Annotated in this window: 51 protein-coding genes and 1 pseudogene; 27 read left to right on the top strand and 25 right to left on the bottom strand. The window is 72.4% G+C overall.

What is annotated here, in order from left to right:
- Positions 1–710, bottom strand: a 710-nt coding sequence (locus tag U5M74_RS14740) for a flavin reductase family protein (protein WP_410909679.1), incomplete at its 3' end; no start/stop codon positions are given.
- A gap of 66 nt (positions 711–776) precedes the next feature.
- Between U5M74_RS14740 and U5M74_RS14735 the strand changes: the two genes are divergently transcribed.
- Positions 777–1,553: an ArsR/SmtB family transcription factor gene (locus tag U5M74_RS14735; RefSeq protein ID WP_410909678.1), complete on the top strand. Its 777-nt coding sequence runs from the start codon at positions 777–779 to the stop codon at positions 1,551–1,553.
- A gap of 89 nt (positions 1,554–1,642) precedes the next feature.
- Here the strand turns inward: U5M74_RS14735 and U5M74_RS14730 are convergent, their stop codons facing one another.
- Positions 1,643–2,734, bottom strand: coding sequence for a biotin/lipoate A/B protein ligase family protein (locus U5M74_RS14730; RefSeq protein ID WP_410909677.1), 1,092 nt, complete (start codon positions 2,732–2,734; stop codon positions 1,643–1,645).
- A gap of 138 nt (positions 2,735–2,872) precedes the next feature.
- On the opposite strand from U5M74_RS14730, the gene U5M74_RS14725 reads away from it, so the two are divergent.
- The 10 genes from U5M74_RS14725 (at position 2,873) to U5M74_RS14680 (ending at position 18,902) form a co-directional block, all read left to right on the top strand.
- Positions 2,873–3,358, top strand: coding sequence for a hypothetical protein (locus U5M74_RS14725; protein WP_410909676.1), 486 nt, complete (start codon positions 2,873–2,875; stop codon positions 3,356–3,358).
- Between the two features lie 57 nt (positions 3,359–3,415).
- A complete protein-coding gene (locus U5M74_RS14720) occupies positions 3,416–4,237 on the top strand; it encodes an alpha/beta fold hydrolase (protein ID WP_410909675.1) in 822 nt (273 codons plus the stop codon).
- Positions 4,234–5,907 (top strand): PP2C family protein-serine/threonine phosphatase, encoded by a 1,674-nt coding sequence (locus U5M74_RS14715; protein ID WP_410909674.1) that lies wholly within the window; start codon positions 4,234–4,236, stop codon positions 5,905–5,907. The genes U5M74_RS14720 and U5M74_RS14715 overlap by 4 nt, the downstream gene beginning before the upstream one ends.
- A 2-nt stretch (positions 5,908–5,909) precedes the next feature.
- On the top strand, positions 5,910–6,917 hold the full coding sequence (locus U5M74_RS14710) for a TIGR03557 family F420-dependent LLM class oxidoreductase (protein ID WP_410909673.1): 1,008 nt from the start codon (positions 5,910–5,912) through the stop codon (positions 6,915–6,917).
- A gap of 98 nt (positions 6,918–7,015) precedes the next feature.
- Complete coding sequence (gene cofE, locus U5M74_RS14705; protein ID WP_410909681.1) at positions 7,016–7,816, top strand: coenzyme F420-0:L-glutamate ligase; 801 nt, start codon at positions 7,016–7,018, stop codon at positions 7,814–7,816.
- 149 nt (positions 7,817–7,965) lie between these two features.
- Positions 7,966–8,595, top strand: coding sequence for a VIT1/CCC1 transporter family protein (locus U5M74_RS14700; RefSeq protein ID WP_410909672.1), 630 nt, complete (start codon positions 7,966–7,968; stop codon positions 8,593–8,595).
- 1,259 nt (positions 8,596–9,854) lie between these two features.
- Positions 9,855–13,145: a helicase-related protein gene (locus tag U5M74_RS14695; protein WP_410909671.1), complete on the top strand. Its 3,291-nt coding sequence runs from the start codon at positions 9,855–9,857 to the stop codon at positions 13,143–13,145.
- Positions 13,138–13,797 (top strand): DUF4391 domain-containing protein, encoded by a 660-nt coding sequence (locus tag U5M74_RS14690; RefSeq protein WP_410909670.1) that lies wholly within the window; start codon positions 13,138–13,140, stop codon positions 13,795–13,797. The genes U5M74_RS14695 and U5M74_RS14690 overlap by 8 nt, the downstream gene beginning before the upstream one ends.
- Positions 13,798–13,803: 6 nt before the next feature.
- A complete protein-coding gene (locus tag U5M74_RS14685) occupies positions 13,804–15,735 on the top strand; it encodes a site-specific DNA-methyltransferase (RefSeq protein WP_410909669.1) in 1,932 nt (643 codons plus the stop codon).
- Positions 15,735–18,902 carry a type III restriction-modification system endonuclease gene (locus U5M74_RS14680; protein ID WP_410909668.1) on the top strand — a complete coding sequence of 1,056 codons (3,168 nt, stop codon included), beginning with the start codon at positions 15,735–15,737 and terminating at the stop codon, positions 18,900–18,902. The genes U5M74_RS14685 and U5M74_RS14680 overlap by 1 nt, the downstream gene beginning before the upstream one ends.
- 540 nt (positions 18,903–19,442) lie before the next feature.
- Here the strand turns inward: U5M74_RS14680 and U5M74_RS14675 are convergent.
- A complete protein-coding gene (locus U5M74_RS14675) occupies positions 19,443–20,396 on the bottom strand; it encodes a GIY-YIG nuclease family protein (protein ID WP_410909667.1) in 954 nt (317 codons plus the stop codon).
- Between the two features lie 280 nt (positions 20,397–20,676).
- Here U5M74_RS14675 and U5M74_RS14670 point away from each other — a divergent pair, with 280 nt between their 5' ends.
- From U5M74_RS14670 to U5M74_RS14625, 10 genes are all read left to right on the top strand, one after another.
- Positions 20,677–21,708, top strand: coding sequence for a TRAP transporter substrate-binding protein (locus tag U5M74_RS14670; RefSeq protein WP_410909666.1), 1,032 nt, complete (start codon positions 20,677–20,679; stop codon positions 21,706–21,708).
- 30 nt (positions 21,709–21,738) lie between these two features.
- The gene (locus U5M74_RS14665; protein ID WP_410909665.1) at positions 21,739–22,251 is read left to right on the top strand and encodes a TRAP transporter small permease; all 513 of its coding nucleotides are present in this window, start codon (positions 21,739–21,741) and stop codon (positions 22,249–22,251) included.
- On the top strand, positions 22,248–23,555 hold the full coding sequence (locus tag U5M74_RS14660) for a TRAP transporter large permease (protein WP_410909664.1): 1,308 nt from the start codon (positions 22,248–22,250) through the stop codon (positions 23,553–23,555). The genes U5M74_RS14665 and U5M74_RS14660 overlap by 4 nt, the downstream gene beginning before the upstream one ends.
- A 91-nt stretch (positions 23,556–23,646) precedes the next feature.
- A complete protein-coding gene (gene kduI, locus U5M74_RS14655; RefSeq protein WP_410909663.1) occupies positions 23,647–24,477 on the top strand; it encodes a 5-dehydro-4-deoxy-D-glucuronate isomerase in 831 nt (276 codons plus the stop codon).
- Positions 24,478–24,509: 32 nt separating this feature from the next.
- Positions 24,510–25,322 carry an IclR family transcriptional regulator gene (locus U5M74_RS14650; protein WP_410909662.1) on the top strand — a complete coding sequence of 271 codons (813 nt, stop codon included), beginning with the start codon at positions 24,510–24,512 and terminating at the stop codon, positions 25,320–25,322.
- Positions 25,323–25,373: 51 nt separating this feature from the next.
- Complete coding sequence (locus U5M74_RS14645) at positions 25,374–26,153, top strand: SDR family oxidoreductase (protein WP_410909661.1); 780 nt, start codon at positions 25,374–25,376, stop codon at positions 26,151–26,153.
- Positions 26,150–27,148: a C-terminal binding protein gene (locus tag U5M74_RS14640; RefSeq protein WP_410909660.1), complete on the top strand. Its 999-nt coding sequence runs from the start codon at positions 26,150–26,152 to the stop codon at positions 27,146–27,148. Before U5M74_RS14645 ends, U5M74_RS14640 begins: the two co-directional genes overlap by 4 nt.
- Positions 27,145–28,218 (top strand): zinc-dependent alcohol dehydrogenase, encoded by a 1,074-nt coding sequence (locus U5M74_RS14635; protein ID WP_410909659.1) that lies wholly within the window; start codon positions 27,145–27,147, stop codon positions 28,216–28,218. The genes U5M74_RS14640 and U5M74_RS14635 overlap by 4 nt, the downstream gene beginning before the upstream one ends.
- Complete coding sequence (locus tag U5M74_RS14630; protein WP_410909658.1) at positions 28,215–28,970, top strand: glucose 1-dehydrogenase; 756 nt, start codon at positions 28,215–28,217, stop codon at positions 28,968–28,970. Before U5M74_RS14635 ends, U5M74_RS14630 begins: the two co-directional genes overlap by 4 nt.
- A gap of 111 nt (positions 28,971–29,081) precedes the next feature.
- Positions 29,082–33,728, top strand: coding sequence for a lamin tail domain-containing protein (locus tag U5M74_RS14625; RefSeq protein ID WP_410909657.1), 4,647 nt, complete (start codon positions 29,082–29,084; stop codon positions 33,726–33,728).
- 105 nt (positions 33,729–33,833) lie between these two features.
- Here U5M74_RS14625 and U5M74_RS14620 read toward each other — a convergent pair whose 3' ends face one another.
- A complete protein-coding gene (locus U5M74_RS14620; RefSeq protein WP_410909656.1) occupies positions 33,834–34,310 on the bottom strand; it encodes a hypothetical protein in 477 nt (158 codons plus the stop codon).
- A gap of 140 nt (positions 34,311–34,450) precedes the next feature.
- Positions 34,451–34,618, bottom strand: a complete 168-nt coding sequence (locus U5M74_RS14615) for a hypothetical protein (protein WP_410909655.1) — start codon at positions 34,616–34,618, stop codon at positions 34,451–34,453.
- Positions 34,619–35,115: 497 nt separating this feature from the next.
- On the opposite strand from U5M74_RS14615, the gene U5M74_RS14610 reads away from it, so the two are divergent.
- On the top strand, positions 35,116–35,637 hold the full coding sequence (locus tag U5M74_RS14610) for a DUF4333 domain-containing protein (protein ID WP_410909654.1): 522 nt from the start codon (positions 35,116–35,118) through the stop codon (positions 35,635–35,637).
- A gap of 40 nt (positions 35,638–35,677) precedes the next feature.
- On the opposite strand, the gene U5M74_RS14605 is transcribed toward U5M74_RS14610, so the two are convergent.
- The 3 genes from U5M74_RS14605 to U5M74_RS14595 all read right to left on the bottom strand — a co-directional run bounded on the left by U5M74_RS14605 (position 35,678) and on the right by U5M74_RS14595 (position 37,713).
- Complete coding sequence (locus U5M74_RS14605) at positions 35,678–36,721, bottom strand: zinc-dependent alcohol dehydrogenase family protein (RefSeq protein WP_410909653.1); 1,044 nt, start codon at positions 36,719–36,721, stop codon at positions 35,678–35,680.
- Between the two features lie 44 nt (positions 36,722–36,765).
- Positions 36,766–37,119 (bottom strand): hypothetical protein, encoded by a 354-nt coding sequence (locus U5M74_RS14600; RefSeq protein WP_410909652.1) that lies wholly within the window; start codon positions 37,117–37,119, stop codon positions 36,766–36,768.
- A gap of 150 nt (positions 37,120–37,269) precedes the next feature.
- Complete coding sequence (locus U5M74_RS14595) at positions 37,270–37,713, bottom strand: hypothetical protein (protein ID WP_410909651.1); 444 nt, start codon at positions 37,711–37,713, stop codon at positions 37,270–37,272.
- Between the two features lie 92 nt (positions 37,714–37,805).
- Here U5M74_RS14595 and cutA point away from each other — a divergent pair, with 92 nt between their 5' ends.
- The 3 genes from cutA to U5M74_RS14580 all read left to right on the top strand — a co-directional run bounded on the left by cutA (position 37,806) and on the right by U5M74_RS14580 (position 40,712).
- Complete coding sequence (gene cutA, locus U5M74_RS14590; RefSeq protein ID WP_410909650.1) at positions 37,806–38,144, top strand: divalent-cation tolerance protein CutA; 339 nt, start codon at positions 37,806–37,808, stop codon at positions 38,142–38,144.
- Positions 38,141–39,229, top strand: coding sequence for a P1 family peptidase (locus U5M74_RS14585; protein WP_410909649.1), 1,089 nt, complete (start codon positions 38,141–38,143; stop codon positions 39,227–39,229). The genes cutA and U5M74_RS14585 overlap by 4 nt, the downstream gene beginning before the upstream one ends.
- Before the next feature lie 70 nt (positions 39,230–39,299).
- Positions 39,300–40,712 (top strand): IS1096 element passenger TnpR family protein, encoded by a 1,413-nt coding sequence (locus tag U5M74_RS14580; RefSeq protein WP_410909648.1) that lies wholly within the window; start codon positions 39,300–39,302, stop codon positions 40,710–40,712.
- Positions 40,713–40,751: 39 nt separating this feature from the next.
- On the opposite strand, the gene U5M74_RS14575 is transcribed toward U5M74_RS14580, so the two are convergent.
- The 13 genes and pseudogenes from U5M74_RS14575 to U5M74_RS14515 all read right to left on the bottom strand — a co-directional run bounded on the left by U5M74_RS14575 (position 40,752) and on the right by U5M74_RS14515 (position 50,962).
- Positions 40,752–41,684, bottom strand: coding sequence for a hypothetical protein (locus U5M74_RS14575; protein WP_410909647.1), 933 nt, complete (start codon positions 41,682–41,684; stop codon positions 40,752–40,754).
- 193 nt (positions 41,685–41,877) lie between these two features.
- On the bottom strand, positions 41,878–42,981 hold the full coding sequence (locus U5M74_RS14570) for a glutathione S-transferase family protein (protein WP_410909646.1): 1,104 nt from the start codon (positions 42,979–42,981) through the stop codon (positions 41,878–41,880).
- A 9-nt stretch (positions 42,982–42,990) separates the two neighbouring features.
- A complete protein-coding gene (locus U5M74_RS14565; protein WP_410909645.1) occupies positions 42,991–43,920 on the bottom strand; it encodes a GvpL/GvpF family gas vesicle protein in 930 nt (309 codons plus the stop codon).
- A 32-nt stretch (positions 43,921–43,952) separates the two neighbouring features.
- A complete protein-coding gene (locus U5M74_RS14560; RefSeq protein ID WP_410909644.1) occupies positions 43,953–44,276 on the bottom strand; it encodes a gas vesicle protein K in 324 nt (107 codons plus the stop codon).
- Positions 44,273–45,205, bottom strand: a complete 933-nt coding sequence (locus tag U5M74_RS14555; protein ID WP_410909643.1) for a gas vesicle protein — start codon at positions 45,203–45,205, stop codon at positions 44,273–44,275. The genes U5M74_RS14560 and U5M74_RS14555 overlap by 4 nt, the downstream gene beginning before the upstream one ends.
- Positions 45,198–45,620 (bottom strand): gas vesicle protein, encoded by a 423-nt coding sequence (locus U5M74_RS14550; RefSeq protein WP_410909642.1) that lies wholly within the window; start codon positions 45,618–45,620, stop codon positions 45,198–45,200. The genes U5M74_RS14555 and U5M74_RS14550 overlap by 8 nt, the downstream gene beginning before the upstream one ends.
- A gap of 79 nt (positions 45,621–45,699) precedes the next feature.
- On the bottom strand, positions 45,700–46,371 hold the full coding sequence (gvpO, locus tag U5M74_RS14545; protein ID WP_410909641.1) for a gas vesicle protein GvpO: 672 nt from the start codon (positions 46,369–46,371) through the stop codon (positions 45,700–45,702).
- Positions 46,368–46,619: a gas vesicle protein GvpG gene (locus tag U5M74_RS14540; RefSeq protein WP_410909640.1), complete on the bottom strand. Its 252-nt coding sequence runs from the start codon at positions 46,617–46,619 to the stop codon at positions 46,368–46,370. The genes gvpO and U5M74_RS14540 overlap by 4 nt, the downstream gene beginning before the upstream one ends.
- Position 46,620: 1 nt before the next feature.
- Positions 46,621–47,388 carry a GvpL/GvpF family gas vesicle protein gene (locus U5M74_RS14535; RefSeq protein WP_410909639.1) on the bottom strand — a complete coding sequence of 256 codons (768 nt, stop codon included), beginning with the start codon at positions 47,386–47,388 and terminating at the stop codon, positions 46,621–46,623.
- A 200-nt stretch (positions 47,389–47,588) separates the two neighbouring features.
- Positions 47,589–47,795: pseudogene (gene gvpJ / locus U5M74_RS14530) on the bottom strand (gas vesicle protein GvpJ); the annotation flags it as partial.
- A gap of 30 nt (positions 47,796–47,825) precedes the next feature.
- Positions 47,826–49,100, bottom strand: coding sequence for an SRPBCC family protein (locus U5M74_RS14525; RefSeq protein ID WP_410909638.1), 1,275 nt, complete (start codon positions 49,098–49,100; stop codon positions 47,826–47,828).
- A gap of 27 nt (positions 49,101–49,127) precedes the next feature.
- Positions 49,128–50,183, bottom strand: a complete 1,056-nt coding sequence (locus tag U5M74_RS14520; protein ID WP_410909637.1) for a hypothetical protein — start codon at positions 50,181–50,183, stop codon at positions 49,128–49,130.
- A gap of 173 nt (positions 50,184–50,356) precedes the next feature.
- A complete protein-coding gene (locus U5M74_RS14515; RefSeq protein ID WP_410909636.1) occupies positions 50,357–50,962 on the bottom strand; it encodes an HhH-GPD-type base excision DNA repair protein in 606 nt (201 codons plus the stop codon).
- A gap of 89 nt (positions 50,963–51,051) precedes the next feature.
- On the opposite strand from U5M74_RS14515, the gene U5M74_RS14510 reads away from it, so the two are divergent.
- A complete protein-coding gene (locus tag U5M74_RS14510) occupies positions 51,052–51,615 on the top strand; it encodes a hypothetical protein (protein ID WP_410909635.1) in 564 nt (187 codons plus the stop codon).
- 67 nt (positions 51,616–51,682) lie between these two features.
- On the opposite strand, the gene U5M74_RS14505 is transcribed toward U5M74_RS14510, so the two are convergent.
- The 4 genes from U5M74_RS14505 to U5M74_RS14490 form a co-directional block, all read right to left on the bottom strand.
- Entirely contained in the window at positions 51,683–52,477 is a 795-nt protein-coding gene (locus tag U5M74_RS14505) for a putative F420-0 ABC transporter ATP-binding protein (protein ID WP_410909680.1), read from the bottom strand.
- A 100-nt stretch (positions 52,478–52,577) separates the two neighbouring features.
- Positions 52,578–53,660, bottom strand: a complete 1,083-nt coding sequence (locus U5M74_RS14500) for a putative F420-0 ABC transporter permease subunit (protein ID WP_410909634.1) — start codon at positions 53,658–53,660, stop codon at positions 52,578–52,580.
- Positions 53,657–54,700: a putative F420-0 ABC transporter substrate-binding protein gene (locus U5M74_RS14495; protein WP_410909633.1), complete on the bottom strand. Its 1,044-nt coding sequence runs from the start codon at positions 54,698–54,700 to the stop codon at positions 53,657–53,659. Before U5M74_RS14495 ends, U5M74_RS14500 begins: the two co-directional genes overlap by 4 nt.
- Before the next feature lie 193 nt (positions 54,701–54,893).
- Positions 54,894–55,742 carry a class I SAM-dependent methyltransferase gene (locus tag U5M74_RS14490; RefSeq protein WP_410909632.1) on the bottom strand — a complete coding sequence of 283 codons (849 nt, stop codon included), beginning with the start codon at positions 55,740–55,742 and terminating at the stop codon, positions 54,894–54,896.
- A 149-nt stretch (positions 55,743–55,891) separates the two neighbouring features.
- Here U5M74_RS14490 and U5M74_RS14485 point away from each other — a divergent pair, with 149 nt between their 5' ends.
- Complete coding sequence (locus tag U5M74_RS14485; protein ID WP_410909631.1) at positions 55,892–56,722, top strand: SDR family oxidoreductase; 831 nt, start codon at positions 55,892–55,894, stop codon at positions 56,720–56,722.
- The last annotated feature ends 199 nt before the right edge of the window (positions 56,723–56,921 follow it).

The raw sequence follows: 56,921 nt of genomic DNA, 5'->3' as shown, positions 1-56,921 counted from the left end.
GGTGTCTGGCTGCGGTGCGAGTGCCCGAGTTCCGGGCCGAGCCCGAAGTAGTGGCGGAAGGAGTAGACCAGCGGGCTCCACGCGGCCGGGTCGACGTGGTCGGTGCCCGGGACCACGATGCGGGGGTCGGCGTGCACCCGGCGCACGGCCGCCTCGACGACGACGAACTCCCCGGTGACGTCCGGCTGCACGCGCGCGGCCACCGCCTCAAGCTGCAGCGGGCACTCGGCCACGCGGGGCGGGCGGACGGTGCGCGACGGCACCGCGGTCAGGCCCGCCGCGGCGAACTTGTCCGGCTCGTGGCGCCAGCCCGCAGCCTTGCGCTCGGGCACGGGGAACCGGCCGGTCAGCGGGGCCAGCCGCTCGACCGCCGGCCACAGGCCGGGGCCGGGCAGGTTGATCACCAGCTCCGGCCGGCTCGCGAGGTTCTCGGCGGTCTGCCCGTCCCGGCCCAGCCCGATGACCACGGTCCGGCCCAGCGCCCACGCGGACGAGATCGGCGCCAGGTTGGCCGAGCCGTCGGCGTTCTGCGTCGACAGGAGCACGACCGGGGTGCCGAAGTACAGGATGCTCGGCGCGATCTCGACGTGGTCCGTGACGTGGCCGGTGACCTGGTCGGTGACGTGGCCGGTGACCTGGTCGGTGACGTGGCCGGTCACCTGGCCCGCGATGTCCGCGGGCGCGCTGCTGAGTGAGGCTGCTGCAGTCATGACCGGCACCGTAGGGCGCGGACGCTTCGGCGCCGGCCGAACCGTCGCTCGCCGAGAATGGACCCCATGAGCACAGCGCACGCGGACGTGGCGCCCGACCTCGCGTCCGTGGCGCGGCTCCTCGCCGACGGGACCCGGGCGGCCTTCTGCCTGGCGCTGCTCGACCGCCGGGCGTGGACCGCGACGGAGCTGGCCCGCCACGCGGGGGTGGCGCCGTCGACCGCGAGCGAGCACCTGCACCTCCTGGTGCGCGGAGGGTTGCTGGCCGAGGAGCGGCAGGGCCGCCACCGCTACGTCCGCCTGGCCGGCCCGGACGTGGCCGACGTGATCGAGAGCCTCGCGGCGATGGCCGGCCCGGCGCCGGCGGCCCGCACGATGTCCGCCTCCGGGCGCCAGCGGGCCCTGGCGCACGCCCGCACCTGCTACGACCACCTCGCCGGGACGCTCGGCGTCGCCGTCACCGACGCCATGGTCGCCCGGGGGCTGCTCGACGCGGCGGGCGGGCTCGTGCTCACGGCCGCCGGGGCGGCGTGGCTCGACGACGTCGGCATCGCCGTGCCGACCGGGTCGCGCCGGGTCGCCGCCCGGCCGTGCCTGGACTGGACCGAGCGGCGCCCGCACCTGGCGGGGGCGGTGGGTGCGGCTCTGTGCAGCCACGCGCTCGACGCCGGCTGGGTCACCCCCGTCGGCACCACCCGCGCCGTCGCGGTGACCGACCTGGGCCGGCGGGAGCTGCGCCGCCACCTGGACCTGCCCGACGCCGTGCTGTCCGCCGGGCAGGCCCCTCGCCGGCCACCGTCGCCGAGACCTGACCTCACCGAGACTGACCTCGCCGAGGCCTGACCTCGCCGAGACCTGAGTTGTGGCCGCCTCGACGCATGCGGAGGCGGCCACAACTCAGGTCTCGGCGCGTACCGGCACCCGCGCCACCGTCACGGCACCCGCGCGGTCCACTCCGGGTCGGCGTACTTGGTGTCGGCCAGCTCCTGCGCCTCGGCGCGGGTGGCGTCGTCGAGCGTCACGCGCGCCAGGCCGTACGACCGCTCGAACTCGGCCACGAGCGCGTCGATGATCTCCTCGCGGGCCATGCCGGTCTGCGAGCGCAGCGGGTCCACGCGCTTGGCCGCGCTCTTGGTGCCCTTGTCCGACATCTTCTCGCGGCCGATGCGCAGCACCTCGAGCATCTTCTGCGCGTCGATGTCGTAGCTCATGGTCACGTGGTGCAGCACGGCGCCGGCGGCGAGCCGCTTCTGCGCGGCGCCGCCGATCTTGCCCTGCGGCGAGGCGATGTCGTTGAGCGGGGCGTACGTGGCGTCGATGCCGAGCGTGCGCAGCGCCCGCAGCACCCACTGGTCGAGGAACTCGTAGGACGCGGCGAAGCTCTGCCCGGCCACCAGCGTGTCGGGCACGTACAGCGAGTAGGTGATGGCGTTGCCCGGCTCGACGAACATCGCGCCGCCGCCGGTGATGCGCCGCACCACCTCCAGGCCGTGCCGGTCGGCGGCGTCGCGGTCCACCTCGTTGCGCAGCGACTGGAACGACCCGATGATCACCGACCCGGCCGCCCAGTCCCAGAACCGCAGCGTCGGGCGGCGGCGGCCCTCGGCCACCTGGCGGGCGAGCACCTCGTCGAGCGCCATCTGCATCCGCGGGCCCTGGTAGCCGGCGTCGAGCAGCTCGAAGGCGTGGTCCTCCCAGGTGGAGGCCCGCCCGACGGCGCGCATGACGGCGAGCGTGACGTCGCGCGGCGCGAACCCGATGAGCGCGGCGCCGTCGGCGGCCTTCTCGAGCTCCTGGGTGAGGGCGTCGAAGGGGACGTCGACGGCGGCGTCCTCCAGGACGGCGGTCAGGCGGGGCAGGGCGTCGTCGGGCTCGAGGAAGAAGTCGCCGGACAGCACGACGTCGCGCAGCCGCGCCGGGCCGCCGCGCACCTCGCCGTCGATCTCGAAGTCGGTCTCCAGGCCGGCGTCCACGACGACGAGCTTGCCGCCGGGGACCTTGCGCTCACCGTGCACGCGTTCCACCCGAGCACTGTGCACCACCGGCCAGGCCGGGGCCCAGCAGGACGGGCGTGACGTCCGACGCACGGCAGGCGACGCCCCGGCGTTCGTGGCAGCGTTCGGGTCTCAGCGGTACGACGGCGAGTTCGACGGGGAGGCCAGGTGGACGAGACGACGGAGCGGCTCCGGGTGCTCGCGACGGCGGTGGAGATCGCGACGCGGGGCGAGTACCGGCCGATCGAGCAGACCACCGTGGTGATCGACGCGGCGCTGGGCGGCGAGGCGCCCGAGCGCATCCTCGCGAACGTCCAGCACGACCAGGGCGCGAAGACGGTCAGCGGCGAGCTGCTCGTCGTCGGCAGCGCCCTGGTGGTGCACGTGCGGGTGGCGGGGATGCACGGGGCCGGCGCGGCCCCGGTGCGCGACGGCGAGATCGAGGCCGTGGCCGTGCCGCGGTCGGCGCTGCGGTCGGTGGCGCTCCAGGTGCCCGACCACGACGTCGACGACCCGGCCGGGCTGCCGGGCGCCCTGGACGTCGAGCTGCGGTACGAGGCGATCCAGCACCCGCTCCTGTTCACCCTGGGCTACCTGGGCCAGGCGGAGCGGCAGGAGATCGTCGCGGCGTTCACCGCGGACCTGCGCGGCTGACCGCTGCTCCGGGCACACGCCCGCGACGCGTCGGTGCCGCCGGGCTACGGTGAAAGCGTGACCCTGCGCGAGCGCCACAACGTCACGCTGTCCGGCGCTCCTGACGGCCGGCCGGTGGTGCTCGCCCACGGCTTCGGATGCGACCAGACCATGTGGCGCCTCGTCGCGCCCCAGCTCGGGGCCGACCACCGCGTCGTCTGCTTCGACCACGCCGGCGCGGGCGGCGCCGACCCCGCGGCGTACGACCCGCAACGGCACGCCACCCTGGACGGCTACGCGAGCGACGTCGTCGACCTGCTTGACGAGCTCGCGCTCGGCCCCGTGGTGTTCGTCGGGCACTCGGTGAGCGCCACGATCGCCATGCTCGCCGCCGCGCGCCGGCCCGACCTGTTCTCCCGGCTGGTGCTGCTGGGCCCCAACCCGCGGTACATCGACGAGGACGGGTACCGCGGCGGCTTCACCGCCATGGAGATCGACGAGCTGCTGCGCACCATGGAGATCAACTACCTCGGCTGGTCGGCCCTCATGGCGCCGGTGATCATGGGCAACCGCGACCGCCCCGAGCTCGGCGAGGAGCTCACCGAGCAGTTCTGCCGCATGGACCCCGACATCGCGCTGCGCTTCGCCCGCGCCACCTTCCTGGCCGACAACCGCGCGGACCTCAAGGCCGTGCCCACGCCGTGCCTCGTGGTGCAGTGCCGCGACGACGTCGTCGCGCCGCCCGAGGTGGGCCGGTACGTGCACGAGCACCTGCCGGTCTCGCGCTTCACGCTCCTCGACGCCGTCGGCCACTGCCCGCACCTGAGCGCCCCCGACGCCGTCGTCGCCGCCGTGCACGACTACCTGCGCGAGCCCGTGCCGGAGCACGTCCCCGCATGACCCCCGCCGGCCGCGCGCGGTCCTGGGCCCACAGCCCGGTGGCGCTGCTGCGCCTCGACGTGGACGGGCGCATCCTCGAGGCCAACGGCACCTTCCGGGCGTGGGCCAGCGGGGAGCGCGCGGCGAGCGCGGGGTCCCTGCGCCCCGGGGCGGCCACCCAGGACCCGGCGGCGCCCGTGGACGCCGCCGCCACCCCGCACGCCGACGCCGCCGCTGCCCGCGTGCGGCCCGACGTGAGCGGCCGGCGGCTGAGCGACCTGCTCACCGCGGGCGGGCGGCTGTACTGGGAGACGCACATGGCGCCCCTGCTGGCGCTGCAGGGGCGGGTGGACGACGTCGCGGTCGAGCTGCGCACGCCGGGGGAGCCGCTGCCCGTGCTGCTGTCGGCGATGGTGCAGGCCGAGGCGCAGGAGCCGGTGATCGACGTCGCTCTGTTCGCCGCGGGCAAGCGCGCCCGGTTCGAGCGGGAGCTCGTCGCCGCGCGCGAGACGGCGGAGCACGCCGCGGCCCGGCTGCAGTGGGTGCAGGAGGCGACGGCGGAGCTGTCGCGTGCCACGGGGGTGCGGGAGGCCGCCGACGCGCTGGTGCGCGCCGTCGAGCGGCACCCGGCCGTGGCGGCGGCCGAGCTGCGCGACGACGGCCACGACGACGGCGACGACGGCGATGACGACGGCGTGGCCGGCGCCGGCCGCCGCGTCGTCGTGCCGGTCACCGGCAGCCTCCACGACTTCGGCACGCTGGTCGTGACGCCGCACGGGCGCCCCGGCGACCCGCCGGTGGACGCGGACGCCCTGGCCACCATCGCGCAGCAGGGCGCGGTGGCCCTGGAGCGCGCGCTGCTGCACGAGCGGAGCGTGTCCGTGGCGCACGAGCTGCAGCACGCCATGCTCACCGAGGACCTGCCGCGCGGCGCCGGTCTGGCGGTCGACGCCGAGTACCGGCCCGCCGGCAGCGGGCTGGAGGTGGGCGGCGACTGGTACGACGCGTTCGGGCTCGACGACCTGACCGTGGCCCTGGCGGTCGGCGACGTCGTCGGGCACGGGCTGCGGGCCGCCACCGCCATGGGCCAGCTGCGCACGGCGACCCAGGCGCTCGCGGCCCCGGGACTCGGCCCCGGGGCGACGCTGGGGCTCGTCGACCAGTTCGTGCGGCGCCGCGGCGTGGGCTTCGCGGCGACGCTCGTGTACGCCGAGCTGGACACCTCCACCGGGGCGCTGACCTACGCCTGCGCGGGGCACCTGCCGCCGCTGCTCGTGCGGCGCGACGGGCGGGTCGGGTACCTGTGGGACGGGCGGTCGGCGCCGCTGGGCGTGCCGACGCTGCGCGGCCCGCGCGCCGAGGGCGTGGTGCGGCTGCTGCCCGGCGACACGGTGCTGCTGTACACCGACGGCGTGATCGAGCGGCGCGACCGGCCGCTGCCCGAGGGGATGGACCAGCTCGCGCGGGTGGCCGCCGAGCGGGCGCCCGGCGACGGCGGCGCGCTGCTGGCGCGGCTCGTGGACGCCCGGGCCGACCAGCGCGACGACGCGTGCGTGCTGCACGTGGCCTGGCACGGCCCGCAGCCGCTGTCGACAGCGGGCCTCGCGGGCGCCTCGGCGCACGGCTCCGCCGCGGCGGCGACGGCGGTGCTCGACGCGGTCGCGAGGGGGCGTGCGGGTCTAGGCTCCTGAGCATGGCTGCATCTGACCTGACCATCGGCTATGCCGCGATGCTCGAGCAGTTCCACCCCACCGACGTGGTCGAGTACTCGGCCTACGCCGAGGAGAACGGCTTCTCCGGCGTCATGGCGGCCGACCACTTCCAGCCCTGGGTGCCGCAGCAGGGCCAGGCCGCGTTCGTCTGGAACGTGCTGACCGCGCTCGGCGAGCGCACCCGCGGCGACCTGGGCCCGGGCGTCACCTGCCCGTCCTTCCGCTTCCACCCCGCCACGGTGGCGCAGGCCTCGGCCACGCTGGCCGCGATGTACCCGGGCCGGCACTGGCTGGGCCTGGGGTCGGGCGAGGCGCTCAACGAGCACGTCACCGCCGGCTACTGGCCCGAGGCGCCCGAGCGCATCAACCGGATGTTCGAGGCCATCGACGTCATCAAGAAGCTCTTCCAGTCCGGGATCGACGGCAAGGACGTCAAGCACTCCGGGCAGTTCTTCAAGCTGGAGTCCACCCGCCTGTGGACGATGCCGGAGCAGGCGCCGGAGATCCTCGTGGCCACCGCCGGCCCGGTCACCGCCAAGCGCGCCGGCAAGCACGCCGACGGCCTCATCACCGTGGGCGCGCCGCTGGAGAAGATCGAGATGCTCTTCGGCAAGTTCGACGAGGGCGTGCGCGAGTCCGGCCGCGACCCCGAGGGCATGCCCAAGGTGCTGCAGGTGCACATGTCGTGGGCCGAGACCGACGAGCAGGCGCTCGAGAACGCGATGACCGAGTGGCCCAACGGCGGCATGAAGTTCCCCAAGGCCGACATCCGCTCGCCGCACGACTTCGCGCAGATGGCCAAGCTGGTGCGCCCGGAGGACTTCGAGGGCCGCATGGTCATCTCGTCCGACCCTGACAAGCACCGCGAGGCCATCCAGAAGTACGTGGACCTCGGCTTCGACCGCATCTACCTGCACAACGTGGGGCGGAACCAGAAGGAGTGGATCGAGGTCTTCGGCCGCGAGGTGCTGCCGAAGCTCGCGCGGTGAGCGGGCCGTTCGTGTCTGAGGGCGGTTCGCTAGTTGACGGCGGTTCGCTGGCCGACGGCGGTTCGCTGGGCGGCGGTGGGGCCGCCGCGGGCACGTGGCTGTCGGTGTGGGCCCCGGCGGCGTTCCTCGAGGTGCGGCCGGGCGACGACCTGCCCGCCCTGGTCGGCGACGCCGTCGCCCCGGCCGGCCTGGCCGACGGCGACGTCGTCGTGGTGACCTCCAAGGTGGTCTCCAAGGCCGAGGGCCGCGTCGTGGCCGCCGCCGACCGCGAGCAGGCGATCACCGACGAGACCGTGCGCGTGGTCGCCCAGCGCGAGCGGCCGGGGCTGCCGCCGCTGCGGATCGTGGAGAACAAGCTCGGGCTGGTGATGGCCGCCGCCGGGGTAGACGCGTCCAACACGCCCGAGGGCACGGTGCTGCTGCTGCCCGAGGACCCGGACGCCTCCGCCCGCGCGGTCCGCGCGGTGCTGCGGCGCCGGTTCGGGCTGGACCGGCTCGGCGTCGTAGTCACCGACACCGCCGGGCGCGCCTGGCGCGACGGGCTGGTGGACATCGCGATCGGCGCCGCCGGCGTGCAGGTGGTCGACGACCTGCGCGGCGGCGTCGACGCCCACGGCCGGCCCCTAAACGTCACCGTGACCGCCGTGGTCGACGAGATCGCCTCGGCCTCCGAGCTGGTGCGCGCCAAGGCCGCCGGCCGGCCGGTCGCGGTGGTGCGCGGGCTGGAGCGGTTCGTGCTCGCGGGGGAGGGGCCCGACGGCGACGGTCCCGGCGCGCGGGTGCTGGTGCGGCCCAGCGCCGACGACCTGTTCCGCGAGGGCAGCGCCGAGGCGTACGCCCGCGGGTACGCCGATGGGCGGTCGTCTCTGTCCCGGGAGGCGGACGGTTCGCAGGGCTGAGCCGGTCGCGCCTGACGTGCTGTCGCGGGCTGCTCTGCGGGGAGTCTTGTATCGGCGCAGGTCAGCCGAGAAAGTGAGGTTGACCTGCGCCGACGCAGGTTTGCCTAGGCTTGCTGGCGGTGCGTCAGAAAGCGGCATTCACTGGTGCCATGAGCAACGGTGAGCTTCTTGAGACCGGTACGGAGCAGGCCGTCCTCGATGGTGCTCTGGGCGCTGCGGGGGCCCCGGCCGAGGGCCGGCCGGAGAGCCTGGCGCAGCGGCTCAACTGGCTGCGCGCGGGTGTGCTCGGTGCCAACGACGGCATCGTCTCCGTCGCCGCCGTGGTAGTCGGCGTTGCGGGCGCGACGACGGCACACGCCGCGCTGCTCACTGCGGGCCTCGCGGCGCTGGTCGGCGGCGCGATCTCGATGGCGCTGGGGGAGTACGTGTCGGTCTCCAGCCAGCGCGACGCCGAGAAGGCGCACATCGACCGCGGCGACCTCGAGCTCGACGAGGCCGACGTGGTCAGCCCCTGGCACGCCGCGTTCGCCTCGGCGATCGCGTTCCTCGTGGGCGGCGTGCTGCCGCTGATCGCCGTGCTGGCCGTGCCGGTGCCGTGGAAGGTGCCGGTGACGTTCGTGGCCGTGCTGGCCGCGCTCGCCGTGGCTGGTTGGACGGCCGCCTGGATCGGCGGGTCAGCACCCCGCCGGTCCGTGATGCGCGTGGTGATCGGCGGGGCGCTGGCGCTGGCGGTGACGTTCGGGCTCGGGTCGCTGCTAGGGGTCAGCGGGGTCGTGTGACCCCATCTGTACGTACGGTGTCGTCCACGGCGGCGGATGCGCCCCTGCACGGGTACAGCTAAAGCCTTCCAGACATGCGTGTAGGTGACTGCTGGAGCCAAGGCCACCGAACTCATCAAGTGCCTGGCCGCGGCGTCAGCACCCACTAAGAGATCACCCGAAGACCACTCGCGGCCACGAGTCGATCAAGAATTGCAAGCTACTGCTGAACCCTCTTGGCCGTGCGAAGGCCAGGGGGCGGCGGCGGGCGCTCGTTCCGCTCCTACACAGATCGGCAATAGCCACACGACTCGGCTAACCGCATCGAGCGCTGCCTCCCGCGGCCCCGACGTCGGCTCGCCGGCCCCGAGCGATCAGGAGTGTGGCGACCGCCCCGGGCTGTGTGACGGCGGCGCGTACCGACGCGCGGGATGAAGCTGAGAATCGGCTAGCGCGGCCTTCCTCTTACTAGAGTCGGCGCATCGCCAGCGTGCTCCGTCGGGGAGGCGCCCGACCTAGATTCGGCGAACCCAAGGGGAGGGCTGACCTTGTGGTAACGAAGCGCACGAGGGCATGTCCTGAATGTCGTCAGGTCGTACGAGTCCGTGATGGAGTTCTACAAATCCATGCTCGCCGCGATCGCCCAACCGAGCCGTGCAGCTCGTCAGGAAAGCCGCTGGTTGTCGACGCGGTTCGGGTGCGGCGGCGAGGCGCACCCCCCGAGGCCCGTCCCGAAAGTTCACCGTCTGTCCGAGCGGTGCCTTCGGGGTTGCCCAGCCTCGGGAAGCGGTCATGAGCCGTGCGGGTTGCTTCTTCCCCCACGTTGAAGAACTGCGGCCGGGCTCCTTGCGGTGGGGCGGGCAGGATCAGTGGCACCGAGGGCCGCAGCTGCCGGATTAGCCACATCCCATGTCTGGTCAGGGGTCGGACCAACTCGTTGAACCCGTGAGGCGGTCGCAAATGCGGCCATCGCGATGGGGACCGCTTGCGCAAGTGGTTGGGGGGACCTACCAAGAAGGTGCAAGCGACGGCGTCGAGCCGAGCACTACGCCCGCCCATACGGGCGGAGGTTCGCCGAAACGCGCCAAGCGGCTGGATTGCCCTCGCCGACGTCGTCCTCATCACCAGGTCGGACGGTTCGCCGAGCGGCGCGAAGGGGTGAAATCAAGCAAACGCACTAGTCCTGCCGGTCCGGATTTCCGCGCCTTCCGCACACCACGTCCCACGCCTGCACGCCAGACGGGTGTGTCGAATGCCCAGCCATCGGCCACGATGGACCCGTGCGTCTGATCGACAACGTCAACGACCTTCTCGGCGATGACCTGCGCGGGGAGCTGTCGCCGGGCTCGAAGCTGCGGATCGCCGCCTCGACCTTCTCGATCTTCGCCTTCGAGGCCTTGCGCAAGGAGTTGGAGCAGCTTGAGGAGCTCCAGTTCGTGTTCACGCAGCCAGCCTTCCCGCCGCCGTCGGCTATGGGCGCGTCGTCACCCAAGGAGCGCCGCCAGTTCTTCATTCCGCCGTCGCACACGGGCGGAGGTGCAGAGGGCAGCCTGTACGGCTCCCAGTTCGAGATCCGCTTGCGCAACCGCATGACCCAGCGCGCGATTGCTCGAGAGTGCGCCGCATGGGTACGCCGGAAGGTGACCTTCAAGGCGAACGCCACGGGGAACCCGATGCAGCAGTTCGCGATGGTCGACGACGACGTCACCTACATGCCGCTCCAAGGTTTTACGACGGCGGACTTGGGCCTGGAGCGGGGCAATGCGGTCTCCAACCTCGTCAACCGGTTCGACGAGCCCGCGATGACAAGCACCTACCTCGCCCTCTTCGATCAGGTGTGGAACAGTCCTGACCAACTCCGCGACGTCACCGATGCCGTCCATGACCAGATTGCGGGTGTGTACGCCGAGAACGCGCCTGCCCGGATCTACTTCCTGATCCTCTACAACATCTTCAGCGAATTCCTCGATGAAATCACCGAGGACGTCCTGCCGAACGACCGCACGGGCTACCAGGAGACGGCGGTCTGGAACGCGCTGTACGACTTCCAGAAGGACGCAGCGACGGGCATCATCAACAAGCTCGAGCACTACAACGGTTGCATCCTCGCTGACAGCGTCGGCCTGGGAAAGACGTTCACGGCCCTGGCGGTCATCAAGTACTACGAGCTACGCAACAAGTCCGTCCTGGTCCTGTGCCCGAAGAAGCTCGCAGAAAACTGGACCAACAACGCGAACCTGACGACCAACATCTTCGCGAAGGACCGCTTCAACTACGACGTCCTCGCCCACACCGACCTCTCGCGCACGGGCGGTGAGAGCCTCGGCCTCCGACTGGACCGCATCAACTGGGGCAACTACGACCTGGTGGTGATCGACGAGTCGCACAACTTCCGCAACGCGGACTATGCCGAGGAGAAGGAGTCGCGCTACCAGCGGCTGATGCGGCAGGTCGTCCGCGAGGGCGTGAAGACTAAGGTCTTGATGCTGAGCGCGACGCCAGTCAACAACCGGTTCAACGACCTAAAGAACCAGCTCCAGCTCGCCTACGAGGGCGAGTCCAAGAACCTCGAGAAGCACCTCGGCTTGACGGCGACGATTGACGCCGTCTTCCGAGATGCCCAGCGCGTCTTCAACGAGTGGTCGAAGCTCGAGCCGATCGACCGCACTACGGACCGCATCCTTCAGATGCTCAGCTTCGACTTCTTCGAGCTCTTGGATGCGGTGACGATCGCACGGTCGCGCCGACATATTCAGACGTTCTACGACACCAAGGCCATCGGCGCCTTCCCGCAGCGCCGCAAGCCCCTGTCATACCGCACCCCGATCACCGACATCGACGGCGCCCCGACCTTCGGCGAGATCCTCGAAGCCCTCCAGCGTCTGAATCTCGCGGTCTATACCCCGCTCGCGTACGTGTTCCCATCACGGCTGCCCAAGTACGAGGACAAGTACAACGTTGCGGGCGGGACCGCCAGGGAGAACCTTGGCCAGGCCGGCCGCGAGCAGGGCCTCAAGGTCCTCATGACGGTGAACCTCCTCAAGCGTCTGGAGAGCTCGGTTGAGGCGTTCCGCCTCACCCTCGCCCGTATCGAGCAGTCCATCATCGGCATGCTGGACACCCTCGCGGCGGGTTCCATCACGCACGACGTCGCGAACGACGTCGCTTGCATGGACCTCGACGCCGACGACGAGGACGACGCCAACGTCGAGGCGCTGACCATCGGCGCGAAGATCACCATCGACATTCGTGATATCGACATCGAGACGTATAGTCGCGACCTGCGTCAGGACCGCGCCGAGCTCCGCGAGCTGCTGCGCCTGATGAACGCCATCCGGCCCGAGTATGACCTTAAGCTCCAGCGCCTGCTCCAGATCGTCCGCGACAAGGCGGCCCGCCCGATCAACCCGGGGAACAAGAAGGTCCTCATCTTCTCGGCCTTCGCCGACACCGCCCGCTACCTCTACGAGCACCTTGCCCCTGCAGTTGCCGGGCTCGGCATGGAAGCCGCCCTCGTCACGGGTGGCGCGGCCGGCGCGAAGACGACGCTCCCAGCGAGGTCGAGGAGCCGCGGCTACGACGTCCAGGAGGTCATGACGCTCTTCTCGCCGCGATCCAAGCAACGCCACCTGACGATGCCAGAGGCCGAGAAACAAGACAGTAAGGTGGATCTCCTCGTCGGAACCGACGTCATCTCCGAGGGCCAGAACCTCCAGGACTGCGACTATCTCATTAACTACGACATTCACTGGAATCCCGTCCGGATCATTCAGCGGTTCGGCCGCATCGACCGCATCGGCTCGGTCAACACCGAGATCCAGCTCGTCAACTTCTGGCCGGACATCACCCTCGACGCCTACATCAACCTCAAGGAACGCGTCGAGAACCGCATGGTCATCGCCGACGTCGCCGGCACTGCCGACGACAATGTCCTGACCCACGAGTCCAGCGACGCCCAGTTCCGCAAGGAGCAACTCCGGCGACTCCAGGACGAGGTCATCGAACTTGAGGATGTGCGCACCGGTGTGTCTATCACTGATCTCGGCTTGAACGACTTCCGCATGGACCTGCTCGGCTACATGAACGACACCGGCGACACGACGGCACTGCCCAAGGGCCTGCACGCCGTCGTCCCTGCCGACCCCGGCAAGGGGCTAGTTCCGGGCGTCATCTTCGCCCTGCACAACATCGAGGCCGACGAAGCGATGAACCGCGGCAACCGGCTCCACCCGCACTACCTCGTCTACTTGTCTGACGACGGCGAGGTGATCGCCGACCACACCGAAGCAAAGCGTCTTCTCGACCTTCTGCGTGCCGGGTGCCGCCCCTTCGACGAGCCCGTCGCCGGCGTCGTCGCGCGGTTCAACGAAGACACGAAGGAGGGGGCGAAGATGGGCAAGTACTCCGGCCTTCTGACCGACGCGATCAGCTCGATGATCGATGTCACCGATGAACGCGACATCGATTCTCTCTTCTCCGCCGGCCCGACGACCGCGCTCACCCAGCAGATCGCCGGCCTCGACGACTTCGAACTCATCGCCTTCATCGCCGTGGTCGACCGCGATGCATGATCCCCGCATCCTCTACCGGTGGCCGACCGCCGCAGCGTTCGGCCGTGTCGTACCTAAGAACGCGATCTACAACCACGGAGCCGTCAACGCCGCTGTGAAGCAGCGTTTCGTCGACGACGTCGAACGGATCACCTGGGCGTACAAGCTCGCCGAGTCGACGCTCCGTCTGCCCACCGATCCGGACATGCTCGAGGTCCAGGTCCTCGTCCTCGACGCACGCGCCGATGACGTCACCGACTCCGTCCTGACAGCGATCGACGCCGCGATCCCTCAACCGATCATCTTTGAGGTGAACCGAACCGAGGAGACGCGCATGGTTGCGGCGCACAAGATCATTGGATCGGGCGCCCCGAAGGTCGGCTCCTACTACTCGACGGCATGGATGCCGGCCGACTCCCGCCGCGCACCGTTGCCTACCGCGATCACGCTCACAGCCCTGTACGCGGCGCTCCTCGCGCCGCTCATGCCGGTCACGGCGCGTCCCGGCGAGTCGCTGTCAGAGGTCGCCGATAGGTTGACCGACGTGCGCCGACTCGAGCGCGAGGTCGCTGCGCTCGAACGCAAGATCCGCACCGAACGGCAGTTCAACCGCAGGGTCGAACTCCGGCGCGCACTGTTGGCCAAGCTGCACGAACTCAACACGACGAAGTAGGGATCGATGGAGAAGCTCCGCATGACCTCGCCTGACCTCACCCAGGCCAACATCGACAAGGTCGCAGAACTCTTCCCGTCCGTCGTGACCGAGACGCTGGACGCCGACGGCAACCCAATCAGTGCAATCGACTTCGACGCGCTCCGCCAAGAGCTCTCCGACCACATCGTAGATGGTCCGCAGGAGCGGTATCGCTTGGACTGGCCGGGCAAGCGCGCAAGCGCATTCGCGGCAAACGCGCCGATCGCGAAGACGCTCCGACCTGTTCACGGCGACTCTGTCGAGTTCGACAACACTAGGAACATCTTCATCGAGGGCGACAACCTCGACGCCCTGAAGCTCCTCCAGGAGAGCTACCTCGGCAAGATCAAGCTCATTTACATTGATCCGCCATATAACACTGGTAGCGATTTCGTATACAACGATGTCTTCGCCGAGACTGCCAGCGAGTACCTGGAGCGATCCGGACAGGTCGATGATACGGGCGCCCGCCTGCTCACCAACCCCGAGTCGAACGGTCGCTTTCACAGCGATTGGCTCAGCATGATGTACCCCCGGCTCAAACTCGCGCGAAACCTGCTCCGGGACGACGGAGTCATTGTCATCTCGATCGATGACAATGAAGTCGAAAACCTGACCAAGATGTGCAACGAAGTCTTTGGCGAGCGGTGCTTCCTCGGCACAATCGCGTGGCTTAAGAAGAGGAAGGGAAGCTTCCTTAGTAAGGGCGTGGTGTCGATGCACGAGTACGCCGTGGTCTTCGGAAGGACACCGGGAGTCCGCCTGTTCGGCGGAAAGGCTGACGCATCCGAGTCCCAGCCGCTCGTCAAGCGAACCAACCCACGCACAACGCTCGTGTTCCCGGCCAATCATGTCCAGACGAAGCTTCCTGACGGCGTTCTGGAGCCTGGCACGTACGGCGAGGGTTCGTCTGGGGTTGAACTCGCTGAGCGCGCAGCCATCCAGGGGGGGGTGTTTACCGACCAGCTTCGGTTAACGGGGCCTTTCGTCTGGGGTCAGGCGTATCTGAATGACCAGATTGCACGTGGCGGTCAAGTCATAATCAATACTATGAACCTTCAGCCGCGCGCGTTCAAGGCTCCGTCGGATGACGACTTCAAGGGAGTCTCGTCTGTATTCAACGGTGTCGCCGCTTCGGCAACAAATGAAGACGCATACGAATACTCAATGCGAGTGTTCGGGAGCGAAGGGGTGATGGACTACCCCAAGCCTGTCAACTATATTCGTTCTTTCATTCAAGCCGCAACCGAGTCCGACAAGTCTGCAATCATTCTAGATTTCTTCGCCGGCTCCGGAACGACCGCCGACGCTGTCTATCGGCAGAACGCAGAGGATGGTGGCACGCGCCGGTTCATCGCCGTTCAGTTGCCGGAGCAAACAGCAGCGGACTCCGCAGCTAGGGCGGCGGGCTTCGCGACGATCGCCGACCTTGCCCGGCACAGAATCAAATGGGCGGCCCAAGATGTCCGATCGGACCGGGAGGGCACGCTCAGCGCCTCCGATCCGATCGACCTAGGGTTCCGCGTCTTCCGAGTCGACTCAACGAACATGACCGACGTCACCATGACTCCTGACGAGTACGAGCAGGGAGCGCTAGCCGGGCTTGCTTCGTCCACCAAAGAAGATCGCAACGGGGACGACCTCCTCTTCCAAGTCCTCTTGAACTGGGGCCTGACCCTGGATGTCCACGTGTCTAGCGAGCAACTGGCTGGGCATAACGTCCACGTCGTCGATGGCGGCACTCTCATTGCCTGCTTCGACGCTTTCGTCGATGACACCGCGGTCCGAGCTATCGCGGAGCAGGGGCCGCTGCGTGCGGTGTTCCGCGACTCCGCGTTCGCGTCGGACGCTGACCGGATCAACGCCGAACAGATCTTCCGTGAACTGTCGCCGTCGACCGAACTCAAGGCCCTGTGATGCGGCTCCAGTTCAAGGTTCAGCAGTACCAGACGGATGCCGTCGACGCAGTTGTCGACGTCTTCGCTGGCCAGCCGAAGGACTCCGGCGAGAAGTACACGATTGATCCTGGCCGACGTGCCGCGCCTCGTGCGACGACCGATGGCTCCTCGTACGTTCCGATCGCTTCTGGCGGACAGGGCGAGCTCGTACTCGGTGGTGTCCAGAGCAAGCTCGCTGAGCCTGAGCGCGCTGACTCCGGACTTCGAAATCGTGAGATCGTAATCTCTCCGCAGCAAGTCCTGGAGCAGATCCAGTCCGTCCAGCGGGCACGGAGCCTGCCGCTGTCGACCTCCCTCGCCAAGTCGCCCGCGGCGCCCGCAGGTGTGCCGAACCTCGACGTCGAAATGGAGACGGGTACGGGAAAGACCTACGTCTACATCAAGACCATCATGGAGTTGAACCGGCGCTACGGCTGGTCGAAGTTCATCGTCGTCGTCCCGTCGGTCGCGATCCGTGAGGGGGTCAAGAAGTCGTTCGACATCACCGCCGAGCACTTCCAGCAGACCTACGGTACGAAGCCGCGTTCGTTCGTCTACAACTCGTCGCAGCTCCACGAGCTCGAAAGGTTCTCGTCAGACGCGGGCGTGCAGGTGATGATCATCAACATCCAAGCGTTCAACTCGACGGGCGCGGACAACCGTCGCATCTACGGCACGCGGAAGGTGAACGCTCGTGGTGTCGAGGAGTTGGTCGGCCTGGACGATTTCGGTTCTCGCAAACCGATCGATGTCATCGCTGCGAACCGGCCGATCCTTATCATCGACGAGCCGCAGCGCATCAGCGCGGCGAGGTCGCAAGAGTCGCTGTCGCGCTTCAACCCCTTGATGGTCCTGCGCTACTCCGCGACGCACCGGGTGGAACACAACAAGGTGCACCGCCTCGACGCCCTCGACGCCTACAACGAGAAGCTCGTCAAGCGGATCGCGGTACGCGGGGTCACAGTGAAGGGCCTCGCTGGCTCGACGGCGTACATGTACGTCGACTCGATCGAGGTCGCCAAGGGCTCACTGCCGCGCGCTCGGGTAGAGATTGAGGTCCAGACCGCAGGTGGGATAAGGCGCCAGCTCAAGCGCGTCGACAAGGGCACCAACCTGCACGCCCTGTCGAACGGCATCGAGGCGTACAAGGACCTGGTGGTCGTCGACATCGATGCCACCCGCGACGTAGTCGAACTGTCGAATGGCGACCTGATCCTCGCAGGCCAGATCACACAGGACGTCTCAGAGGAGACGAAGCGACGCATCCAGATCCGCGAAGTCATCGGCGCGCACTTGTCCAAGGAGCGCGAACTGTTCGCGCGGGGCATCAAGGTGCTGTCGCTGTTCTTCATCGACGAGGTCGCCAAGTATCGCGACTACGACCGTGTGGACACCAAGGGCCAGTACGCCCGCATCTTCGAAGAGGAGTACGCGCTCGCCCGCGAGGCGGCGCTCTCAGAACTGGACCTAGAGCCTGGTTACCGGGAGTACCTCCGCCGCGACGCTGCAGCTGATATCCACGCTGGCTACTTCTCAATCGACAAGCGGTCCGGGCGCCAGGTCGACGGTGCGATCAACAAAAAGGGCGACGAGAAGGGCGAGTCGAAGGACACCGACGCCTACGACCTGATCCTCAAGGACAAGGAGCGCCTGCTCTCGCCCGAGGAGCCGGTGCGGTTCCTGTTCTCGCACTCCGCGCTGCGCGAGGGCTGGGACAACCCCAACGTGTTCGTAATGGGCATGCTCAAGCGCTCAGACAACACCGTCTCGCGGCGCCAGGAGATCGGCCGCGGCTTGCGTCTCTCCGTCGATCGCACCGGTGAACGTCAGGACCACCCGTCGACGGTCCACGAAATCAACGAGCTCACCGTCGTCACGGACGAGTCCTACACGTCGTTTGTCGAGGGCCTCCAGAAGGAGATCGCGGCGACTCTGGCTTCCCGCCCGAAGAAGGCGTCGGTCAAGTTCTTCACAGGCAAGACCTTTACCAATGCCGACGGCGTCGAAACCGTCGTCGCGGAGCAGCTTGCGACCGCGTTCTATAACTACCTTGTTAAGGCCGACTACATCGACGACTCAGGGGCTGTGACGCAGACCTACCAAGACGCTAAGGCGGCCGAGGCTTTCGTATCGCCGACGAACCCGCTCTTGGCGCCGGTGATTGATGGGCTCTGGCCTCTGGTAGACATGCTGTACCTCGACGTCCCGATCACCGACGGTCGCAAGCCGAAGAAGATCCCGCTTAACGACGCCAACTTCGGTGCGTTCCAGGACCTGTGGGGCCAGATCAACCACAAGGCGGTCTACCAGGTCGAGTTCGACTCGGACGAGTTGATCGGCAAGTGCGTCAAGTCGCTTGACAAGGAGCTCAAGGTCGCAGCGATGCAGTACGTCGTTACGGCTGGCCAGCAGCTCGAACGGATCGAGGCCGACGAACTCACTGACGGCGAAAGCTTCGAGACAATGAGCACGGAGATAGTGAGTGAGGCCGTGACCGCTGGCTCGACAGTGGCCTACGACTTGCTCGGCGAGATCGCTGAGAAGACGCAGCTCACGCGCCGCACCTGCGCCGCGATCCTGAGCGCCGTGCAACCGGCGACGTTCGCAAAGTTCCGCCTCAACCCCGAGCAGTTCATCACTGAGACGGCGCGGATCGTGAACGAGCAGAAGGCCACGGTGATCGTCGAGCATCTGACCTATGACGCGCTGGACGACCGCTTCGACTCGAGCATCTTCACGGCCAACCAGACGAAGGAAGACTTCGCCAAGGCCAAGAAGCTCGCGAAGCACATCTACGACTACGTGGTTACCGACTCGGGCGGCGAACGCTCGTTCGTCGAGTCGCTCGATGTCAGCAAAGAGGTCAAGGTCTACGCGAAGCTCCCGCGCGGGTTCTTCATTCCGACCCCGGTCGGCGACTACAACCCAGACTGGGCGATCGCGTTCCACGACGGCAAGGTCAAGCACATATACTTCGTTGCCGAGACGAAGGGCTCGCTCTCGACATTGCAGCTTCGTGGGGTCGAGGGGGTCAAGATCGACTGTGCCCGGAAGTTCTTCGAGGCCCTCAACGCCAAGAACGCCGACAACGTCGAGTACAACGTGGTCACCGACTACGACGACCTCATGAACCTGGTCAAAGAGTGATGCTCGAGGGGATCGGGTAGTGGACGTCAAGAACGCATCCGATCGGCGGATCGTCGCAGCGATCAACTCCGACTCGATCGCGTCGGGGGAACTGGTGAGTCGCGACGGCTGGAGACTGATCTGCCAGGTTCGAGGCCGCAACTTCGGCAGGGTCGATGAGGCTGCCTAGCAGGATCTGTGCGCCCGCCGCGGCTACCTCGTGCGCCGCTGGGCCTGCGGTCGACGCGTAACGCCCAGAGGTGCTGTGTGCCGCCCAGTGCCTGAGTCGCGCTACGTGCGAGTGGTGTTCCAGCTCGTGCAGCGGTTCGGCGGGCCGATGCTGGGGGGCGAGGGTGCGATAGTCAACTTCGCGTCTACGCCGCGTCCAAGGGCGGCGTCGCGCGGCTGAGCAAGGCGCTGGCCAACGAGTCGATCGAAGCCTCAAGCCCAGTGCTGGGCCACGCGCAGGCTGACACGCATCAAGTCGGGTGGCCAGCATTGCCACGGGTGACTTCGAAACCTCGGCGTCCGCCTGACGTCGAAGGCTGCTACAAGTTTGGGTCAGCCGAGACCGCGGGTTTCCCACTCGCCGAACGTCGTCCCATCGCCGATAGCCCAGTCCCGCCGGCCGTTGGCCGTCGCGTAGCCCTGGACGACCGCGGCGGCGGCCGACGGCGAGGTGAAGACCACGTCGTGGTTCAGCGTCGCCGTCGCGCCCGACGGATCGCGCGTCGCATCCGTCATGACCTTCTCGTGGATGGCGCTGCGCGCGGCGAACTGACGCAGGGTGTTCGTCCTGGTGGTGTTGGAGACACGCATCTCCGCACGGATCACCGACCCCGCCAGGACAGTGAACTCTCCGTCGACCAGCTGAGCGCGCGCGTCGACGCCTGCGCGGTTGGTCAGACGGAACACCGGGCTGAGGTCACCGAGTTCGCTCGACGTCGTCGCAGCCGTGGGCGTAGTCGCTGGCGCTGGCGCCGGCGTCGGCCTGGCGGACAGCTGCTGCGCCCGGCCGCGGAAGATGTCCACGCCGAGCACTGGCAGCAAGATGCGCAGCTGCTCGATGAAGTAGTCCATGTCAGAGGCATCGGCCTCCGGCAGGTCCGCGCCACCGGACGGCTCGTTGCCGTTCATTAGGGGCACGCGGCCGATCGACTTCGCGAGGCGGATCAGCCGTGACTCGAGGTAGCGCACGTGGGCGCTGGTCAGGTTGGTGTCCTTGGACGTCACGACGACGACCTCGTCCCAGAAGGGCTTCTTCGCGTCGTGCTGCGCCAGACGCCCAGCGACGTCGTCGCTCTGCCCGATGTACGCGGACCGCACTCCTGCCGTCTCGTCCTCGCCGAGCAGGATGTAAATCCCGGTCCGCTTCGCCTCGTCACGTCGGCGGATCTCAGCGAGCTTCTCGCGCTTTCCTCGGAGGACGTGACCGGTCCAGTTCATGATCTCGGCCGTCATCAGCCCACCGGGCGTGCCGTCGACCAGGAAGAGCCGAACCTGCTTGCCGGCCATCAGATCCCCTCCCCGTCGAACACGGGGCGAGCGCAAGGGCGCTGATGAGAGAGGGGGCGGAAGGCGTCGTCCGTCGCGGGCACGGCGCTCAAAGTAGCGCACCGACGCGGCGGACCGGCGATGACGCCAGCGGCACCCTCGTTCCGAGGGAGCAATCGCTAGGCGCTGGACAAGGTCCGCCAGACGGAACTAAGGTCCGTGCGGCGGAACACACCGGCACCGTTGCCCGAACCCCGACGACGACGTCCGCCGCCCAGAGCCACTCGACGAGGAGTCACTCATGAAGCGACGCAGCACCCTGTCCCTGCTGGCGCTGGCCAGCGTCTCGGCCCTCACGCTCGCCGCGTGCAGCAGCGGCGAGGCCGCCCCCGGCGGCGATGGCGGCGGCGGTGGCGGCGAGGCCGCCACCACGTTCAAGATCGCGTTCAACCAGAACGCCGAGCACCCGCAGGCGCAGGCGCTCACCGAGCTGGGGGAGAAGCTCTCCGAGGCCACCGACGGCAAGTACTCCGTCGAGGTCTACCCGGACGAGCTGCTGGGCGCGCAGGCCGACACCATCGAGCAGGTCCAGAGCGGCACCATCGAGATGGCGATGGTGGCCGGCTCTCTGCTGGAGTCGTTCAACCCCGACTTCTCCGTGGTGAACCTGCCCTACCTGTACACCTCGGCCGAGCAGCAGATGACGGTGCTCAACGACGAGAGCATCACCGGCGAGCTCTTCGGCTCGCTCGAGGGCGACAACATCGGCGTCCTCGCGGCCTATCACGGCGGCGTGCGCAACGTGTACACCACCGACGGCCCCGTGAAGACGCCGGCCGACCTCGCCGGTCAGAAGATCCGCGTCATCGGCTCGGACACGAACGTCAAGATGATGGAGCTCATGGGCGGCGTCGGCACCCCCATGGACCAGGGCGAGGTCTACACCGCCATCCAGTCCGGCGTGCTCGACGGCGCCGAGAACAACGAGCTCGTCTACTCCTCGATGGCGCACGACGAGGTCGCCCCGAACTACTCCAAGACCCAGCACCTGATGATGCCGGACTTCCTCATCGTCAACCCGACGGTGCTGGAGTCGATGGACGACGAGTCCCGCCAGGCGCTGGTGGACCTGGTCGCCGACTCGGTCGACACCGAGCTGACGCTGTTCGGCGAGGCGGTCGACAAGGCCACCGCCGAGGCCGAGGAGGCCGGCGCCACCTTCACCGAGGTCGACGTCGACGCGTTCCGCGAGGCGGTGCTGCCGCTGCACGAGCAGCTCGTCACCACCGACACCCAGCGCAAGGTCTACGACGCCATCATGGCCGCGGACTGACGCGCGCCCTTCCCTGAAGAGAGTCCCGGCATGTCCCGAGTCAAGGCCGTCCTCGACGGCGTCCTGCGGGCGATCTGCGTGACCCTGTTCGCGCTGCTCGTCGTGCTGGTCACGTGGCAGGTGTTCACCCGGCTCGTCCTCGACAACCCCAACGTGTGGACCGAGGAGGCGGCCAAGAACGTCTTCATCTGGCTGAGCCTCATCGGCATCTCCATCGCCACGGGGGAGAAGGCCGACGTCGTCATGGACTTCCTGGTGCGCAAGCTGCCCGTCGCGGGCCAGCGCGTCACCGAGTCCCTGGCCTACCTCGCCACGATCGCGTTCGTGCTGGTCGTCATGGTGTGGGGCGGCTGGCACCAGGCCTCCATGGCCTGGGGCCAGACCCACCCCGTGCTGCCGCTCACGGCCGGCCAGCTCTACCTGGCCGTGCCCGTGGCCGGCGTGCTCATGGGCCTGTACCTGCTGTACCACCTGGCCAGGACGCTCATGCCGTCCTGGGTGGGCATCCCCGACATCGACCCCGAGGAGGAGGTGGAGGTATGACCTCGCCCGAGCTCATCGCCGCGATCCTCATCGGCGGCATGGTGTTCCTGCTCGCCGTCGGCGCGCCGGTCAGCATCTCGATCGGCCTGCCGTCCGCGGTAAGCATGCTGCTGGTGCTCGGCACCGAGCGCGGCGCGCTCACCTCGGCCCAGCGCATGTTCAGCGGGGTGGACTCGTTCGCCCTGCTGGCCATCCCGTTCTTCGTGCTGGCCGGCGTGATCATGAACAACGGCGGCATCGCCGCCCGGCTGATCAACCTGGCCAAGGTGGTGGTCGGCCGGGCACCCGCCCCGCTGGCGCAGACCAACGTCGCGGCCAACGTGCTGTTCGGCGCGGTGAGCGGCTCCGCCGTCGCCGCGGCGGCGGCCGTCGGCTCCACGATGGCGCCGATGCAGCGCAAGGAGGGCTACGACCGGGCGTTCGCCGCCGCGACCAACGTCGCCTCGGCCCCGGCCGGCATGCTCATCCCGCCGTCCAACACGCTGATCGTCTACGCGCTGGCCAGCGGCGGCACCTCCATCGGGGCGCTGTTCATGGCCGGCTATGTGCCGGGCCTGCTGTGGGCCGCGGCCTGCTCCGTCGTCGTGTGGCTCTACGCCCGCAAGCACCCCGAGCTGACCGTGCGGCGCGAGGTCACCTGGCGCCAGACGGCCGCCACCGTGGTGCAGGCGCTGCCGAGCCTGGCGATGATCCTGCTGGTCATCGGCGGCATCGTGGCCGGCTGGTTCACGCCCACCGAGGGCTCGTGCATCGCCGTGGTGTACGCGCTGATCCTCTCGGCGGTCTACCGCGGCTTCGGCCTCAGGGACCTGCCCGGCATCCTCTACCAGGCGTGCCGCACCAGCTCGGTGGTCATCTTCCTGATCGCCGTGTCCTCGATCATGTCCTGGGTCATGAGCTTCACGCGCATGCCGCAGCTGCTGGCCGAGTCGCTGTTCGGCTGGACCGACAACAAGGTCGTCGTGCTGCTGCTGATGATGCTGCTGCTGCTGATCATCGGCATCCCGCTGGACGCCACCCCGGCGATCCTGATCTTCACGCCGATCTTCCTGCCGATCGCCGTCTCCTACGGCATCGACCCGGTGCACTTCGGGATCATGCTCGTGTTCAACCTGTCGATCGCGGTGATCTCGCCGCCGTCGGCGCCGGTCCTGTTCGTCGGCGCACAGGTCGCCGGGTCCCGGCTCGAGCCGGTCATCAAGTGGCTCATGCCGTTCTTCCTGGTGCTCATCGCGATGCTCTTCCTCATCGTGTTCGTGCCCGACCTGACCATGTGGCTGCCGAGGCTGACCGGCCTCGCCTGACGGGCCACCACCTGCACAGTCGCCACCGGCCGCGGTGGCCCGCCCCCGCCCGCCCCGCGGGCCACCGCCCCCACCACCCGAAGGAGCGTCCATGGAACAGCGCTACGCCACCAGCCCCGAGCACGTGCGCACCATGACCACCGACGAGCTGCGCGAGCGCTTCCTCGTCACCGACCTGTTCGTGCCCGGCCAGGTCAACGCCGTCTACACCCACCACGACCGGGTCGTGCTGGGCGGCGCGGTGCCGACGTCGGACCCGCTGCCGCTGCCCACCTACGACGAGATCCGCTCCGCGTACTTCTGTGAGCACCGCGAGCTCGGCGTGGTCAACGTCGGTGCGGCCGGCACGGTCGTCGTCGACGGCGAGAAGCACGAGCTGGACCACGGCGCGTGCCTGTACGTGGGCCGCGGCGCGCGCGACGTGGCGTTCGCGTCCGACGCCGCGGCGGAGCCCGCAGCGTTCTACCTGTTCAGCGCGCCCGCGCACACCGCCTACCCGACGACGCTGGTGGGTCCGGGCGAGGGCACGGTGCGCGAGCTGGGTGACCAGCTCACCTCCAACCGCCGCACGCTCAACCAGTACATCCACGAGAACGGCGTCAAGAGCTGCCAGATCGTCATGGGCGTCACGACGCTGCACCCGGGCAGCATGTGGAACACCCTGCCGGCGCACACCCACGACCGGCGCACGGAGTGCTACCTGTACTTCGACCTGCCGGCCGACGCCCGGGTGGTGCACCTCATGGGCCGCCCGGACGAGACCCGGCACCTGGTGATCGCGGACAAGGAGGCGGTCATCTCGCCGAGCTGGTCGGTGCACTCCGGCGTGGGAACCTCCGCCTACTCGTTCGTCTGGGCCATGGCCGGGGAGAATCAGACGTTCGACGACATGGACGGCTTCCCCGTCACCGCGATGCGGTAGGGCAGCCGGGATGAGCACGAGGTGGGAGCGGAATGGCCACGGACATGGGCCCGGCGCAGCCGGCGGCGACGCCGGCGAGCATGACCCCGCCGGCGCGCGGGGCGGCGAACGCCAGCGAGAAGACGCTGATCGTGCTCGAGGCGGCGCTGCGGCACGAGCGGTTCTCCGACGTCGTCGCGGCCACGGGGCTGGCGAAGGCCACGGCGCACCGCATCCTCACCACGCTCATCGACCACAAGTTCCTCGTGCTCGTCGGGCACCGCTACCAGCCGGGCCCCACCCTGCTGTCCCTGGCGGGCCGGGCGCTGGAGAACATCGACATCTCCGCGATCGCCCAGCCGTTCGTGGACGAGCTGGTGGGCCGCGTGCACTGCACGGTGCACGTCGGCGCGGCCAACGGCGACGAGGTCATCTACCTCATCCGCTCCGACTCGGACAAGCCGTACCGGATGCCCTCGCGCGTGGGGCACGCCATCCCCATGCACTCCTCGGGGATCGGCAAGAGCATCCTCGCCGACCAGTCCGACGAGGCGGTGCGCCGGTACGCGGCGCGCACCGGGCTGCCGGCCCGCACGCCGTACACGCTCACCGACGTCGAGGCGCTGCTGGCCGAGCTGCGCGAGGCGCGCGAGCGCGGCTTCACGCTCGACGACGGGGAGAACGCGCCGGGAGTGGTCTGCGTGGCCGCACCGGTGCGCGACCACACCGGCCGCGCCAAGTACGGCGTGAGCATCTCCTCCCTCGCGGTGGAGCACAGCCACGACGACCTCGTGGCGATGGCGCCCGACGCCATCGCCACCGCCGAGGCGATCTCCCGGTCGCTCGGCTACACCCCACATCGCTGACCAGCCGGTCGCACCACGACGTGCGCCGGCGACGGAGGAACGACCCTCGCCATGCGCACGTCTGACCCCTACCTGTCCGAGCGGTTCGGCCTCGCCGGCCGCACCGCCGTCGTCACCGGCGCCAGCCGCGGCATCGGCCTGGCGATCGCCGAGGCCCTGGCCCGCGCGGGTGCCGACGTCGTAGGCGTCTCGGCCACGATGCCCGACGGCGACTCCGCCGCCCGCGCCGCCGTCGAGGCCGCCGGCCGCCGGTTCGAGCCGATCGCGTGCGACCTGTCCGACCGCGACGCCGTCGCCGCGCTCGCCGCGGAGCTCACGGATCGCGAGGTGGACGTGCTGGTGAACAACGGCGGCACGATCCGCCGCGCGCCGGCCGCCGAGCACCCCGACGCCGACTTCGACGCCGTGCTGGAGATCAACCTGCGCGCCCAGTGGGTGCTCTCGCGCGAGGTCGGCCGGGCGATGCTGGCCCGCGGCCGCGGCAAGATCGTCAACACCGCCTCCATGCTGAGCTTCCAGGGCGGCATCAACGTGCCCGGCTACACCGCGGCCAAGCACGGCATCGCCGGGCTGACCAAGGCGCTGGCCAACGAGTGGGCCGCCGGCGGCGTCAACGTCAACGCCGTCGCGCCGGGCTACGTGGCCACCGACAACACCGCCGCGCTGCGCGCCGACGACGAGCGCAGCGCCGCGATCCTCGACCGCATCCCGGCCGGCCGCTGGGCCACGCCGCAGGACGTCGCTGACGCCGTGGTGTTCCTCGCCTCGCCCGCCGCCGACTACGTGCACGGCGTCGTGCTGCCCGTCGACGGAGGGTGGCTGGCCCGATGAGCGCCGAGGTGCTGGTCCCCGGGGCGGCAGGCGCCCCCGTCGTCGTGATCACCGACTGCGACCACGACTCATTCGACGCCGAGGTCGCCGTCGCCCGCGCCGCGGGCGTCGAGCTGCGGCTCGCGCAGGCGCGCACCCGCGACGAGCTGCTCGAGGTCGCCGCCGACGCCGACGGCCTGGTGGTGCAGTACGCGGACATCACCGCCGAGGTGCTCGACGGGCTGCCGCAGGTGCGCGTGATCAGCCGCTACGGCGTCGGCGTCGACTCCGTCGACCTGGCCGCCGCGGCCGCGCGCGGCGTCGCGGTGTGCAACGTGCCCGACTACGGCACCGAGGCCGTCTCCGACCACGCGATCGCCCTGGCGCTGACCGCCTCGCGCGGCATCGCCCGGCTCGACCGCGGCGTGCGCGCCGGGCGGTTCGAGCTGGAGGCCGTGCGCCCGGTCGGCCAGGTGCGCGGCAGCACGTTCGGCGTGCTCGGCCTGGGCCGGATCGGGCAGGCCACCGCGGCCAAGGCCCGCGGCCTGGGCTACGAGGTGGTCGGGTACGACGTGATGGCGCCCGAGGGCGCGACCGAGTGGCACGGAGTGCCGCTGGCGCCGTTCGAGGAGGTGCTGGGCCGCGCCGACGTGCTGTCCCTGCACACCCCGCTGACCGAGCGCACCCACCACCTGCTGGGGGAGCGGGAGCTCGGGCTGCTCAAGCCCACCGCGGTGCTGGTCAACACCAGCCGCGGCGGCGTCGTCGACACCGACGCGCTCGTGGCGGCGCTCGAGGCCGGGCGGCTGCGGGCAGCCGGCATCGACGTGCACGAGGAGGAGCCGGTACCCGAGGACCACGCGCTGACCCGGCTGGAGAACGTGGTGCTCACGCCGCACCTGGCCTGGTACACGGAGGAGTCGTACGCCGAGCTCAAGCGGCGCACGGTGCAGAACGCGGTGGACGTGATCGCCGGCCGCGGGTCGGCGAACCTGGTGACGGAGGAGAGCCGATGAGCACGGACACGACGACGGCGGACGCCGCGCGCGAGGCCCGGCCCGCCACGATGCGCGCCGCCGTGTGGGAGGGCGCCGACCGGATCGGCGTGCGCGACGTGCCGGTGCCCGAGGTCCCGGCGGGCTGGGCGCTCGTCGAGGTCGAGTACACCGGCATCTGCGGCACCGACCTGTCGATCCTGCACGGCACGCACCCGCGGGCCGCCGCGGGCCTGGTGCCCGGGCACGAGATCGTCGGGCGCGTCGTCGACGCCGGCACCACCGGCCTGCCCGCGGGCGCCCGCGTGGTGGCCGAGCCGCTGATCTCCTGCGGCGAGTGCCGCGCCTGCCGCTCCGGCGCCACGCACGTGTGCCGCGACCTCAAGCTCTACGGCATCGACACCCCCGGGTCGCTGGCCCGGTACGTGGCGCTGCCCGCCGCGGTGCTGCACCAGGTGCCCGACCACGTGCCCGCGCGGCTGGCCGCGCTGGTCGAGCCGCTCGCCGTGGCCGTGCACGCGGTGCGCCTGGCCGGGCTCGCGGCCGGGGACACCGTCGCGGTGCTGGGCGGCGGCCCCATCGGCGTGCTCACCGCGCTCGTGGCACGGCACGCCGGCGCCGCGCGCGTCGTGGTCGCCGAGCCGCGGGCGTGGCGCCGCTCGGTGGTCGAGGGCCTGGGCCTGGACGTCGTGCCCGACGGCGTGACCGCCGCCGAGCACCTGGCCGCGCTGACCGGCGGCGAGGGTGCGGATGTCGCCTTCGACGCCGCGGGGCACCCCGCCGTCGCGGCGCAGCTGCCCGCGGTGACGCGCGTGCTCGGCCGCATCGCGGTGGTCGGCGTGCACAAGAAGCCCGCCGAGCTGGACCTGCAGTCGATCTGCTTCAAGGAGCAGACCCTCGTCGGGGTGCGCGTCTACACCCACGACGACATCGCCGAGGCCGTCGACCTGGTGGCGTCCGACGCCCTCGGCCTCGACCGGTTGCCGGTCGCCGAGTTCGCGCTCGACGACGTGGCCGCCGCGTTCGAGTCGGCCGCGGCGGGCGAGGACAACCTCAAGGTGCTGGTGCGTTCGGCGGAGGCGGCGCGATGAGCGGGCCCTTCTCGCTGGCGGGCCGCACCGCCGTCGTCACCGGCGGCGGCCGCGGCCTGGGCGCCGGCATCACCGAGGCGCTGCTGGTGGCCGGAGCCGACGTCGTCGTGCTGGCCCGGCGCGAGGTGCCCGCAGAGCTCGCCGAGGCCGCGGCGCGGCTCGGGCGCACGCTCGACCACGTGGTGGTGGACCTCGCCGACGCGGACGCGGTGGACGCCGCCGCCGAGGAGGTGCTGGCCCACCACCGCGTGGACGTGCTGGTCAACAACGCCGGCGTGCAGGACCGGTACCCGGCCGCGGAGTTCCCGCTGGAGGCGTGGGACCGCGTGCTGGACGTCAACCTGCGGGTGGTGTTCCAGCTCGCGCAGCGGTTCGGGCGGCCGATGCTGGAGCGCGGCGAGGGCGCGATCGTCAACCTCGCGTCGCTGCTGAGCTTCCAGGGCGGGCTCAACGTCGCGGCGTACGCGGCGTCCAAGGGCGGCGTCGCGCAGCTGACCAAGGCGCTGGCCAACGAGTGGGCCGCGCGCGGCGTGCGGGTCAACGCCGTCGCGCCCGGCTACATGGCCACGGAGATGAACGAGGCGCTGCTGGCCGACCCCGTGCGGCTGGAGCAGCTGTCCGCGCGCATCCCCGCCAGTCGGTGGGGCACGCCGGAGGACATCGGCAACGTGGTGGTGTTCCTCGCCTCGCCCGCCGCGGCGTACGTGCACGGCCAGGTGCTCGCCGTCGACGGCGGGTGGATGGGGCGGTAGCGGCGCGTACAGCCCGGCGCCCCGCGGCGTTCACCCTCGCGGCCACCACCGTTCACCGGGATCGGTCAGCCTCTGCTCCGGTAACGTCCACGGACCCAAGGTGGCTCCCGCATGTCTCGGCTACGTCCTGCCCTCCTTCCTCGCGCGCTGGCCGCGCTGACCGCATCGAGCCTGCTCGCCGGCGCGGTGGTCGCTGCGGCGGCCCCCGCCGGCGCCGAGCCGGCCACGTCGCTCCCGCCGCTGCTGATCACCGAGATCAACGTCGACTCCTCCAACCGGCCCAACGCCGCCGGTGCGAGCGTCGACGCGTGGGAGTACGTCGAGGTGCACAACACCACCGACGCGCCGATCGTGCTGGCCGAGGAGGGCTACTCGATCGTCTACCGCAGCGGTTCGACGCCCAAGACGCTCGCGTTCGACCCCGGCACCACCCTCGCCCCGCACGGCACCGTGGTGTTCTGGGCGTACAACTCCACCTACTCCGGCGACGCCGCGCTCACCGAGCAGCAGTTCCGCGACTTCTACGCCGCCCAGGGCGCACCGGGCGACTACACGCTCGTGCGGCTCACCGGCCAGGACGGCCTCAACAACTCGGGCACCACCATGTGGCTGCGGCGCACCGTCGAGGGCGTCACCTCCGACGTGGCGCAGGTGAGCTGGGTCGCCCAGGACAAGGGCGTCGACCGCCCGGTCACCTTCGGCGCACCGCTCGAGGCGGGCAGCGTCGAGCAGCCCGTCGTCGGGCGCCAGCAGGATCCCACGCCCGGCACCGTCGACCCCGCCCAGGTGGCGCTGCCCGAGCCCGAGCCCGAGCCCACCCCGACGCAGCCCACCACGCCGGCGCCGTCGCCGGAACCCACGACGCCGACCGCGCCCACCGAGCCGCAGCCGAGTCCGTCACCGAGCGCCCCGGCGGACGGCCCCCTGCCGCCGTCGGACCCGGACCTGGACGCACCGATCCTGCAGGTCACCGAGGTGGCGCCGGACACCACGAACGTGGACGGCGCCGACGCCTACGAGTTCGTCGAGGTCTACAACGGTTCGGACGCCCCCGTGGCGTTCGCCGACTTCACGATCAGCTACCTGTACGTGGACGCCAGCCAGGTGGTCACCAGCAGCGCGCTGTGGCCCGCCACCCCGGCCGACCCGGTGATCCAGCCGGGCCGAACGCTGGTGCTGTGGGTGAAGAACGGCGCCAACGACGCGCTCACCGCCGACGACTTCAACGCCCACTTCGGCAGCCGCCTCACCGCCGGCGTCGACCTGGTGGAGATCCACGCGGGCGGCATGGCCAACGGCGGCCCGCGCGGCATCCAGGTGCAGACCAACACCGGGCACGCCGTCTCGCGCGCCGACTACATGAACGACGCGCAGACGGTGGCCGACCGGCCGATCCAGTACCGCTGGGAGTCGGGCGTCGCGCAGACGCTCGTGGGACCGGGCGCGCCGACGCCCGGCGCCGTGTCGCCCGACCAGGTGCCCGCGGGCCTCGTGGTCACCCCGGACGACACACAGGCCCCCGAGATCACCGACCACACCGGCGGCAGCGAGACCCGGGACACCGAGGACCTCGCGCTCGCCTTCGAGGTCAGCGACGACCGCCAGGTGCGCACCGTCGCCCTGACGGTGGCCAGCGACGTCGACGCCGAGCCGACCACCCGGCTGCTGCAGGCGGAGGGAGACGACCGGTACGGCTACGTGATCCCCGCCGTGGACCTGTACGGCAAGGCGTGGGTCGAGTACACCGTCAAGGCGTCCGACGGCCGCGGCACCACCACGCTCGGGCCCGTCCGCGTCGACCTGCGGAGCGCCGAGCCCGAGCCGGTGCGCCTCAACGTCACCGACGGCCAGCACGTGGGCGGCCGGACGCGCCTGGCGGCGACGACCGCCGGCGACCCGGCCGACCTGCGGCTCGCCGTCGACGGCCGCGCGGTGGGCGAGCCCACCCCGGCGCTCGAGGCGCCCGCCGTGTTCGCGTTCGAGGCGACGAACACCGACGCGTTCTTCCGCAACGGCGTCCGGCTGGGCGACGACGTGCTCACCGTGTTCGACGAGGGCTTCTACTCCCGCGTCGAGACGGTCACCAGCGAGATCCCCGTCGAGCGGATCGTGCGAGGCGAGGAGCTCACGGTCGGCATCTACGCCGGCACCAAGGCCTGGCCGCAGCCGGACCCGGACGAGAACAACGACGACTTCTCGGCCCTCAACCTGCGCCTGGCGCTGCCCGACGGGCGCGTGCTGCGGCCGGTCGCCTGCGCCGGCGCCGGCGAGGGGCAGGAGGAGACGGCTCGCGAGTGCCCGGCGCCGGAGACCAAGATCGGCTTCACGGACGCCAACCAGGTGTACTTCACCGCCACCTTCGCCATCCCGGACGACGCGTTCGACTCCCTCGCGCACGTGTGGGACACCACCGCCGTGGACGACGGTGAGCACACCGTCACCGCGACGGCCGGCTCCGGCCCCGAGGCGGCGACCGTCACGCGCACCGTCGTCGTCGACAACACCGCCCCGGCGATCACCACGCCGCTGAGCGACGGCGCCACCTACCGCGGCGAGATCACCGTGGACGCGGAGGCGTCCGACGCCGGTGCCGGGGTGGCCTCGCTGACCGCCGTGCTCGACGGCGCCGAGGTGGCGCTGCCGCACACGACGTCGTCGCTGGAGCTGCCCGCGGGCGAGCACACCGTCACCTTCACCGCGAAGGACGCGCTGGGCAGCACCGCCACGCGCACGGTCACGTTCACCACGCCCGACGAGACGCCCGCGACCGAGCTCGGCGAGCCGGCCGCCGGCGCCACGGTGCCGGCCGGGGACGTCACGCTGTCGGCGACGCCGCGCTCGGCGACCGGCGACGCGCTCGACGTCGAGCTCCGCGAGGGCTACGCGTTCGACGCCTCGGACCCGCAGGTGGCCGCCTACGAGGGCACCACCACGGTCGCGGCCAGCACCGACCGCGACGGCGCGACGGCGCTGAGCGGCGGGGACGTGGCCGCGCTGGTGGGGACCGACGGCGTGGCGGCCGAGGTGTCCTCGGACGCCGAGCTGCCCTACCAGCTGTTCACCGTGGACGTGCCGGCCGGCGCCGGCGACGACGCCCGGGTGCGCGTCGCCTGGTCCGGCTCGGCGAACGCGGACGCCAAGGTGCTGCTGTACGCGCTCGACACCGAGGCGGGTCGCTGGGAGGAGGTCGACCGCCACGTCACCACCGGCGGCGCGCCCACCGACTTCGAGCTCGGCGGCGTCGTGCCCGTGGCCGGGCACGCGCGGGACGGCAAGGTCACGCTGCTCGTGCAGCACTCCGAGGGGTTCGCCGGCACCGACCGGTCCTCGCGCGACGACGCGAGCACGCCGTTCCACGCCGACGCCACCCCGCGCGACCAGTACGACTTCACGTTCGGCTGGGAGTCGGACACCCAGTACTACAACGAGAACCAGGGCTACCTGGCCGACGGCACCAACCCCGAGGTCTGGTACCGCCACCAGCGGAACATCAACCAGTTCTTCCTCGACCAGCGCGACGCGCTGAACCTGCAGTACGTGCTGCACACCGGCGACGTCGTCGACGAGTCCGACCAGGAGCACCAGTGGCTCAACGCGGACGCCGCCTACCGGGCGTTCGACGAGGCGGGGCTGCCGTACGGCGTGCTGGCCGGCAACCACGACGTCAGCCAGGCGACGGCGGACTACGGGAAGTTCTCCGAGTACTTCGGCGCCCACCGGTTCGAGGACAACCCGTGGTACGGCGGGCAGATCCAGGACAACCGCGGCCACTACGACCTCATCAGCGCCGGCGGCATCGACTTCCTCATGCTCTCCATGGGCTGGGCGCCGGGCGACGAGCAGATCGCCTGGATGAACGACGTCATCGCGCGGTACCCGGAGCGGAAGGTCTGGATCAACCTCCACGAGTACATGCTGACCACGGGCGGGCTCGGACCCATCCCGCAGCGCATCCTCGACGAGGTCGTCGCGCCGAACCCGAACGTCGTGATGGTGAGCTCGGGGCACTACCACGACGCCTACACCCGCACCGACCAGTTCGACGACACGGGCGACGGCGTGGCCGACCGGACCGTCTACTCGATGCTCTTCGACTACCAGGGCCTCGCCGAGGGCGGGCTGGGCTACCTGCGCCTGCTGCACTTCGACAACGAGGGCGGCCGGATCGTGGTGCGCACCTACTCGCCGTCGCTCGACGACTTCGACTCCGACGAGCCCTCGGTCAACGACCCGGCCGGCATGCAGGAGTTCGAGATCCCCTACGCCGCGCTCGGGCTGGCCCCGACGACGAAGACGCTGGCGACCGACTCGCTGCGCGTCGAGGTGCTCACCGGCGCCACCATCGCCGCGTTCGCCGACGTGCCGAGCGGCGAGACCGTCTCGGCCACGTGGTCCGGCGTCGAGCCCGGCGAGCACGGCTGGTACGTGGTGACGACGGGGCCGTACGGCGGCGTCGACACCTCGGCGGTGCGGACCTTCACGGCCGAGGAGGTCGCCGGGCCGGCGGGACCGTCGATCACCGGCGAGGCCCGAGTCGGCGGGGTCGTGACCGCGGTGCCGGGGGACTGGCCCGAGGGCACCCGCCTGACCTACCGGTGGCTCACCGACAAGAAGAAGGTCGTCGGGCACGGCGAGACGCTCCGGCTGACCGCCAAGCTCGCCGGTGAGGAGCTGCGCCTCGAAGTCACGGGCAAGCTCAAGGGGCAGAAGCCCGAGCGGCGGGAGTCCGCCCCCGTGGTGGTGCGCCCGGCGCGGTAGCACCCGCCCGCAGCACCGCCGCACCGCAGCACCGCAGCGCTCCCGGGGCGCCGTCGCGTCCGCGCGACGGCGCCCCGTGGCGCGCCGGCCCCCGTGCCGGCCGGCTCACCGCCTGACGCGCGTCGCCCACCGCCACGCCAGCAGCGCCTCGCCCACCACGGCCGCGGCGAAGCCCAGGGCGATGGCGACGACGGCGGCCGTCTGCGGGCCGGTCAGGTGGTGGGCCCCCAGGTCCTGCACCCCGACGAGGACGCACTGGTAGGCAAGGAACGCCGCGCCCAGCCCGAGCAGCACCGCGCCGGTCCGCCGCGCACCCAGGGCCACCGTGAGGGCGCCGGGGATCGCGCAGAGCACGAAGAGCACGACGATGATCGCGGTCCCGGGGACGGAGAACCCGGTCTCTCCGCCGACGACGAGGTTCGCGAGACGCATGAGGACCCGGGCGGCGAGCCCGCCGACGAGGCCCGCGAGCAGCGCGGCAACCAGGCCCGTCCCGATGCGGCGGCCGACGGAGCGGCGAGGCGCGGGCGCCGCGGACGGGACGGGCGGCGTCGAGGGCCGGGAAGGAGTCGCTGCGGTCATCGTCGGGGCCTCTCCGTCGAGGGAGCGATGGCGGTGCGCCCGGCGGCACGTCGTCGTGACCGCCTGGTGCCGCCCAGTGTGGCAGCGGGCGGCGGCCGCAAGAAGCCCTGACCAGCCCTTTCGGCCGGGTGAATCCGGGGCTACCGCCGCGGGTCGATGACCGTCATGCCGGCCCGGCGCGCGTCGTGCAGGCCCGGCAGCAGGGCGGCGCCCTCCGCCAGCCCGACGACGCGTTGGACGAGGTCCTCCGGGCGCAGCGCGCCGGAGGCGACGAGGGCCAGCATCTCGGGGTAGTCGGCGGCGGCCATGCCGTGCGTGGATGAAAGCGCCGCCCCTTCGACTTTGCCTGTACTTCAGCGGAAAAGGGGCGAACCAGTCACAGGGTGAAAAATCGGAGATCGGCCTGTGGTGCCCCCGATGTACTGCTTCAATCCTCATCCGTGGCCGTGTGGACTCGCCGGCGCCTCTCACCCTTCGAACAGGAGACAGCTTGCGCTTCAACACGCCGCCGGGTTGGCCGAGGCCGCCGCAGAACTGGGCCCCTCCGGCAGGATGGCGGCCCGACCCGAGCTGGCCGCCCGCGCCGCCTGGGTGGGTCTTCTGGGTAGACGACGCGGGCCGCGCGATCCACAGCGGGCAGTATCACGCCGCGGTAAGTCCAGCCACGGCGTCGCCTCCTGTCCGGTCGGCTCCGGAAGCGCGGGGATATCCAAGCGAGGCTTCGACGTACTCGTTCCCGCATGGTCGCGCTGCCGGTACACCGGCCCTCCGTGTCGAGAACTGGGCGCTCTGGACTCTCGCCTTCGTGCCGCTCATTCTCATATTCCTCGACATCGCGTTCCTGCAGTCGGGCGCCTCGTCGAGCAGCGCTCCGGCGTTCGTCGTCGCTGTCGTGCTCAACTGGACCCTGATCGCCTGCGACATGGCGAACCTCAAGCGCGCCGGATATCGGCTCGACGGAGGGCTGTGGTGGGGGGCAGCGCTCCTCGTGCCGCTCTATCTCATCCGTCGCACATTGATGACCCGGCACAACTGGGTGCCTGCCATCGCGTGGGCAGTCTCGATGCTCCTGTACTTCGTCTCGACCCCTGTCGTCGGTGCGCTCGGCGGCGTAGAGATGGACGGCCCGTACGTCGAGAACTGGATTGAGACGTCGTACGCCGAGTCGTACGGCCAAGAGATCGACGTGCGGTGTCCCCATGACCCGATCGCGCCGGTGGGAAGCCTCTTTGAGTGCGACGTCGTCGGCTCAGATGGGTCGGCGGGGACCGTGCAGGTCACGGTTGAGACATGGGACGGCGTGTTCAGCTGGCAGATCTACCAGTAGTCCGGCAAGCCAAGGCGAATGAACTCACCGTGGACGCGGGCTACCGCCGCGGGTCGATGACCGTCATGCCCTCCCGGCGCGCGTCGTGCAGCCCGGGCAGCAGCGCCGCGCCCTCCGCCAGCCCGACGACGCGGGCGACGAGGTCCTGCGGGCGCAGCGCGCCGGAGGCGACGAGGGCCAGCATCTCGGGGTAGTCGGCGGCGGCCATGCCGTGCGAGCCGAGCAGGTCGAGCTCCCAGGCGATGACCCGGCCCATCGGCAGGCGCGGGCGGGCGTCGTCGCCGAGCAGCAGGCCGACCTGCACGTGCCGGCCGCGGCGGCGCAGGCTCAGGACGGCGTCGGTGGAGGTCTGCTCGGAGCCGACGGCGTCGATGGCCACGTGCGCGCCGCCGCCGGTGAGGGCGTGGATCGCGGCAGGCACGTCGCGCCCGTCGGCGAGGACGGTGTGCGCCGCGCCGGCGCGGCGGGCGGCCTCGAGCGCCCCCTCGTGCCGGTCCACGGCGATCACCTGGGCGCCGAGCGCGGCGGCGATCATCGTCGCCGAGAGGCCGACGCCGCCGGCCCCGACGACGGCGACCCACTCGCCGCGCTGCACGCGGGCGCGCCCGGCGACGGCGCGGTAGGCGGTCGCGAACCGGCAGCCGAGGGCGGCCGCCGTCTCGAACGAGACGCCGTCGGGGATCGCGACGAGGTTGGTGTCGGCGGCGTGCAGCACCACCTGCTCGGCGTAGGAGCCCCAGTGCGTGAAGCCCGGCTGGGTCTGGTCGGGGCAGACCTGCGCCTGGCCGGAGGCGCACCACTCGCAGCGGCCGCAGCCGCACACGAACGGCACGGTGACGCGGTCGCCGACCTGCCAGCCCGAGACGCCGGCGCCGACAGCGCTGATCACGCCGGCGAGCTCGTGGCCGGGCACGTGGGGGAGGGCGGGGATGCCGTCGTCGTGCCCTGCCCACGCGTGCCAGTCGCTGAGGCACAGGCCGGTGGCGTGCACGTCCACGACGACGCCGCCGGCCGGGGCGGTCGGGTCGGGCACCTCGCGGACCTCGGTCGGGCCGGTGAACTGGTCGAAGACGATCGCACGCACGAGCGGCATCCAACCACGCGCACCGGCCCGGCCGACGGCGGTGCTCAGCCCGCGTCCGTCGCCTGCTGCTGGGCCATGGGACGCGGCCGCGAGCGGCGCGGACGGTCGAGCCCGGCCTCGGCGACGGCGGTCTCGAGCGCGACGACGAAGTCGCCGAGCATCGCGTGCAGCAGGCGCGCCTTGTGCAGCGCGTTGGCCGCCTGCGCGGCGTCGTGCGCCTGGAAGTCCAGCGTCGTCACACGGGAGCAGTCGGCGACCGTGAAGACGGCGTCGACGCGGTAGGAGCCGTCGGACTCGTCGAACGGCTCACACAGGTCGATCTCGGCCAGCGCGTAGGCGCCGGCATGGTGCCCGCGCCTGTTCAGGAAGGCGCGGCGATAGAAGCGGCGGAAGACCACGGGATCTCTCCTCTCGGGACGACAAGTACCTGCCGGGAGGGGCGAGGTAGCTGCTTCCCGAGAGACGAGATCCCGTTGTTCATGGCGCCGACACTAGGCCGGGACGCCGACAACCGCGCGACACCGTCGCCGGCTGCTACGCGCAGCGCGTCAGGCGCACTCGTCGCAGACGCCCGTGGCGGGCAGCGCCGTGAAGCAGGTGGGGCAGATCGCGAGCGGCCGGTCCTCGGGCGCGGGGCGGCGGGCCGGCGCGGCCTTGGGCGCCGCTGCTCGCGGCGTGCGCGGCGCCCGCTTCGGCGTCGCGGCGGACGACTTCGGCGCGCCGGCGACCTCGAAGCCGTGCTTGCGCAGGATCGCGACGGGGTCGACCTTGCCGCCCTCCAGCTCCTCGGCCATCGCGACGCGGCCGGTGGCGTACCGGTGGGCGACACCGAGCACGGCCTTGGCGTCGTAGACCTTGTCCTCGTGCACCAGGGTGCCGGCCGGCGAGGCCTGGAACCCGTACACGCCGAGGAAGGCGTCCTTGCCGCGGTCGTCGTACTCCGCGAGGGCCTTGAGGATGTGCTGCCGAGTCACTGCGGAGAAGGTTGCCACGGTCATGAGGGTAGTCGGCGCGGTGTCGGGTCCCGCTCGCGATGAACCCCACATGGGGGCGTTCCGGGGCACTGACCAGCGACAATGGACGCATGGCACTCGACGATGTCGTGCAGGTCACCACCACCGCGGACGACGCCGACGTCCTGACGGCGCTCGCGCGCGACGCGGTCGCCGCGCGCCTGGCCGCGTGCGCCCAGGTCGAGGGGCCGATCACCAGCACCTACTGGTGGCAGGGCACCCTCGAGACGGCCGACGAGTGGCGCGCCACGCTCAAGACGACGCAGGCGCGGGCCAACGCGCTCGAGGCGTTCCTGGTCGAGCATCACCCGTACGACGTGCCCGAGGTGGTGCGCACGCCGGTGGTCGGCGGCAACCCTGCCTACCTGGCGTGGGTGCGCGCCGAGGTCCGTGGTGGGGTGGGGGAGTGAGCGCCGGCCTCCACCAGCCCCGCCCCCGCGTCCGCCACCTCGGGATCCTCGTCGGCCCGCTGGCGACCGGCACGCACGACGCGATCACCGACGTCGCCGGCGTCCGCGTCGGCCACACCACCGTCCACGACGGCGACCGCGTCCACACGGGCGTCACCGCCGTCGTGCCCGACCAGCTCGGCCTCGGCCTGCCCGGCCGCGAGCGCGCCACCCTGCCGTGCGGCCTGTTCGTCGGCAACGGCTTCGGCAAGCTCGTCGGCGCCACGCAGCTCGCGGAGCTCGGCGCGATCGAGACCCCGATCGTGCTCACCGCGACGCTCTCGGCGTTCCGCGCCGCCGACGCGCTGACCACCTGGATGCTCGCCCGTCCCGGCCACGAGGACGTGCGCACGCTCAACCCGGTGGTGGGGGAGACCAACGACGGCCTGCTGTCCGAGATTCGCGCCCGCCCCGTCACCGAGGCGCACGTGCTGGCCGCGCTCGACGGCGCCACGTTCGGGCCGGTGGCGACCGGCAGCGTCGGCGCGGGCACCGGCACGGCGGCGCTCGGCTACAAGGGCGGCGTCGGCACGGCCTCGCGCGTGGTCGACGTCGCCGGGCGAGCGCACACGGTCGGCGCGCTGGTGCAGAGCAACTTCGGCGGCACGCTGACCGTGCGCGGCGTGCCGCTGCCGGCCGCAGAGCTGCTCGCCGAGGAGGAGCGCGCGGCGGAGAGCGCCAACGGCGTCGAGGACGGCAACTCCTGCATGATCGTCGTCGCCACCGACGCCCCGCTCGACGCCCGCCGCCTGACCCGCGTCGCGCGTCGCGCAGTCTTCGCCATGGGTCACGTCGGCGCCGACTTCTCCCACGGCAGCGGCGACTACGCGCTCGCGTTCAGCACCGCCGCCCCGGACGCGCCGCTCCTCGCCGACGCCCACCTCGACCCGCTGTTCGCCGCGACCATGGACGCCGTCGAGGAGGCACTGCTCGACTCGGTGTTCACCGCGACGACGACGTTGGGCCACCGCGGCACCCGGCACGCCGTCCCGCTGGAGCCGGCGCTCGCCCGGCTGCGGGCGGCCGGCGTCATCGCGGGCGACTGAGCCCGTCCGGCACGCCGCCCGGCGCGCACGGACGCTCGCGCCTCCACGGACCCGCTGCTTGGATGCTGCGGTGAGCACCGCAGCCCGCTACCGCCTGCACGTGCAGCTCGACGAGATCGCGCCGCCCGTGTGGCGCCGCCTCGAGGTCCCGGCCGACCTGCCGCTGCGGGACCTGCACCGCGCGCTCCAGCTGGCGATGGGCTGGTCGGGCACGCGCCGGCACGTGTTCGAAGGCCGGCCGGAGTCCGGCGTCCGGCTCGACGAGGTGCTCGCCCGCCCGGGTGACACGGTCGGCTACGTCTACGGCCTCGCGGACGCCTGGCGGCACACCGTCCGGCTCGAGGAGGTGCGGCCCGCACCCGCCCGGCAGATGGGTGACGACGACGGTCCCGCCGTCCGGCTGCTCGACGGCGCCCGCGCCTGCCCGCCCGAGGACGTCGGCGGCGTCGTCGGCTACGACGTCGTGCGCGACGCCGCCGCCATGCTGCTGCACGGCCGGCGCGTGCCCGACGAGGTGGCCGAGGCGCTCGCGGCCGAGTACCCGGGCCTCGCCCCGGCCGAGATCCTCGCCGCCCTCGACGAGTTCGACGTCGCCGCCGCTGCCCGGCTGGTCGCCGGCGTGTGGACGCTGGCCGAGGCCGCGCCGCCGCTGCTCCGGAGCCTGCTCGACCGCGCCGCCGACCCGACCGCCCTGCTCAGCCTCTACCGCGACGTGCTGCGCGCCGCGCCGGTGCGGCTGTCCGCCGCCGAGGTGGCCGGTGCGGTCGACGACGCCGCCTGGCTCGTGCGGCGGGTCGGCGCCGAGGGGGTGCCGCTCACGGGCGACGGCTCCCTCGAGCCCGGCCTCGTGCACGAGGCGGCGGCACGGCTCGGGCTCGACGAGCCGGTCCCGGGCACCGACGGCGCGGACCTCGCCGGCGAGGAGGACGTGCGGCCCGTGCTGTGGTTCCGCGAGGTGCTCACCGACCTCGGCCTGCTCGCGGCCGAGCGCGGCCGGCTCACCGCCACGGCCGACGCGCTCGCCGTCGTCGACGACCCCCGCACCCTGTGGGACCGGATCGCCGCGGGCCTGCCGGTGGGCGACGACCCCGACCTGCAGGACGCCGGCGCCGTCCTGCTGCTGCGGCTCGCGGGGTCCGACGGCGCGCTGCCGCGCGGCGCGGGCGCCGGCACCGGGGCGGCGTTCGGCGCGGCGGCCCGCGCCACCGGGCCGGGCGACCCGCTCGCCGAGCGCGGCTTCCTCGTCGACCGCGACGAGCGCACCGGGCGGGCGCTCGCCTCGCTCGGCGGGGACGCGGCGCACCTGGACGAGGTCGACTTCGCCGACGTGCGCGCCGCGGCGCGGCCCACCCGGGTGCTGCTGGAGCGCCTGGGCGGCTTCCACCCGGACGGGCGCGGCTATCCGGGCGACTTCCCCACGCGCGTCGGCGTCGCGCTGGCCCGGCAGGCGCTCGGCGCGGGCGAGGTCACCGTCGGCGGCTGACCGCGGCCCAGCGCCCGAGGCGCGGTCATCGAGGCGCGGTCAGCGCCCGACGTCGACGACCAGCGGCGTGCTCGACGTGGCGCCGGCGGCGTTGAGGAGCTCGACGGTGTACACGTACGAGCCCGGCGCCTTCCCGGTCAGGCGCACGCTCGCGTGCTGGGCGCTCGGCGTCCGCGCGGTCAGCGTGCCGGCCCCGACCACGACCCCGTCCTCGAGGAACCGGTAGGCCGTGGCGTTGGTGCCCCACCACAGGCTGGCGGTGAGGGTGTAGGACCCGTCGTGGGCCTGGTCGGCGACGCTCAGCTGCGGCACGCCGGGGGAGGCGTCGGTGACCCGGACGGTCAGCGGCGTCGTCGCCGTGACGCCGTGCGCGTTCTCCAGCTCGCCGGTGAACGTGTACGTGTCGTCCGGCAGCCCGGTGACCGGCACGGACACCACCTGGGCGCGCGGTGAGCTGGCGGTCAGCGGCACCGAGTCGACCAGCACCCCGTCGCGGTAGAGCCGGAACCGGTCGCCGTTCTCGCCCCACCACAGGGTGGCCGTCACGGTGAAGGTGCCGTCCGTCAGGCCGGTGTCGTGGCCCTCGTCCGAGCTCAGCACGGCGACGCCGGGCCTGGCCGCGCCGTCCTCGTCCGGCCGGGCGGCGCCGTCGTCGAGCGCGTCCGCCGGCACCCCGGCGTCGGCCGGGGCGACCCGGGCCGGGGGCGGCAGCAACGGCGGCCCGCCGGCGTCGGCAGCGGTGTAGAGGGAGACGGCGTAGAGCGAGGCGGTGAGCGCGCCCGGGTCGTCGCCGGTGGCGGCGGTCCTGGCCGGTGCGGTCCTGTCCGCTGCGGCCGCGGCGCTGAGCGCGAGCGGGGCGGCCAGCACGAGGCCGGCGGCCAGCGCGCAGACACGGGCGAGACGGCGGGCCAGCGGCGCCCGGCGGGCGTCGCGGCGGCGGGACGGGCGGGGAGCGGGGAGCAGCGTCGTCATGGGTTCCGTCCTCGGGCACGGCACCGTTGCCGTGAGGTCGAGCGGCGATCAGGACCGAGCACCCGGCTCCGGGCCGGGGAGGCTGCGCCGGTCGGGACCGGTGCCCCGACGGCGCCGCGGGATGGCGACCACCTCACCACCCTGCGGCGTGCTGCCCCGCCGTGTCGAGGGGCTGAGGACTATCCGCGTCGCGTCAGGCCGCGTACAGCGGGTTGTGCCCCGCGGCCACCCGCTCGCCCCCGCGGACCGGGCCGGGCGCGGTGCCGCCGTCGCCCCAGGTCTTGTCGCCCAGGCGCTCGCGGCCGTGCGGCTCCAGCCACCCGTCCAGCGCGGGCCCGGCGGGCACGATCTGCGTCGGGTTGATGTCATTGTGGACCACGTAGTAGTGCCGCTTGATCTGCACGAAGTCGACCGTGTCGCCGAAGCCCGGCGTCTGGAACAGGTCGCGGGCGTGGGCCCACAGGTGCGGCATCTCGGTGAGCTTGTTGCGGTTGCACTTGAAGTGCCCGTGGTAGACGGCGTCGAACCGCACCAGCGTGGTGAACAGCCGCACGTCCGCCTCGGTGAGGTGGTCGCCCATGAGGTAGCGCCGGTCGGCCAGCCGCTCCTCGAGCCAGTCGAGCGCGGTGAACAGCCGGTCGTAGGCGGCCTCGTACGCCTCCTGCGACCCGGCGAACCCGCACCGGTACACGCCGTTGTTCACCTCGGTGTAGACGCGCTGCATCACCGCGTCCATCTCGGCCCGCTCGTCGGGGTCGTCGGGCAGCAGCCGCGGCGCGCCCTCGCGGTGGTGCTCGGCCCACTCGGTCATGAGGTCGAGCGTGATCTGCGCGAAGTCGTTGGTGACGACGGCGCCGTCGCGCGTGTCGACGATCGCCGGCACGGTGATGCCGCGCGGGTACCCGGGGTCGCGCTTGAAGAACGCCTCCTGCAGCCGCTCGATGCCGAGCACCGGGTCCTTGCCGTCCGGGTCGAGGTCGAAGGTCCAGCTGCGCTCGTCGTGCGTGGGGCCGGGCAGGCCGAGGCTGATCGCGTCCTCCAGGCCGAGCAGGCGCCGCACGATGATGCTGCGGTTGGCCCACGGGCACGCCCGCGCCGCGACAAGGCGGTAGCGGCCGGGCTCGACGGGGTAGGTGTCCGACGCCGCGTCGTGCCCGCCGTCGGACGCGCCGCCGTCGCGCGTGATGCGGGTGGGGATGTACCGCTGGTCGCGCACGTACTCCTGGCCCTTGACCGTGTACGTGCCGCCCTTCGCGTGCTCCGGGCGGTCGGACGGGGAGGACGCGGCGTCGTTCATGTTTCAACTCTAGGACGGAACGGACCTGTCGGACACCTCGGTGCCCGGGGCAGCGGTGCTCGGCGAAGCGGTGCTCGGCGAAGCGGTGCTCGGCGAAGCGGTGCTCGGTGAAGCGGTGCTCGTTCCCTCGCTGCCGGGCACCTCGAGGCCCGGCACGTCGGCGAACGAGTACGGCGGCCACGGGCCGAGGTACCGGATCCGCGCGGCGGGCTGCTCGTCCCGCACCGCGGCGAGCTCGCGGCCCACGCTCGGCATCGCCTCGCGGGCCACGAGCAGCGACACGGCGAGCACCGGCACCTGCCCCTCCTCGGGCCGGGCGCGGCGGTTCTCCGTCAGCTCCTCGGAGATCCCCGCGAGCCGGCGGCGCAGGGTGGGGTACAACTCGTCGGCGAGGGCGTCGGCGGCCTGGCGCTCGAGCGCGTCCAGCCGCCGGCGCAGCAGCCGCTGCACGCCCGGCGGCTTGGTCTCCAGCTCCGCCTGCACGGCCCGGGCCGCCTCGTCGCGCTCGGCGACGGCGTGCTGGTCGAGCGCGACGTCGACGCGCAGCTCCACCCGGCCGCGCAGCGCGTCGAGCCGCGCGCGCAAGTCCGCCGCATGGGTGGTGAGCCACCGCTCGAGCCGGCGGCGTGCCGACGCGTCGGTGTCCTCGCCGCCGTCGCCGTCGTCGTCCTCACCGGGCGCCACGATGACGTTGAAGCTCATCGGCAGCACCGGCACGCCCTCCTGCCAGAGCCGGTCGACGACGTCGCTGTGCTCCACGATCCAGCGCCGCACGTCGTCGTCGGCGCCCTGGTACGGCCCGCCGGCGTGCCGGTGCACGACGGCGGCGACGCCCGCGGCGTGCACGGCGTCCAGGCGTGCGCCGTCGATGCCCGTGCCGAGCTCGGTCGGCGCACCCGCCACGACGGCGTAGACGTACAGGCCGGTGACGGTGGCCATCGGCCGCTCGAGGCTCGCCGGGCCCGGGGTGCTCACTCGCCCTCCCGCCGCGCCTGCTCGGCCCACCGCGCCGGGTTGACCAGCTTGTCCACGAGCTCGTCGACCACGTCGTCCAGGCCGCGGTGCAGCTCCGCGACCGAGGTGGTGAGGCCGTGGTCGGCCTTGATCTGCTCCAGGGCGTCGTCGAGGTCGAGCAACGCCTGGCCGAGCCGCTCCTGCTCCTCCTCGGTGAGGTCGCCGCCCTCGATGCGCCGCAGCGCCTGGTGCTCCAGCGCCTCCTGGATCACCTCGACCAGCGTCACGACCAGCGTCAGCACCCCGTTCTTGAGGCTGCTCTCGTCCACCCGCAGCGTCATCGCGACCCTCCCGTCGGCTCCAGCGCGCGCCGCCCCGCGACGTCGGCGACCGCCTGCGCGAGGCGGGTCGCGTCCGCCGTCGCGAGCCGCACGGCGGCCGCGGCGCCGTCGTCGGCGCGCGCCCGCACGACGACGACCTGCCGGCCCACCGGCGACCGGTCGCGCTCGACGTCGACCGACGCGATGTCCTCGGGGCGCAGGCGCACCGCGGGGCGGCCGTCCAGGGCGCCCTGCCAGGTGAGCACCCCGTCCGCGTCGAGCACCGCCGTGCCGCCGCGCCACGTGCTGCGCCCGGCGAGCTGCTCGAGGTACCAGGTGTGCTCGCGCAGCAGGGGAGCGGGCTCGCCGCGCGCCGGCCGCGCCGTCGTGGGGCGGGCGCCGTGCTCGACGAGCAGGTCGCGCAGCCGCTCCGGCGCCGCGGCGGAGAGCACCGTCTCGCCCGCGGGCGTCTCGATGACGACGCGGGTGCGGTCCTCGCCGCCGACGGACGGCTCGGTGCGCAGCGAGACGCCGACGACGTCGGCCAGGTCGGCCTGCCAGAGCAGCTCGCGCGGCTCCGCGCGCCAGACCAGCAGCCGCCGCGTGGTGAGGTAGACCGTGCCGGGCCGCCAGAGCGGGGCCGGCTCCTGGAGCCGGTGCCCGCCGGCCATGCGCGCGACGACGTCCTCGTCGTCGGCGAGCGGCAGCTGCCGGGTCACCGAGCGGCGGACCCACTCGCGGGTCTGGGCGTCCCAGCGGCGCATCATCCCGTGCTCGAGCATCGTCTCGATGCCCGCGACGGTGGCGCGCAGGTTGACGCCGATGAGGGGGATGTCGGCGACCGTGATGATGAGGTCCAGGTCGAGGTAGACGCCCTTGTCGAGCAGCGCGTCGACGAGGTCGGGCAGCGTCGCGCGCAGGTCGCGGGTCGGCTCCAGCGCCTCAGCCATCGCGGTGCGCCTCCTCGGGCTCGTGGCCGGCGATCTCCTCGGCACGCCCGCCCCGCAGCGCGTGGGCGCTCTGCCAGCCGCACCACGGGCAGTACTCCTCGAGCAGCTGCCGGGTGGGGGAGGCCTTGCCGCAGCTCGGGCAGGTCTCCTTGGCCTCGGTGGCCGCGCGCCAGGCGACGGTGTCGGTGTTCGTGCCGGACGGGAACTCGAGCCCGTACCGCGCCGCCGTGTCGAAGGACGCCAGCGCCGCCCGGATGCGGATGCCCAGCAGCTCCACCCCGGCGACCGACACCATGATGTCGGCGTTGAGCACCAGCCCCTTGTCCAGCAGCGTCTCGATGACGTGCGCCAGCGTCCCCTCGCGCTCGCGCTGGGGCTCCATGGCCCGGCCCGGGCCGCCACCTACCACGGTCATGGGTCGCCCTTCGTCCACCGGGCCGCCCCGCGTCGCGCCGGCTGAGGCCGGCCCGCCCCGTCGCGACGCCGCGGCCCGCTCAGTCCTCCACCCGGCCGCGCACGAACCGCCGGCCGCGCCGGTAGCCGAGCAGCTGGCCCTCCTCGTCGAGCCTGACCTCGTACTCCGCCAGCACGTCCGAGCTGCTCGGCACGTGCGGGTCCTCGACCACGTCGAGGGTGACGATCCATCCGTCGTCGCTGCGCCCGACAGCGACGACGCCCTCGACCGCATGGCGGATCAGCGCGTCGAGCTCTTCCCGCGCCCGCCGGGCCGCCTCGCCGGCCCCGAGCCGCGGCCGGCTCGACCCGCGCCGCGCACCGTCGTCGCGGTCATCGCCCTCCGACCCGCTCCGCGGCGACGCCTCCTCCTTCCCATAGGCCTCGTCCTCCGGGCTCTCCGCACTGTCCGGGCTCTCGGGGCTGTCCGGGCTGTCCGGGCTCTCGGGGCTCTCGGGGCTCTCCTCGTCCGTCGGGCGCTCGGACGGCTTCGGGCGCTTCTCCTCCGCGGGACGTCCACGCCCCTCGGCGGACTGCTCCGGCCGCCGCCGACGCTGCGGTTCCTCCGCGTCGTCGCCCGAGCCTCCGCGCCGCCCGGGCCGCTCGGCGCGCGGCGGTGGCTCACGCCGCCGCGGACGGTCGGACTCCTCCGGCCGCCGCCGGGGGCGCCGCTCCGGCGCCCGCCTCGCCCCTCGTGCCTCGGTGTCGCTCACGGCTGCCCCTCCCGCTCGCGCCGGTTGGCCTCGATCAGCCGCGCCACGAGCTGCTCCTCCAGCGCGTCGGCCTCGGCGTCGTCGAGCGCGCCCTCCTCGCGGGCCCGCTCGACGTCCTCGAGCTGCCGGCGGATGCTGCCGGGGTCGTAGTAGACCCGCTCGGCCTCGCGCTTCACCTGCTCGGCCACCCAGATGGTGCCCCGCACCGGGGCGAGCGGCAGCGACAGGAGCCCGCTGAGCAGCCCCATCTCAGGCCCCCTCGACGAAGTCGTACGGCGCCTGCGGCCCCACGAGCCGCACCGCGACGATGCCCGCCGTGCCGGCGGCGTACGCCTCGAGCGCGTCCTCGAACGCCTGCACCGCGCCGCGCGGCACGAGCGCCGCCAGCTCGGCGACGTCGTCCACCTGCGACGTGGGCCGCTGCCGCACCTCGACCGCGTGCGGCGCGGCGGCGGCCTCCAGCGTGGCCGCATACTCGGCGCGCTTGCGGTCGAAGCCCGCCACGACCAGCTCGCCCAGTCGGATGCGCGCCCGGTACGTCTCCTCCTCGAGGTGCTCGCGGGTCTGCTCCCGCAGCCGCCGGATCTCCGGCTCCTCCTCGACCAGCTGCGCGATGACCGCGTCCTGGACGAACCGGGCGCGGACGGTCAGCTGCACGGCGTCGGCGAGCTCGCGGAGCCGGTCGGCGTGCTCGCGCTGCTGCGGCGCGGGGAACGCGGCGCCCATGTCCGCGGCGTCGTCCACCGTGGTGCCGAACCGGACCGGCAGCACCGGCCCGGTGGCGGCGACGGCGTCGAGCACCGCCACGTAGTCGCGGACCTCGGCGGGCAGACCGACCACGGCCCGCCCGTCGAGGTCCGACACCAGCGCGGCGACCTCGCCGAGCGGCACGAGCCGCACGGGCGCGCCGTGGAGGCCGGTGAGATCGCGGGGGAGCCGGGTGCGGCGCGGCGCGATGCCGTAGAGGTACAGCCCCGCCACCTGCGTCCCGACGCCCGAGGACACCTGAGCGCTCATCACCGCTCCTGCCGCGCGGGCCGGCGCCGCCGCGGTTCCTCCTGCCGCCCGCCGTCGTCGTCGTCATCGTCGCGGGAGAACGCCTCCTTGACCGAGTCGATCATCCCGCTGGTCTTCCCGCGGGCGCCGCCGCGCATCATGCCCTCCGTCAGCTCGGTGAGGTCCTTGCCGCCGGTCTGCGTGAGGTCGAGCCGGTTGGTGGCCTCGGCGAACCGCAGGTAGGTGTCCACGCTCGCGATGACGATGCGGGCGTCGATGGTGATCAGCTCGATGCCGACCACCGAGACCCGCACGAAGATGTCGATGACGATGCCCTTGTCGAGGATGATGTTGATGACGTCGGCCAACGAGGCGGACGACGGACGATCGAGGTACCCGCCGCTGCGGGTGGTGGTGACCGCACTCATGGTTCCTCCTTCGGCTGCCAGCTCCCGGCGTTACCGTCGGCCCCGACCGCGTCGGGGCGCGGGCTCCTGCGTCGTCGCCTCCTCGTCGCTCTCGTCCTCGGCCTCGTCGCCGCCCTCGTCGTCGTACTCGGCGGCCTCCTCCTCGGCGTAGTCCTCCTCGGCGTAGTCGCCGCCGGCCTCGCCGTCGGGGCGGTCCTCCTCGTCCTCGTCGGACGCGTACTCGTCGTCCCCGTACTCGTCGCCCTCCGGCGCGCCCTCCTCGGACCCGGCGTACTCGTCGTCGTACTCCGACTCGTCGGTGCCCTCCTCCTCGGAGCCCTCCTCCTCGGAGCCCTCCTCGTCGGCCTCGCGCTCGGCCATGACGTCGTCGTGGCTGCGCACGATCTCCTTGTCGTGGATCTCCGCGTGGTAGCCCTCGACGTCCTCGGGGTGCAGCACCGTGTCGGTCATGACGTGGCGCACGAACAGCTTCAGCTCGAGCCGCACCCGCCGGTTGGCCGCCCGCCAGATGTTGGCGGTCTTCTCCATGAAGCCCTGCGGGTAGTACTCGAGGACGACCACGATGCGCGTCAGCTCCTCGGCGAGCTCGTGGAAGGTCACCGCGCCGCTGATGTGCCCCTTGGGGCCGCCGGACTCCCAGACGATGCGCCGGTCGGGCACCTGCTCCTTGATCGTGGTGTCCCACTCGCGGTGCGACCAGAAGACCTGGCCCTTGAACTTCCCCTTGCCCTCGTCCGGGTTGACCTCGGCCCGCTCGAGCTTCTTCATGAAGTCGGGCCACTGGTCGTAGGTGGTCCAGGCGTCATAGACGATGTCGACCGGGGCGCCGACGTCGAACGTCTCGACGATGTTGTTGAACTTGAACTTCTTGCGGCCGCCGCCCTTGCCGCCGCCCCGGCCGAAGAGGCCCTTGACCTTGTCCTTCACCCCGGTGCCCAGCGCGGACAGGCCGGCCTTGACCGGGGACTCGCCCTCCGCGATCTTGCTCGCGAAGTTCTCGGCGATCGACGGGCTCTTGCCGCCGTCGTCCTGGGCGTCGCCCTGGGTGTCGCTCGGGGGCGCGTCCGTCGTCTGGTCCTGGGCCTTGTCGTCGCTCGTGCCCGCGCCCTTGGCCTTCTCCTTGCCGTCACCACCCTCGGCGAACGAGGTCAGGCGGTCGGTCAGCGAGCTGGCGCTGTCGGTCAACCGGTTCACGGCCCGTCCGCCCATCGCCTTCGCGTAGCCGCCCGCCGCCTTCTTGAGGATGGACAGCGGGAGGCCCAGGCCGGGCTTCGGCACGTCGGGCTTGAGGGTCTTCTCGCTCATGGCGCTGCTCCTTCGCCCGTTCCCTGATCAGCTCGAGCGGCCCGAGCCGGTGGGCCGGCGTCGCCGCGGTGGCTGCGGCCTCTCGGTGGTGCCGCTGACGCGCTCCGCCGTCGAGGCGGAACCGCTCGACGAGCGCGCCCGCGAACCGGGGCGCGGCGTCGAACGACGTCCGGCGGCCCGCTCCTGCGGGGACCGCTGCGCGTCGCGGCCGTGCGGCGTGGCCCCGTCGGTGTCGACGGCGCCGGCCTGCTCGCCGTCGTCGTCCGCCGACTCGTCCTCGTCCTGCGGGGCCTCGTCCTGCGGGGCCTCGTCGTCGGGCGCTTCGCCCTCGTCCTCGTAGTCCTCGTCGGCGTCGGCCTCGTCGCCGGGCGCTTCCCCCTCGTAGTCGTAGTCCTGGTCGTCGGCCTCGTCGCCAGGGGCCTCGCCCTCGTCCTCGGGAGCCTCGTCCTCGGCGGCCTCGTCGTCGTAGGGCTCGTCCTCGTAGCCCTCGTCGCCTTCCGCCTGGTCCTCGTAGCCCTGGTCCTCGGCACCTTCGTCCTCCGGTGCCTGGTCCTCGGCGGTCTCGTCCTCCTGCTTCTCGCGCCCGCCGAGCGCTCCACCGGTCATCTTGCCGGCCGCTCCCTTGGCCCCCTTCGCGGCGGACCTGCCCGCGCCTGCCGCGGCCTTGCCTGCGCCCGCCGCCGCGCCGCCCGCGGCCTCGGCGGTCTCGCCGGTGGCACCGGTCGCCTTGCCGACCGCCTCGGCGGCCGCCTCGTTGAGGCGGTCGGTGCGCGCCTGGATGTTCGAGCTGATCGAGTCGACACCCTTGGTGGCGGCGGCGACGGCGGCCATCTTGGCGGCGTCGACGAGCTTGCCGGTGAGCTGTTCGGTGAGCTTCTGCATCTCCGGCGACTGCATGAGCTGGTCCCGCACCCCGCTCAGGCCGCCCAGCGCTCCGCCGACCCCGCCCTTGAGCGCGTCACCGCCGGTCATCCCCTTGCCTGCGACCGCCGCGGCGAGGGCGAGCGCCGTCTTCATCCGCTTCGTCCTGCCCAGCAGGTACCCGCCGAGCACGAGTGCGGCGAGCTTGAGCTTGTCATCCATGGCGACTCCCAACGATCCCTGCATTGGGTGCACGGCCAGCTCCCCCCGGACTGGTCGCCTGGTCCTAGCAGGATGACACGCACGTCCACCCCACGCGCGCCCGGATCGGCGGTTCAGCGGGTGAGGTCTGGTGCCGCCGCGACGCCCCCCGCGAGCGGGGGCGCGGGAGAGGCTCAGGCCTTCGCGGTCGCCGTCTGCTTGGCCGCGGCCTTCTGCGCCTTCTTGAACTCGCGCACCTTGACCATGGTGTCCGCGCTGGTCACGTCGGCGATCGAGCGGAACGAGCCCTCGTCGCCGTAGTGCCCGGCGGCCTCGCGCCAGCCCGCCGGGGTGACGCCGCGCTGCTTGCCCAGCAGCGCGAGAAAGATCTGCGCCTTCTGCTTGCCGAACCCGGGGAGCGCCTCGAGCCGCTTCAGCACCTCCGCGCCGCTCGGCGCGTCGCCGGCCGCGCCGGGCGCCGTCCAGATCCGTGTCACGTCGCCGTCGTAGTCGTCGACGACGGCGCGCGCCACCGCCTGCACGCGGCCCGCCATCGATCGGCCGTAGCGGTGGATCGCCGGCGGCGTCGTGGCCATCGTGACGAAGGCGTCGGGGTCGGCGTCGGCGATCGCGCGCGGGTCCAGCGTGCCCATCCGGTCACGGATCTTGCGGGGCCCGGCGAAGGCGTGCTCCATCGGGTACTGCTGGTCGAGCAGCATGCCGACCAGCAGCGCGAACGGGTCGTCGGAGAGCAGCTGGTCGGTGTCGGCGTCGCCGGTGAGCCACAGGGCGGAGGTCATGGGCACATTCTGGCCGACGGGCTGCGACGAGGCCGTTGACGGCGCCTGTGTACAGGAGGACTCTTGTCTCTGTACTAAGGAAGTGCACCATGCGCCGTCGCATCCTTGCCTGGTTGGCCGTCCTGTCGCTGCTGTTCACCGGGACGGTGCTCGTCGCCCCGTCGGCCGCGGCCCATCCCTACTGCGGGCAGAGCTGGAGCTCGCTCGCCAAGAGCGACCCCGGCATGTCCCGCGGGCAGCTCACCGACGTCCGCGCCGGGCGGCACGCCTGCTTCGACCGGCTCGTGCTCGACGTCGACCGGCGGCTCACCGGCTGGTCGGTGCGCTACGTCAGCCGCGTCGTCGCCGACGGCTCCGGGAAGGTCGTGCCGGTCCGCGGCGGGGCGCGCCTGGAGGTCGTCGCGCGGGTCGGCGTCGCGCCCACCGACGAGTTCTTCGTCGGCCCGGGCGGCAGGCTGGTCAACACCACGGGCTACCGCACCTTCCGCGACGTCGTGTGGGCCGGCAGCTTCGAGGGCGTGACGACGATCGGGCTGGGGGTGCGGGCGCGGCTGCCGTTCCGCGCGTTCGTGGTGGACGGGCCGGGGCACGGCTCGCGGCTGGTGGTCGACGTGGGCCACCGCTGGTGCGCCCCGGGCCACGCCGACTGCTGAGCCGCGTCGCCCGTCGACGAGGGCGCGCGCCCGAGGACGACGGCGCGCGCCCTCGGTCGCGCGTCGGTCAGTCGAACGCCAGCACCGGCCGCCCCGTGCGCGGGTGCCGCAGCACCGTGGTGCGCACCCCGTAGACCGGGTCGACGACCTCGGGCACGAGCACCTCGTCCACCGGCCCCGCCGCCACGACCCGCCCGCCGCCGCCGTCGCGCCCGGGGGCGAGCAGCACGAGGTGGTCGCACGTGCCGGCGGCCAGCGTGAGGTCGTGCAGCGCGGCGAGCACGGTGACGCCGTCGTCGGCCAGCGAGCGCACCAGCCGCAGCGTGGCGAGCTGGGCGGCGACGTCGAGGTGGTTGGTCGGCTCGTCGAGCAGCAGCACGCGCGGCCGCTGGGCCAGCGCGCGGGCGAGGTGGACCCGCTGGCGCTCGCCGCCGGACAGGGTGGTGACCTCTCGGTCGGCCAGGTGCGCCGCGCCCGCGCGGGCGAGCGCCGCCCGGGCGACGTCCCGGTCGTCGGGGGAGTCGCCTGCGAGCCACGAGCGGTGCGGGGTGCGCCCGAGCAGCACGGCGTCGAGCACCGTGACCGGCAGGTCCGTGGCGGCGTCCTGCTCCACGAACGCCAGGGTGCGGGCCCGGCGGCGGCGCGGCATCGCGAGCAGGTCCGCGCCGTCGTCGTCGCCGCCCGTCAGCAGCACCCGGCCGCCGTCGGGGCGCTGCACGCCGGCGACGACGCGCAGCAGCGTCGACTTGCCCGCGCCGTTGGGCCCGAGCAGGCCGGTCACGGCGCCCGGGGGAGCGGTGACGTCGACGCCGTCGAGGACCAGCCGGCCGTCGACGCCCCAGACGACCCGCTCGGCGGCCAGGCCGGTGGGCGCGGCGGCGTCGGCGGGACCGGTGTCGACGGCACGGCGCGCGGGGACGGCGGCGCGGTCGTCGACCGTCGTCGTGCCGGCCGTGGGCAGCTCAGGCACGGGCCCGCCCCCTCCACAGCAGCGCGCCGAAGACCGGCGCGCCGATCGCGGCGGTGACGATGCCGACGGGCAGCTCGCGCGGCTCGAACACCGTGCGCGCGAGGGTGTCGGCCCACACCAGGAACGTGCCGCCGGCCAGCGCCGACAGCGGCAGCAGCGCCCGGTGCCGGGCGCCGACCAGCAGCCGCACGGCGTGCGGCAGGATCAGCCCGACGAACCCGACGGAGCCCGACTGCGACACCAGCGCGCCGGTCAGCAGCGCGACCCCGACCAGCAGGACCCAGCGCACCCGCGCCACCGGCACACCGAGCGCGGCGGCGGCGGTGTCGCCGAAGGTGAACGCGTCCAGCAGCGACCCGGTGCACGCCAGCGCCGTGCCGAGCACGAGCACCGCGCCGCCGGCCACGGCCACCGACGTCCAGGTCGCGCCGGCCACCGAGCCCATGAGCCAGGACAGGATCTCGCGGTACTGGTCGCCCTTGGCCGACCAGAAGATGACGAAGCTCGTCGCCGCCGCGGCCAGCTGCCCGACGGCGAGGCCCGCGAGCACCGTGCGGGCCGGCGCGACGCCGCCGCCGCGCCCGGACGCCGCGGCCAGCGCCAGCGTGGCGACCAGCGCCGCCGTCGCGCCGACGAACGCCGCGACCGGCAGCAGCACCGTGACGCCCAGCACCAGCACCGCCGCGGCGCCGAGCGACGCGCCGGAGGACAGGCCCAGCAGGTAGGGGTCGGCCAGCGGGTTGCGGGTCAGCGACTGCATGACGACGCCGCACACCGCCAGCCCGGCGCCCACCGCGGCGGCGGTGAGCACGCGCGGCAGCCGCAGCTGCCACACCATCGCGTCGGGCAGCCGGTCCAGGGGTGCGAGGCCGAGCACGTCGCCCAGGCCCAGGTGCGTGGCGACCGAGCGCCACACGTCGCCGGGCGCGAGGTCGGCCGGGCCCACGGCCACCGCCAGCACGACCGACGCGAGCAGCGCGACGGCGGCGACGGTGGCCCACAGCCCGGTGCGGCGGGCGCCCGCCGGCGCACCCGCCGTCGTGCCGGGCCCGGGGCCGGCCGTCGCTCCGGTCACGGCAGGTCCAGCTCCCGCAGCTGCGCGGCGAGGTCGACGACGGCGTCGACGTTGCGCACGCCGGCCTCGGTCGCCGGGAACGGCACGGTGAGGTAGCGGTGCTCGCGCACGGCGGTGAGCTCGGCGGTGGCCGGGTTGGCCTCGAGGCGGGCGACCTTGTCCTCGGCGCTGTTCCACGTCGCGTCGACCAGCACGATGACGTCGGGGTCGTCGGCGACGACCTGCTCCCACGACATCGACGTCCAGGTGTCGTGCACGTCGGCCGCGACGTTCTCGAGCCCGACGGCGTCGAGGATCATCTGCGGCGCGCCGATGCCCGCGCCGACGTACGGCATGTCGTCGCCCGAGGAGTACCACAGGGCGGTCAGGCCGCGGTCGTCCGGCGTGACGCTCGCGAGCGTCTCGCGCTGCGCGGCGACGAGGTCGGTCGCCGCCGGGTTGACGTCGAAGACCTCGCCGACCTCTGCGATCTCGGCGAAGACCTTGTCGAACGTCAGCGGGTCGGGCATGTACCCCTCGCCCTTGCACGCCGACGGGGAGACGTAGGTGTCCACGCCGAGCTGCTCGAGCGTGCCGCGGTCGCCCGCGCCGTCGGCCGTCACGTTCGACTCCCAGCCGGCGTAGACCAGGTCCGGCTCGAGGGCGAGCGTCGCCTCGGTGCCGGGCACCTCGTCGCTGAACGGCTGCTCGACGGCGGTGCCGCGGGCGGCGTCGGCGAGCGAGTCCGGCAGCGGGCCGTCGAGGTAGGCCGAGCCGACGATCCGGTCACCCAGGCCCAGCGCCAGCAGCGTCTCCGCCGTCGACGACTTGATCGTCACCACGCGCTGCGGCGCGGCGTCGATCGTCACCGCGAACCCGCAGTTGTCGAGCGTCACCGGGTAGGTGGTGGCGACGGGGGCGTCCGACGTCGGCGCCGCGGGGCTCGCCGCGGTGCCCGCGTCGGCGCCGGCCGAGCTGGTGCCGCACGCGGCGAGGGCGAGGACCAGGCCGGCGGAGGCGGTGGTGGCGAGGGCGGCGGGCAGGTGGGGGCGCAGGCGCACGCGAGTGACTCCAGGGGTGGCTGACGATGCCGGGTGGCTGACCGACGCGCCATCTCGCGTCCGCGGACCCGCGGCCCCAACGCACGGGTCGCGCCGTCGGGCCAGATGCGCGGCCCGCGGTCCGTCGCCGAGCCTACCGTCGTCGGGTCGGCGCCGCGCCTGCGCCTGCGCCTGCCGCCCTCCTGCCCGCGGCTCAGCGGCGCTCGGCCGTCACCAGCAGGTACTCCCACTCCATCGTGCTGCCGCCGTCCGAGCCGCGCAGGTACCGGTCGCCGAGGGCCGCGAGCTCCTCGTCGAGCTGCCGCGTGCGCTCGGCGTCGTCGCCGACGTTGCGGTACGTGGCGATCATCGGCCCGTACGCCGCCTTGAAGAAGTCGCGCAGCTCCGCGCCGCTGGCGAACCGGTCCACCGTCAGCGTGCGGGTCTCCGCGTGCAGGTGGCGCACGCGGTCGCCGAAGAGGTCCCGCACGTGCGACTCGTCGCCCCACAGGGGCGGCGGCTGCGCGCCGGGCGGGGGCGGGGGCGCGTACGGGCGCAGGGTCGCGAACAGCTCGCCGATGAAGCCGTCGGGCGTCCACGACAGCACGCCGACCCGGCCGCCGTGCCGGGTGACGCGCAGCAGCTCGTCCGCCGCCAGCTGGTGGAACGGCGCGAACATCACGCCGATGCAGGACATCACGACGTCGAAGGCCCCGTCCGGGTAGGGCAGGGCGTGGGCGTCGGCCTGCTCCCAGCGCAGCTGCGCGCCCTGGTCGGCGGCCAGCTGGCGGCCCACCTCGAGGAGCTCGGGCGTGAGGTCGGAGGCGACGACGTCCGCGCCCGCGAGGGCGGCGGGGATGGCGGCGTTCCCGGAGCCGGCGCCGACGTCGAGCACGGTCTCGCCGGGACGCAGCCGGCACGCCTCGACCAGCACGGGACCGAGGCCGGCGACCGCGTTCGCGACGACGGCGGGGTAGTCGCCCGAGGCCCACAGGGCCCGGTGCTTGGTGCGGACCGTCTCCAGCAGCTCCGCGGGGACGGTGGCAGAGGGGGAGGTCGTCATGGTGTCCTCCTTCGGACGGTGGCGAGATGACGACCGTTCCAGCCTGCGCCCGGCGGGCCCGGCGATCCAGGGCCTGGCGCAAATTCGTGCCGGGGCCGGTGGGCGGGCGAGGCCGGGGCGCCGGAGGTCGCGCGGCTAGGGTGCGGACCATGACGAGCACCCCCGCCGAGAGCACCCCCGAGCCCGCCGCCGCGCCTGTCGAGGCTGCCGGCGCCCCCGACGCCGGCCGCCGCGTCCTGGTCACCGGGGCGTCGTCCGGCATCGGCGCCGCCACGGCCCGCCGCCTGGCCGCCGAGGGCTGGCGCGTCGTCGTCGCCGCCCGCCGCGCCGACCGGCTCGCGGCGCTCGCGGCGGAGACCGGCGCGGAGGCGTTCCCGCTCGACGTCACCGACGACGACGCCGTCGCCGCGCTGGTGGAGCACCTGCGCGCGACCGGCGGGCTCGACGCCGTCGTCAACAACGCCGGCGGCGCGCTCGGCCTGGACCGGGTCGAGGACGCCGACCTCGAGGGCTGGCGGCGCATGTACGAGCTCAACGTGCTCGGCACGCTGCGGGTGACCAAGGCGCTGCTGCCGCTGCTGCGGGAGTCGGCGCAGCGCACCGGCGGGTCCGACGTCGTCGTCGTGACCTCCACGGCGGCGCACGACGCGTACGAGGGCGGCGCCGGCTACACCGCCGCCAAGCACGCGGAGCGGATGCTCGCCACGACGCTGCGCTGGGAGATCGCGGGGGAGCCGCTGCGCGTGGTGCAGATCGCGCCGGGCGCCGTGGCCACCGAGGAGTTCTCGCTCGTGCGGTTCGAGGGCGACGCCGACCGCGCCGCCGCCGTCTACGAGGGGTACATGCCGCTGGTGGCCGACGACATCGCCGACGTGATCGCCTGGACGCTGACCCGCCCGGCGCACGTCAACGTCGACCTGCTGGTGGTGCGCCCGCGCGCCCAGGCGAACAACGTCAAGACGGTCCGCACGGGCGTCTGACCCCTCGCCACCTCCGCCCCTCCACCTGACGCCGAGACTTGAGTTGTGGGGGCCGCCCGGGGCGGGGGGGGGGGGGGCCCCCCCCCACAGTGGGGTCTACGCTGGGCCGGTGCCCGGCCCCGCCCCGACACAGCGCCAGGCCCGGCGGGGGGGCGGGGCCGCGCCCGCGCGCCCCAGCAACACCCACGCCCCGCGGGGG

The organism is Puerhibacterium sp. TATVAM-FAB25, from assembly GCF_046535855.1.
Lineage (GTDB): Bacteria > Actinomycetota > Actinomycetes > Actinomycetales > Cellulomonadaceae > Puerhibacterium > Puerhibacterium variabilis_A.
This window is presented reverse-complemented; position numbering and strand designations above follow the sequence as displayed.

Bases quoted from the DNA above. Each gene is read 5' to 3' on its own strand.
- U5M74_RS14620 (WP_410909656.1), bottom strand. From the start codon at position 34,310: ATGACCGCAGCGACTCCTTCCCGGCCCTCGACGCCGCCCGTCCCGTCC.
- U5M74_RS14670 (WP_410909666.1), top strand. From the start codon at position 20,677: ATGAAGCGACGCAGCACCCTGTCCCTGCTGGCGCTGGCCAGCGTCTCG.
- U5M74_RS14700 (WP_410909672.1), top strand. From the start codon at position 7,966: ATGAGCAACGGTGAGCTTCTTGAGACCGGTACGGAGCAGGCCGTCCTC.
- U5M74_RS14540 (WP_410909640.1), bottom strand. From the start codon at position 46,619: ATGGGGCTGCTCAGCGGGCTCCTGTCGCTGCCGCTCGCCCCGGTGCGG.
- U5M74_RS14635 (WP_410909659.1), top strand. From the start codon at position 27,145: ATGAGCACGGACACGACGACGGCGGACGCCGCGCGCGAGGCCCGGCCC.
- U5M74_RS14675 (WP_410909667.1), bottom strand. From the start codon at position 20,396: ATGGCCGGCAAGCAGGTTCGGCTCTTCCTGGTCGACGGCACGCCCGGT.
- U5M74_RS14735 (WP_410909678.1), top strand. From the start codon at position 777: ATGAGCACAGCGCACGCGGACGTGGCGCCCGACCTCGCGTCCGTGGCG.
- U5M74_RS14615 (WP_410909655.1), bottom strand. From the start codon at position 34,618: ATGGCCGCCGCCGACTACCCCGAGATGCTGGCCCTCGTCGCCTCCGGC.
- U5M74_RS14520 (WP_410909637.1), bottom strand. From the start codon at position 50,183: ATGGATGACAAGCTCAAGCTCGCCGCACTCGTGCTCGGCGGGTACCTG.
- U5M74_RS14645 (WP_410909661.1), top strand. From the start codon at position 25,374: ATGCGCACGTCTGACCCCTACCTGTCCGAGCGGTTCGGCCTCGCCGGC.
- U5M74_RS14535 (WP_410909639.1), bottom strand. From the start codon at position 47,388: ATGAGCGCTCAGGTGTCCTCGGGCGTCGGGACGCAGGTGGCGGGGCTG.
- U5M74_RS14510 (WP_410909635.1), top strand. From the start codon at position 51,052: ATGCGCCGTCGCATCCTTGCCTGGTTGGCCGTCCTGTCGCTGCTGTTC.
- U5M74_RS14575 (WP_410909647.1), bottom strand. From the start codon at position 41,684: ATGACGACGCTGCTCCCCGCTCCCCGCCCGTCCCGCCGCCGCGACGCC.
- U5M74_RS14550 (WP_410909642.1), bottom strand. From the start codon at position 45,620: ATGACCGTGGTAGGTGGCGGCCCGGGCCGGGCCATGGAGCCCCAGCGC.
- U5M74_RS14525 (WP_410909638.1), bottom strand. From the start codon at position 49,100: ATGAGCGAGAAGACCCTCAAGCCCGACGTGCCGAAGCCCGGCCTGGGC.
- U5M74_RS14680 (WP_410909668.1), top strand. From the start codon at position 15,735: ATGCGGCTCCAGTTCAAGGTTCAGCAGTACCAGACGGATGCCGTCGAC.
- cutA (WP_410909650.1), top strand. From the start codon at position 37,806: ATGGCACTCGACGATGTCGTGCAGGTCACCACCACCGCGGACGACGCC.
- U5M74_RS14485 (WP_410909631.1), top strand. From the start codon at position 55,892: ATGACGAGCACCCCCGCCGAGAGCACCCCCGAGCCCGCCGCCGCGCCT.
- U5M74_RS14640 (WP_410909660.1), top strand. From the start codon at position 26,150: ATGAGCGCCGAGGTGCTGGTCCCCGGGGCGGCAGGCGCCCCCGTCGTC.
- U5M74_RS14570 (WP_410909646.1), bottom strand. From the start codon at position 42,981: ATGAACGACGCCGCGTCCTCCCCGTCCGACCGCCCGGAGCACGCGAAG.
- U5M74_RS14625 (WP_410909657.1), top strand. From the start codon at position 29,082: ATGTCTCGGCTACGTCCTGCCCTCCTTCCTCGCGCGCTGGCCGCGCTG.
- U5M74_RS14490 (WP_410909632.1), bottom strand. From the start codon at position 55,742: ATGACGACCTCCCCCTCTGCCACCGTCCCCGCGGAGCTGCTGGAGACG.
- U5M74_RS14690 (WP_410909670.1), top strand. From the start codon at position 13,138: ATGCATGATCCCCGCATCCTCTACCGGTGGCCGACCGCCGCAGCGTTC.
- U5M74_RS14630 (WP_410909658.1), top strand. From the start codon at position 28,215: ATGAGCGGGCCCTTCTCGCTGGCGGGCCGCACCGCCGTCGTCACCGGC.
- kduI (WP_410909663.1), top strand. From the start codon at position 23,647: ATGGAACAGCGCTACGCCACCAGCCCCGAGCACGTGCGCACCATGACC.
- U5M74_RS14555 (WP_410909643.1), bottom strand. From the start codon at position 45,205: ATGGCTGAGGCGCTGGAGCCGACCCGCGACCTGCGCGCGACGCTGCCC.
- U5M74_RS14650 (WP_410909662.1), top strand. From the start codon at position 24,510: ATGGCCACGGACATGGGCCCGGCGCAGCCGGCGGCGACGCCGGCGAGC.
- U5M74_RS14515 (WP_410909636.1), bottom strand. From the start codon at position 50,962: ATGACCTCCGCCCTGTGGCTCACCGGCGACGCCGACACCGACCAGCTG.
- U5M74_RS14685 (WP_410909669.1), top strand. From the start codon at position 13,804: ATGGAGAAGCTCCGCATGACCTCGCCTGACCTCACCCAGGCCAACATC.
- U5M74_RS14710 (WP_410909673.1), top strand. From the start codon at position 5,910: ATGGCTGCATCTGACCTGACCATCGGCTATGCCGCGATGCTCGAGCAG.
- U5M74_RS14560 (WP_410909644.1), bottom strand. From the start codon at position 44,276: ATGACGCTGCGGGTGGACGAGAGCAGCCTCAAGAACGGGGTGCTGACG.
- U5M74_RS14715 (WP_410909674.1), top strand. From the start codon at position 4,234: ATGACCCCCGCCGGCCGCGCGCGGTCCTGGGCCCACAGCCCGGTGGCG.
- U5M74_RS14665 (WP_410909665.1), top strand. From the start codon at position 21,739: ATGTCCCGAGTCAAGGCCGTCCTCGACGGCGTCCTGCGGGCGATCTGC.
- U5M74_RS14660 (WP_410909664.1), top strand. From the start codon at position 22,248: ATGACCTCGCCCGAGCTCATCGCCGCGATCCTCATCGGCGGCATGGTG.
- U5M74_RS14565 (WP_410909645.1), bottom strand. From the start codon at position 43,920: ATGGCCACCGTCACCGGCCTGTACGTCTACGCCGTCGTGGCGGGTGCG.